General features: G+C 69.9%; 41 protein-coding genes, 2 tRNA genes and 1 pseudogene (1 of these 44 only partly in view). 25 read left to right on the top strand and 19 right to left on the bottom strand.

The features are described 5' to 3' along the window. Positions 1-95: 95 nt before the first annotated feature. Together PV734_RS39085 and PV734_RS39080 are read left to right on the top strand one after the other, a co-directional pair. A pseudogene (locus PV734_RS39085) lies at positions 96-329 on the top strand (NIPSNAP family protein); the annotation flags it as partial. A gap of 128 nt (positions 330-457) precedes the next feature. Continuing rightward, complete coding sequence (locus PV734_RS39080) at positions 458-985, top strand: DUF6584 family protein (RefSeq protein WP_319294158.1); 528 nt, start codon at positions 458-460, stop codon at positions 983-985. Positions 986-1,056: 71 nt separating this feature from the next. On the opposite strand, the gene PV734_RS39075 is transcribed toward PV734_RS39080, so the two are convergent. After that, positions 1,057-2,307, bottom strand: a complete 1,251-nt coding sequence (locus PV734_RS39075) for a serine hydrolase domain-containing protein (RefSeq protein WP_319294156.1) — start codon at positions 2,305-2,307, stop codon at positions 1,057-1,059. Positions 2,308-2,506: 199 nt separating this feature from the next. On the opposite strand from PV734_RS39075, the gene PV734_RS39070 reads away from it, so the two are divergent. Further along, positions 2,507-4,162: a serine hydrolase gene (locus PV734_RS39070; RefSeq protein WP_319294155.1), complete on the top strand. Its 1,656-nt coding sequence runs from the start codon at positions 2,507-2,509 to the stop codon at positions 4,160-4,162. Positions 4,163-4,183: 21 nt separating this feature from the next. Here the strand turns inward: PV734_RS39070 and PV734_RS39065 are convergent, their stop codons facing one another. Beyond that, the gene (locus tag PV734_RS39065) at positions 4,184-5,323 is read right to left on the bottom strand and encodes an alpha/beta fold hydrolase (protein ID WP_319090286.1); all 1,140 of its coding nucleotides are present in this window, start codon (positions 5,321-5,323) and stop codon (positions 4,184-4,186) included. 338 nt (positions 5,324-5,661) lie between these two features. Here PV734_RS39065 and PV734_RS39060 point away from each other — a divergent pair, with 338 nt between their 5' ends. Continuing rightward, positions 5,662-6,444: an SDR family oxidoreductase gene (locus PV734_RS39060; protein ID WP_319090285.1), complete on the top strand. Its 783-nt coding sequence runs from the start codon at positions 5,662-5,664 to the stop codon at positions 6,442-6,444. A 298-nt stretch (positions 6,445-6,742) separates the two neighbouring features. Continuing rightward, a complete protein-coding gene (locus tag PV734_RS39055; RefSeq protein WP_319090283.1) occupies positions 6,743-7,897 on the top strand; it encodes an ATP-binding protein in 1,155 nt (384 codons plus the stop codon). A 23-nt stretch (positions 7,898-7,920) separates the two neighbouring features. Here the strand turns inward: PV734_RS39055 and PV734_RS39050 are convergent, their stop codons facing one another. Then, positions 7,921-8,739, bottom strand: coding sequence for a hypothetical protein (locus tag PV734_RS39050; protein ID WP_319294153.1), 819 nt, complete (start codon positions 8,737-8,739; stop codon positions 7,921-7,923). Positions 8,740-8,825: 86 nt separating this feature from the next. Beyond that, on the bottom strand, positions 8,826-9,278 hold the full coding sequence (locus PV734_RS39045) for a hypothetical protein (protein ID WP_319090280.1): 453 nt from the start codon (positions 9,276-9,278) through the stop codon (positions 8,826-8,828). 219 nt (positions 9,279-9,497) lie between these two features. Here PV734_RS39045 and PV734_RS39040 point away from each other — a divergent pair, with 219 nt between their 5' ends. Both PV734_RS39040 and PV734_RS39035 read left to right on the top strand, forming a co-directional pair. Beyond that, entirely contained in the window at positions 9,498-10,661 is a 1,164-nt protein-coding gene (locus PV734_RS39040; RefSeq protein WP_319090688.1) for a 4-hydroxybenzoate 3-monooxygenase, read from the top strand. A 261-nt stretch (positions 10,662-10,922) separates the two neighbouring features. After that, positions 10,923-12,602, top strand: a complete 1,680-nt coding sequence (locus PV734_RS39035) for a methyltransferase (protein ID WP_319294151.1) — start codon at positions 10,923-10,925, stop codon at positions 12,600-12,602. Positions 12,603-12,854: 252 nt separating this feature from the next. On the opposite strand, the gene PV734_RS39030 is transcribed toward PV734_RS39035, so the two are convergent. Then, positions 12,855-13,874, bottom strand: coding sequence for an SEC-C domain-containing protein (locus tag PV734_RS39030; RefSeq protein WP_319090278.1), 1,020 nt, complete (start codon positions 13,872-13,874; stop codon positions 12,855-12,857). 161 nt (positions 13,875-14,035) lie between these two features. Then, on the bottom strand, positions 14,036-15,511 hold the full coding sequence (locus tag PV734_RS39025; protein WP_319090277.1) for a beta-1,6-galactanase: 1,476 nt from the start codon (positions 15,509-15,511) through the stop codon (positions 14,036-14,038). A 218-nt stretch (positions 15,512-15,729) separates the two neighbouring features. On the opposite strand from PV734_RS39025, the gene PV734_RS39020 reads away from it, so the two are divergent. The 4 genes from PV734_RS39020 (at position 15,730) to PV734_RS39005 (ending at position 18,877) form a co-directional block, all read left to right on the top strand. Continuing rightward, positions 15,730-16,536 carry a class E sortase gene (locus tag PV734_RS39020; RefSeq protein WP_319090276.1) on the top strand — a complete coding sequence of 269 codons (807 nt, stop codon included), beginning with the start codon at positions 15,730-15,732 and terminating at the stop codon, positions 16,534-16,536. 78 nt (positions 16,537-16,614) lie between these two features. Continuing rightward, a complete protein-coding gene (locus PV734_RS39015) occupies positions 16,615-16,938 on the top strand; it encodes a DUF6412 domain-containing protein (RefSeq protein ID WP_044471562.1) in 324 nt (107 codons plus the stop codon). 133 nt (positions 16,939-17,071) lie between these two features. Then, the gene (locus PV734_RS39010; protein WP_319090275.1) at positions 17,072-17,881 is read left to right on the top strand and encodes a YidC/Oxa1 family membrane protein insertase; all 810 of its coding nucleotides are present in this window, start codon (positions 17,072-17,074) and stop codon (positions 17,879-17,881) included. 138 nt (positions 17,882-18,019) lie between these two features. Then, complete coding sequence (locus tag PV734_RS39005; RefSeq protein ID WP_319090274.1) at positions 18,020-18,877, top strand: fumarylacetoacetate hydrolase family protein; 858 nt, start codon at positions 18,020-18,022, stop codon at positions 18,875-18,877. Here the strand turns inward: PV734_RS39005 and PV734_RS39000 are convergent. The 3 genes from PV734_RS39000 to PV734_RS38990 all read right to left on the bottom strand — a co-directional run bounded on the left by PV734_RS39000 (position 18,864) and on the right by PV734_RS38990 (position 22,161). Beyond that, positions 18,864-20,372 (bottom strand): condensation domain-containing protein, encoded by a 1,509-nt coding sequence (locus tag PV734_RS39000; protein WP_319090273.1) that lies wholly within the window; start codon positions 20,370-20,372, stop codon positions 18,864-18,866. The two genes, PV734_RS39005 and PV734_RS39000, sit on opposite strands and share 14 nt — an antisense overlap. A gap of 167 nt (positions 20,373-20,539) precedes the next feature. Next, positions 20,540-21,082, bottom strand: coding sequence for a heme-degrading domain-containing protein (locus tag PV734_RS38995; RefSeq protein ID WP_319090272.1), 543 nt, complete (start codon positions 21,080-21,082; stop codon positions 20,540-20,542). Continuing rightward, positions 21,079-22,161 (bottom strand): Gfo/Idh/MocA family oxidoreductase, encoded by a 1,083-nt coding sequence (locus tag PV734_RS38990; protein ID WP_319090687.1) that lies wholly within the window; start codon positions 22,159-22,161, stop codon positions 21,079-21,081. The genes PV734_RS38995 and PV734_RS38990 overlap by 4 nt, the downstream gene beginning before the upstream one ends. Before the next feature lie 75 nt (positions 22,162-22,236). Here PV734_RS38990 and PV734_RS38985 point away from each other — a divergent pair, with 75 nt between their 5' ends. The 7 genes from PV734_RS38985 (at position 22,237) to PV734_RS38955 (ending at position 28,899) form a co-directional block, all read left to right on the top strand. After that, positions 22,237-23,427, top strand: coding sequence for an ROK family transcriptional regulator (locus tag PV734_RS38985; protein WP_319294149.1), 1,191 nt, complete (start codon positions 22,237-22,239; stop codon positions 23,425-23,427). Positions 23,428-23,507: 80 nt separating this feature from the next. Then, a complete protein-coding gene (locus tag PV734_RS38980) occupies positions 23,508-23,933 on the top strand; it encodes a hypothetical protein (protein ID WP_319294147.1) in 426 nt (141 codons plus the stop codon). Positions 23,934-24,081: 148 nt separating this feature from the next. Continuing rightward, complete coding sequence (locus tag PV734_RS38975) at positions 24,082-24,870, top strand: hypothetical protein (RefSeq protein WP_319294145.1); 789 nt, start codon at positions 24,082-24,084, stop codon at positions 24,868-24,870. 168 nt (positions 24,871-25,038) lie between these two features. Then, positions 25,039-25,818, top strand: coding sequence for an HAD-IIA family hydrolase (locus tag PV734_RS38970; protein ID WP_319090268.1), 780 nt, complete (start codon positions 25,039-25,041; stop codon positions 25,816-25,818). Positions 25,819-25,953: 135 nt separating this feature from the next. Further along, a complete protein-coding gene (locus PV734_RS38965; protein ID WP_415924336.1) occupies positions 25,954-26,595 on the top strand; it encodes a hypothetical protein in 642 nt (213 codons plus the stop codon). A gap of 5 nt (positions 26,596-26,600) precedes the next feature. Further along, positions 26,601-27,281: a class F sortase gene (locus tag PV734_RS38960; RefSeq protein WP_319294141.1), complete on the top strand. Its 681-nt coding sequence runs from the start codon at positions 26,601-26,603 to the stop codon at positions 27,279-27,281. Positions 27,282-27,867: 586 nt separating this feature from the next. After that, positions 27,868-28,899 carry a glycoside hydrolase family 6 protein gene (locus PV734_RS38955; protein WP_319090264.1) on the top strand — a complete coding sequence of 344 codons (1,032 nt, stop codon included), beginning with the start codon at positions 27,868-27,870 and terminating at the stop codon, positions 28,897-28,899. Positions 28,900-29,078: 179 nt separating this feature from the next. On the opposite strand, the gene PV734_RS38950 is transcribed toward PV734_RS38955, so the two are convergent. The 3 genes from PV734_RS38950 to PV734_RS38940 all read right to left on the bottom strand — a co-directional run bounded on the left by PV734_RS38950 (position 29,079) and on the right by PV734_RS38940 (position 33,609). Next, the gene (locus PV734_RS38950; protein ID WP_319294139.1) at positions 29,079-31,016 is read right to left on the bottom strand and encodes a kelch motif-containing protein; all 1,938 of its coding nucleotides are present in this window, start codon (positions 31,014-31,016) and stop codon (positions 29,079-29,081) included. Then, positions 31,013-33,064 (bottom strand): glycosyltransferase family 2 protein, encoded by a 2,052-nt coding sequence (locus PV734_RS38945; RefSeq protein WP_319294137.1) that lies wholly within the window; start codon positions 33,062-33,064, stop codon positions 31,013-31,015. The genes PV734_RS38950 and PV734_RS38945 overlap by 4 nt, the downstream gene beginning before the upstream one ends. 471 nt (positions 33,065-33,535) lie before the next feature. Continuing rightward, a tRNA-Lys gene (locus tag PV734_RS38940) sits at positions 33,536-33,609 on the bottom strand. A 170-nt stretch (positions 33,610-33,779) separates the two neighbouring features. Between PV734_RS38940 and PV734_RS38935 the strand changes: the two genes are divergently transcribed. The 6 genes from PV734_RS38935 to PV734_RS38910 all read left to right on the top strand — a co-directional run bounded on the left by PV734_RS38935 (position 33,780) and on the right by PV734_RS38910 (position 40,069). Continuing rightward, on the top strand, positions 33,780-35,276 hold the full coding sequence (locus PV734_RS38935; protein WP_319090261.1) for a peptidoglycan-binding protein: 1,497 nt from the start codon (positions 33,780-33,782) through the stop codon (positions 35,274-35,276). A 113-nt stretch (positions 35,277-35,389) separates the two neighbouring features. After that, positions 35,390-36,517 carry an SPFH domain-containing protein gene (locus PV734_RS38930; RefSeq protein ID WP_319294135.1) on the top strand — a complete coding sequence of 376 codons (1,128 nt, stop codon included), beginning with the start codon at positions 35,390-35,392 and terminating at the stop codon, positions 36,515-36,517. Between the two features lie 98 nt (positions 36,518-36,615). Continuing rightward, positions 36,616-37,239 (top strand): lytic polysaccharide monooxygenase, encoded by a 624-nt coding sequence (locus tag PV734_RS38925; protein WP_319294133.1) that lies wholly within the window; start codon positions 36,616-36,618, stop codon positions 37,237-37,239. Positions 37,240-37,352: 113 nt separating this feature from the next. Continuing rightward, positions 37,353-37,901, top strand: a complete 549-nt coding sequence (locus PV734_RS38920) for a DUF3592 domain-containing protein (protein ID WP_319090258.1) — start codon at positions 37,353-37,355, stop codon at positions 37,899-37,901. 40 nt (positions 37,902-37,941) lie between these two features. Beyond that, entirely contained in the window at positions 37,942-39,624 is a 1,683-nt protein-coding gene (locus PV734_RS38915; protein WP_319294131.1) for an AMP-binding protein, read from the top strand. Positions 39,625-39,865: 241 nt separating this feature from the next. Next, a complete protein-coding gene (locus PV734_RS38910) occupies positions 39,866-40,069 on the top strand; it encodes a hypothetical protein (RefSeq protein WP_319090256.1) in 204 nt (67 codons plus the stop codon). Between the two features lie 62 nt (positions 40,070-40,131). Here the strand turns inward: PV734_RS38910 and PV734_RS38905 are convergent, their stop codons facing one another. The 7 genes from PV734_RS38905 to ehuB form a co-directional block, all read right to left on the bottom strand. Then, positions 40,132-40,599, bottom strand: coding sequence for a MarR family winged helix-turn-helix transcriptional regulator (locus PV734_RS38905; protein WP_319294129.1), 468 nt, complete (start codon positions 40,597-40,599; stop codon positions 40,132-40,134). 231 nt (positions 40,600-40,830) lie between these two features. After that, positions 40,831-40,904 (bottom strand) — tRNA-Lys (locus PV734_RS38900). A 108-nt stretch (positions 40,905-41,012) separates the two neighbouring features. Further along, positions 41,013-41,771 carry an IclR family transcriptional regulator gene (locus PV734_RS38895; protein WP_319294127.1) on the bottom strand — a complete coding sequence of 253 codons (759 nt, stop codon included), beginning with the start codon at positions 41,769-41,771 and terminating at the stop codon, positions 41,013-41,015. Positions 41,772-41,961: 190 nt separating this feature from the next. Beyond that, positions 41,962-42,690, bottom strand: coding sequence for an ectoine/hydroxyectoine ABC transporter ATP-binding protein EhuA (gene ehuA, locus PV734_RS38890; RefSeq protein ID WP_319090686.1), 729 nt, complete (start codon positions 42,688-42,690; stop codon positions 41,962-41,964). Between the two features lie 85 nt (positions 42,691-42,775). Continuing rightward, the gene (gene ehuD, locus PV734_RS38885; RefSeq protein ID WP_319294125.1) at positions 42,776-43,426 is read right to left on the bottom strand and encodes an ectoine/hydroxyectoine ABC transporter permease subunit EhuD; all 651 of its coding nucleotides are present in this window, start codon (positions 43,424-43,426) and stop codon (positions 42,776-42,778) included. Then, the gene (gene ehuC / locus PV734_RS38880) at positions 43,423-44,067 is read right to left on the bottom strand and encodes an ectoine/hydroxyectoine ABC transporter permease subunit EhuC (protein WP_319294123.1); all 645 of its coding nucleotides are present in this window, start codon (positions 44,065-44,067) and stop codon (positions 43,423-43,425) included. Before ehuC ends, ehuD begins: the two co-directional genes overlap by 4 nt. After that, complete coding sequence (gene ehuB, locus PV734_RS38875; RefSeq protein ID WP_319294121.1) at positions 44,064-44,975, bottom strand: ectoine/hydroxyectoine ABC transporter substrate-binding protein EhuB; 912 nt, start codon at positions 44,973-44,975, stop codon at positions 44,064-44,066. Before ehuB ends, ehuC begins: the two co-directional genes overlap by 4 nt. 56 nt (positions 44,976-45,031) lie before the next feature. Here ehuB and PV734_RS38870 point away from each other — a divergent pair, with 56 nt between their 5' ends. Continuing rightward, positions 45,032-45,065, top strand: partial view of a DUF3830 family protein gene (locus PV734_RS38870; RefSeq protein ID WP_319090251.1) — the 5' end (the start) only. 482 nt of this gene lie beyond the right edge of the window; 34 of the gene's 516 nt are visible here — the first part of the coding sequence; the start codon lies at positions 45,032-45,034; the stop codon falls past the right edge of the window.

Raw genomic sequence — 45,065 nt, 5'->3', positions numbered from 1 at the left:
CTCCATGATCCACAGGTGCCGTGTTCATCTGCTTCCGGGGCCCGCCAGCATGATCAACCGGCCCAGGCCGGGGCGATCCGGGCAAACGCCGGGGCCCTGTCGTCAACCGGTTCGGTGGGGCGCACCACGGATACTTCCTGCCCAGTGAGGGCGACAGTGACATCGCCTACGCCCTCTTCTCGTTTCCCAGTTTCGCGGCGTACGAGCAGTACCGCACCGACAGCATGTCTGATCCGGAGTGTCAGGAGGCGTTCGAGTTGGCTCGGCGTACGCGTTGCATCAAGCGGTATGAACGGCGGTTTCTCAGGCCGCTCGACGGCGTTGCGTGAGGGCTGTCCCGCAGTGCCGCCCTCTCGTCTCGGTGAGTCGGTTCGACCGATGCCGTTCAGAGCGAGCGAGGGGGGCTGGGCAAGAAAGTCGGTCGACGTAGGTCAATGCGGTGCCCGATCATGCGTTCATGCCTCTGAGAGAGACCCTTGCCCGAGTCGATGCGGACCTGGCCGCCGGCCGGGTTCCCGTCGCGCGGCAGCGTTTGCGCGGCCTCGTCTCGTCGTTCCCGAGTGATCTGACGCTCCGTCGGCGTCTGGCCGAGGTGTACCGGCTCTACGACGACGCCGCCGAGGCCGGACGCTGGATGTACCTCGAAGAGGACCGTGATGCTGACGAGACGGCCGCCTTCGAGGCACGGTACGCCGCCAACGGGTGGCGGATGAAGGCCCTCGCCTGGCGCGGCCCCGAGGCGATGGCTGCCACCGCCTTCGCGGAGAGGCAGCTTGTCGCGGTGCGGAGTGTCTGCGCGGAGGAGTTGGGGTATCCCGTCGGCTGGGACGACTCGGCCTTCAGCCGGGACGGCCTGGGGAAGGAGTCCGAGGAGCCCTCCGGACCGTGGTCGGTGAGCGGTGTGCTGGCGGGGGTCGGCTGCCTGGTGGGAGCCCTTGCGTTTCTTGCGATCTGGGTGAACGGAGTCGTCGCCCTCTTCGACTGAGTCAGGTCACAGGGCCCGGTGAGGGGCACACCTCACCGGGCCGCCGGGTCGCCGGGCCACCCGGCCACCCCCTACCGCGCCGCCACCGCCCCGTCATACACATTCCCCGGCGTAACAACCCCCGTAACCGCCCGAGCCAGCAGCGTGGACGGCTCCTGCCCCCCGCTCGTGATGTCCGTGTTGATCATGATGACCAGGGTGGCCTTCTTCGACGGCAGATAGACCGTCACCGTCTCGTAGCCCGGGATGGAGCCGTTGTGGCCGATCCAGCCGTTGGCGTTGAAGATGCCTAGGCCGTAGCTGAGGCCGGGGTGGCTGGTTGGCAGGGTCTTGAGGCGTTCGGCCTGGGTCTGGGGGGTGAGCAGAGTCCCGGTGGCGACGATGGGGGCCCAGCGGCGCAGGTCGTGCAGGTTGGAGATCATCGACCCGGCCGCCCAGGCCCAGCTGGGGTTCCAGTCCGTGGCGTCGGCGACCACCCCGCTCAGCGTCTGGTTCGTGTAGCCGCGCGGATGCGGCTCGGGGAACTCGGCGCCCTGGGGGAGGAGGGTGTGGTCCAGGCGGGACGGCCGCAGCACCCGCCCGTCGATGAAGTCGGCGAGCCGCTGACCGCTGACCTTCTCGATGACCAGGCCGAGGAGGATGAGGTTGGAGTTGGAGTACTGGAACTGCGTCCCGGGCGCGAAGGTGTTCTTGTGCCGGAAGCCGTACGCGAGGACTTCCCGAGGGGTGAAGGAGCGCTGCGGGTCGCTCAGCAGGTCGTGGACGAAGTCGGGATCGGCGCTGTAGGGAAACAGGCCGCTGCGCATCTCGGCCAGGTGGCGCAGGGTGATCCGGTGACCGTTCGGTACGCCGTGGACGTAGCGGGAGATGGGGTCGTCCAGCCGGATCCGGTGGTCGTCGACGAGTTCGAGCAGCGCGGTGACCGTGAAGGTCTTGGTCTCGCTGCCGATCCGTACGAAGGAGTCGGCGGTCATCGGCCGGCGGGTGGCGGTGTCGGCGACGCCGGTCGCGCGGACGTAGCTTCCCTTGCCGGGCATCCACAGGCCGACGACGACACCGGGGATGTCGGCCTGTCGGCGGACGTCCTCGATCGCCTTGTCCAGGCGGGCGGTCACCTCGCGGCCGAGACCGCCCTGCGGGCAGTCGTCCGGATGGCGCCGGTTGTGCCGGTCTTGTTGGTCTTGTTGGTAGTGGCCCTCGTCGTGGCCGTCGACCCTCGTGGGCTGGACTGCCGCAGCCGGGGTCGCTGCCGTCGGGAACAGGGCGGCGCACGCGGCGAACAGCGTCGCGGCGAGCATCCGGCGGTGGGGGGTACGTCGCATCTGGGGTGCCTCTTCCGATCACGGGTTCGGGCTCGGACGGCAACATCACCATCGGCGACTCGTCGCGAAGGGACCCTTGTGATCGCGTACCGGCGAGTCCACTCGTTCGGCACTCGCACGGGATCGTGAGGCGGCGGGTGGGTGCTCCGAATGGCTCGTCGATGCGACAGGCGCCGGGGCAGGGCCTTCACTGGGAAGCATGTCCAGCCTTGATCAGGCGCCCGTCCGGCGCCTTCGCTCCGCTGCCGCACTGGGCTTGATCGCCGCCCTGACCTGCGGCGGCTGTACCGGTACGGGTACGGGCGCCGATACGGGTGCCGATGCCTCCGCCACCGTCCGTAAGGCAGCCGCGCGTACGTCGCCGCTGCCCACCGCCCCGCCGGCCCAGCCGCCGCCGAGGCTCACGCGGGCCCAGGTCGACGCCGCGGTGGAACGGCTCGACGGCGTCGTACGGGACGTCATGCGCAGGACCGGTGTGCCGGGGGTCGCCGTCGGTGTGGTCCATGACGACAAGGTGCTGTATCTGAAGGGCTTCGGTGAGCGAAAGGCCGGCTCGGAGGGCCGGGTCGGACCCGACACAGTCTTCCAGCTCGCCTCGGTCTCCAAGCCGGTCGCGTCGACGGTGGTCGCCGCGGCGGTGGGGGAGAAGACCGTCGGGTGGGACGACCCGGTCGTCAAGTACAGTCCCGGCTTCGCTCTCAAGGATCCCTGGGTCACCGGTCACGTCACGCTGGCCGACCTGTTCTCGCACCGCAGCGGGCTGCCCGACCACTCCGGGGACATCCTGGAGGATCTCGGCTACGACCGCTCGTACATCCTGGAACATCTGCGGTACGAACCGCTGGATCCGTTCCGGGCCAGCTACGCGTACACCAACTTCGGGCCGACCGAAGCCGCGGAGGCCGTCGCGCGGGCGGCGGGCACCAGCTGGGAGAAGCTGTCCGCCGACAAGCTGTACCGGCCGCTCGGCATGGACTCCACCAGCTCCTCCTTCGCCGACTACGAGAAGGCCGCGAACAAGGCCGTCACCCATGTGAAGCAGGGCGGCACCTGGCGGGCCGAGTTCGTACGGGACGCGGACGCGCAGAGCCCGGCGGGCGGGGCCAGCTCCACGGTCCGGGACATGACGAAGTGGCTGCGACTACAGCTCGGCAACGGGGAGTTCGAGGGGCGGCAGGTCATCGACGGCGACGCCCTGGACCAGACCCGCCTGCCGCACATCGTCTCCGGCCCGCCGCACACGCCGGCGGGCAGGACCGGGTTCTACGGGCTTGGCTGGAACGTCGGTTACGACGACGAGGGCAGGCTCAAGCTGGGCCACTCCGGGGCCTTCGCGATGGGTGCGGCCACCAACGTGACGCTGCTGCCCTTGGAGAACCTCGGCATCGTCGTCCTCACCAACGGCGAGCCCATCGGCGTACCGGAGGCGATCGCCACCACGTTCCTCGACACCGCGGAGACGGGCGGGCCCACTGTCGACTGGCTGACGTTCCTCGGCCCGATCATCAAGCAGGCGGCTGCGGGCGAACGTTCGGAGACCGACTACAGCAAGCCTCCGGGCCGGCCCGCATCCGCCCGGGACAACGGGGCCTACACCGGAACGTACGCCAACGACTTCTACGGGCCGATGAGCGTGAGCGCCAAGGGCGACGGCCTCGTGATGCAACTGGGCCCGAAGAAGCAGAAGTTCGCCCTGCGGCACTACGACGGCGACACCTTCAGCTATGCCACCACGGGCGAGAACGCCGTCGGCCTGTCCGGAGTGACCTTCACCGTCGGGGCCGACGGACGCGCCGGCAAGGTCCGGGTCGAGAACCTCGACACGAGCGGCCTCGGCACCTTCACCCGGCGATAGCCGGCGACCGAGGGTGTATGGCTATGGGGTGATGGCACCGTTCACCGCCATGTCGAAGCGGCCCTGGGTCTTGCCGTTGACCTTGAGTTGCTTGAGCCAGTGCTTCGACAGCTCGTGCAGGTGGATGTGCTGCCCCTCCCAGGGCATCGAGTGGCCGGCGCACTTCGCCGTGACCAGGATCTTGTGAGCCCCCGTGATGGCGTCATAGAGCGCGGGGACGTGGAAGTCGAGCGGGGAACCGGGGATGGGCGGTGTTGTGTTGGCGGTCGTGTCGTTCTCGCCGTGAATGATCAGCACGGGCACACTTCCGCCCAGGACGCCGCCCTGGCCCGCGGTGTCCTTGTTCCAGCCCCCCGACACGAAGTTCCGGTACCGGTTGGCTCCCGCCGGCTTGCCGTTCGGCTGCAGCTTGCCCCAGGTGCGGCCGATCGGGTCGTTTTCCATGAGGGCTTCCCACACGAAGTCGAGGATGCCGGGTTCACGCTGGCTCGTACAGGTCACCGGCACCTCTTTGGCCCAGGCCTTGTCGAAGCCGGCGTAAGTGAAGACGTGGGTGGGGAAGCCGGGCGCCGGCAGTGGCGGAGGGACGGCGAGACCGGCGGGCGGGAAGATCGGCGCGAGCAGGAACAGGCTCTCCACCTTCCCCGGATTCTTGATCGCGTACGGTCCCATCGCGAACGCGGCCGCCGACCAGCCGATGAACGCGACCTTGTAGACGTTGCGCAGGCTCCGGATGTAGTCGACCACCGTGCCCAACTCGTCCTGGTCGGTCTGGGAGTTGCTCAGTACGTAGGGGTAGGTCGCGGTGCGCGCGGGCGGGTACGCAAGCGGGGGGGAGATATCGACCTGCTGCTTGGGATTGACGTTGCACGGGTCCTCCATCCGGGGGCGGGGCGACCGGCCCGAGCCCTGGAGGTCCATCATGAAGACGTCGTACCCGTCCTGGGCGAGCGCCTGGGCCCAGCTGTACGTGGTGTGCTGGAGGTCGTAGCCGGCCAGCGCCGGCACGCTTCTGCCGTGCAGCATGAGGACGACCTTGCGGTTCGCGGGGGGACCGGAGGAGCCGTCGCGTTCGCGTACGAAGAGCTCGACCAGTTCGTCCTTGTTGGCGTCCAAGGTCGACTTGTGCTTGACCCAGTGGTCGGTCAGCTTGACAGACATGAGGGATCCTTCCGTTGGCTCGGGCAACGGGTCAGGTGGGCGGTAACCGTGATGGGAGCGCTCGTCGCTCGGTTCCCACTGAAGGTGGGTGCGCGTACGCGTACAGGTATGCGTACGCACAGGCATACGCGTGGCCGGTGAACGGGTCTACTGCTGCCGCTGTTCACAGACGGGACGCTCGGTTCCAGGAAGGTCTCCAGGGAGGTCTCCAGGAACGTGTCCGGGAAGGTTCTGCACGCTTTCTCTCACTTTGCACCCGCACCGGGGATATCGCATCCGTACGGAGGACGTGTGAGGCAGAGCCGCCGCGTTTACCCCCGGCGGCTACCTTGTCCGCCATGACGAGCACACCCCGGAGCGACCAGTCGCCCCGCATCTCCGACCAGCTCCACTCCCTCACCGGCAAGGTCGTCGTGATAACCGGCGCCGCCCGAGGCCAAGGTGCCGCCGAGGCACGGGCGTTGGCCCGAGCCGGAGCCACGGTGGTCGCAACAGACGTACGCCCGGACGGAGTTGAGGGCTGCCGGAAGCTGGACGTCTCCGAGGAGGCCGACTGGGCGGCTCTGGCCGCCGAACTCCGTGAGACGTACGGGCACGTCCACGGGCTGGTCAACAACGCAGGCGTCATCCAGCGGGACCGGCTCGGCACGGTCCGCCCGGAGGACTTCGCCTACGTGCAGTCGGTGAACACCACCGGGCCACTGCTCGGCATCCAGCACCTCACGCCCCTGATGCCGCCGGGCTCGTCGATCGTGAACGTCGGATCCTCCGCGGCGCTCACCGCGTACTACCCGGTGGCGTACACGGCCAGTAAGTGGGCCCTGCGCGGGGTGTCGAAGATCGCGGCAACGGAGTTGGGGCCGCGAGGTATCCGGGTCAACACGGTGCACCCGGGCTACATCGAGACGGAGATGACCGCGGCCGCCACCCCGGCGTTCCGGGAGGCGATGTTCCGCGAGACGCCGCTCGGCCGCAGCGGCACCGTCGACGACATCGCACCCCTCGTCGTCTTCCTCCTCTCCGACGCGTCCTCCTTCATCACCGGAACGGAGATCCCCGTGGACGGAGGCCTCACCGCGCACGGCGGAGTCAAGTCCGTCTCGGACGCGATGAGACCGTAGGCGTCTACAGTGTCGAAGGCGCCGGCCGGGGTAAGGGGCCTCTGCGGCAGCAGGGCAGGTCGGCCCCGAACGCGCAGAGAAACCGGGGACTTCGCGGCCGATGAGGATGGGGGCGTACGCGGCCCCGGCGACCCCCGGGCGGGGCTCTGGGCACAGTTCGCGAACCCTGGGTCGGCCGCCTCCGGGTAGGCGCTCAGTCACCCGCCCAGCCTCTCGGCAAAGAGCCTCTGACCTGGTGTTTTCCATGAACTCGCCTACGCTGGGGGTGTTCTGCGGGGCACCAGTGGGAGGGGACATCGTGAGTGAGGAAATCACCGAGTACGACGCCAGCCACATCCAGCTACTGGAGGGGTGGAAGGCCATCCGGAAGCGGCCCGGCATGTACATCGGCTCGTTGGGTGAGCGCGGGCTGCTCAACATGGTGTTCGAGGTCGCCGACCGGGCGGTGAACGAGTTGCTGGCAGGCCGTGCCGACTCTGTCGAGGTCACTCTCACGCCCGACGGCGGCGTGCGTGTCACCGATGACGGGCCAGAAACGCCAATCGACGAGGCGGGAGGCACTGGTGGTCCCGGACTCGAGGCCCTGCTGACCCAGATACAAGCAGCAACAGGACCCAGCGGCCGCCATGACGTGGCGCTCGGCCCCTTCGGTGTGGGGCCCTTCGTCGTCAACGCCCTGTCGCGCCGGATGACGGCCGAGGTGCGGCGCGAGGGCGTCCGCTGGGTCCAGGAGTACGCGCGCGGCGTGGCCGTCACCGAGCTCAGTGAGGCGGGGACAGCAACCGGCAGCGGGACAACCATCGCCTTCTGGCCCGACACCGACATCTTCGAGACCGGCGAATTCTCGTTCGACGCTCTGGCGGCGCGCTTCAGGGAACTGGCCTTTCTGAACCGGGCGTTGGACATCTCGCTTATCGACCGGCGGCCGGGCGAGTCCCGGTCGGCCCGGTTCCGGTTCCCGGGCGGTGCCCGGGACTTCGTCGCCTTCCTCGACACCGGGACAGCGGCGCCCGTTCTCACGGAGACCGTCGCCTTCGAGCTTGAGGACCCGCGGATGGCGGGAACGGTGGAGGTGGCCCTGCGTTGGTGCGGCTCTCATGAGGAGCGGATCCGTAGCTTCGCCAACAGCCGGCCCACTGTCGGAGGCACGCACGAACTGGGTTTCCGCGACGGGGTGGTGGCGGCGGTCGATGCGTACGCGCGTGAGCGGTTGCTGACAGAAACGGACCCCGGGCTTGACACCGATCGGATCGGCGAGGGTCTGACAGCCGTCGTGTCGGTGAAGCTGGACCATCCCGAATTCGAGGGCTCCACCCGCGGCGTGTTGGGCAACCCACAGGTACGGACCTGCGTGGGACAAGCAGTCCAGGAACACTTCGGTACGTGGCTGGAAGAGCACCCGGAACAGGCCTCGGCCCTCGTCGGTCGAATCCAGGGCACCCGCCGGTACTGAGCGAAGCAGACCGCCCGCGCCGGTCACTGGGAACAAAAGCGCAGTCGTACGGCCTCGATCTCCGAGTCGTTGAGGAGGGCCTCGACGAGCGGCGCCGGGCCGGCGACCTTGGTGGCCCACAAGTCGTAGTCCGTACACAGGACCCAGGACCGGTCGTGGGCCCAGAGGTTGGACGGGGTCCAGAACTGTTCCTCGGGGTGGTCGTACAAGGCCTTGGCGTCCGTGAGCCGGCCGGCCCGGACGTGGAGGTTGTCGAAGTCCTCGGCTCCTTGCCCCAGCGGGGTGTAGTAGGCGAGGCAGCGGGTGTCCGGGCCCTGAGGGCTGTGTTCGGTGAGGATCTCGACCAGTCGGTTCCAGTCGGCACGGTCCAGGCTGCCCTCGGAGGGCGTTGCGATGCCGACCGGCCAACCGCCCGACTCGCGGAGCGAGGGGAAGGACCTGTGGCAGGGCGGGACCCCCTCGGGGGCCACCGGGTCTCCGGTCCGCAGGGAGAGTTCCGCCCAGCGCAGACGGCGATAGCGTGGTCCGGGGTGCTCGCCCGTCCGCTTGGTGAAGGTGTTCGGGATGTCGGTGAACACGTCCGCGGGGTCGAGACCCGGGATGATCTCCGGGCTGGTGGCGTTCCGGTTCAGGAAGGCACGCCTGTACTCGTCGTACGACATGTCGAAGGGCCCGAGTTCGTGTTCGTACATGGCGTGGAGCACCCAGGCCGCGTCGGGCAGCGGTGGCGGCATGAAACCGGTGAGGCCGTCGTCGGCGGCCAGTTCACGAAGCCAGTCGGTCTCCGCGGCTGCGGCGAGCGGCCAGCGGGCGTTCGTCGGAGCGGCGGAGGTCTCGTGCATCGGCTCAGGATATGAGCGCGGACCCGGGTGTTGCTCAGGCGCCTGCCGGGTCCGGAGGTCGGCGCTCAGCCGTGAGTCACCGTGAGTCAGTGGAACCAGACGACGAGGCGTACGTTCTCGGATTCGTGGACTTCGCCGAGGATGCGCATGACGCTCCAGACCCGGCCCCAGTCGGTGTCGGTCCCCGCAGCCGAGGCGCGGCTGCGTCTGCCAGAGGCGTCGGTCTCGTGCCAGTCCACGGTTTCCAGCTCGGCCCAGGTCAGCCAGCTGGTCCCGTACACATCGTCGGGGCCGCCGAACGCGGTGAACACGTCCCGAAGCCCTTCCGAGGCGTCATCCGGGAAACCACGGTCTTCCGCCAGGGGACGGAAGCCGAAGGTGTTCCGGACTCCGAAGAGACAGGCCAGGCCGTCGTAGGCGTTGCCCCCGTTGAGCAGGAAGAGATCGATGGCGGGTTCCCACACGGAGTCCTCGTCGTCGGGGCCCCACAGCCGGGCCCCCGGCCGGCATTCGATCATTCCGCTGATATCGGTCGACATGCCGAGAGCATGCCAACGCGGGCCTGGAACCGGCATCCGCTTTTCCCGTTTCCCGTGCGGCTACGGCCCACTGGAACTGGGCGACGCCTCTACGTTCGAGTTACCGTTCGAGACGCGCATTCGGGTGATTCTGTGCGATCAAAGATTTTAGGCTATTTAGTATCTTGTTCCGTGACAGACGGGAAGGGCCGGCGGCGACCGGTCGACCACGTGACCGGTGTGATCGTCCTCGGGGCCGGACCCGCCGGCCTGGTGCTCGGCAACCTCCTGGTGGACCAGGGGATCGACTGTGTCGTCCTGGAACGGGCCGAGCGCGCGCACGTGGAGACGCGGGCACGTGCCGGGTTCCTGGCCGCCAGTACCGTGCGGATCCTGGAGCGGCACGGCCTCGCCGAGGGGCTGCGCCGGCGCGGGCAGCTCCACAGCAGCTGTGAGTTCCGTACCGAGGACGGCCGGTTCCGGCTGGACTACAGCGGGCTCGGACAGGGGGAACAGCACACCGTCTACCCCCAACAGGAGCTGGTGACCGATCTGTTGGCGCGTTTCCTGGAACGCGGCGGACAGATCCGGTTCGGCACCGAGGCCATGGACGTACGCGGCGCCGACAGCGAGCGGCCCGAGGTGGCCGTGCGTGAGGCCGACGGGCGGCCCGGCCTGTGGCGGGCGCGGTATGTGGCCGGCTGCGACGGGCGGCACGGCGCGGCCCGGCGTGCACTGCCGGCCGGCACGGTCCGCCACCACCGCGATCACGGCGTCACCTGGCTCGGTCTGCTCGCCGAGGCGCCGCCCAGTCTGGACGCCGTCGGCTACGCGGTCCACGAGCGCGGGTTCGCCGGGCACATGGCCCGCACCAGCGAGGTCACCCGCTACTACCTGCAGTGTGAACGCGGCACCCGGGCCGACGACTGGTCCGAGGACCGGATCTGGGACGAGCTGGAGCTGCGGATGCGGGCGCGGGAGTACGGTCCGCTGCGCCGTGGGCACGTGGTGCAGCGGACCGTCGTGGACCTGGAGTCCGATGTGCTCGAACCGCTGCGCCACGGCGCGCTGTTCCTCGCGGGCGACGCCGCCGGTCTGATCAGCCCGTCCGCCGCGAAGGGCGCCAACCTCGCGGTCCTGGAAGCGTCGTTCCTGGCCCGCGCCCTGATCGACGACCTCACCGCCGGGAACCCCGAGGGCCTCGACGCCTACTCGGCGCGCTGTCTGACGCACATCTGGCGTGCACAGGAGTTCTCCCACTGGATGATCGGGCTGCTGCACGGCCCGTCCGGCGCGGACGGCGAGTCGCTGTTCCACAACTCCCTGCGCCGCTCCCGTCTCACCTCGCTGCGCACCTCGCGCAGCCACCAGGACTGGTTCGCCGAGCACTACGTCGGCGTCTAGCCGGGGCCGGCCCGGCACCCACAAGCTCCGACGCCCCCTCCCACACACACGAGCTCCGCCTCCCCACACCCACACACAAGCTCCGCACCCGCATACATGTGCGATGCGTGCACGCGTATACGCACGTCCATCGGGGCGCACACGCCGGCGCGAATCCACCGGCGCACGACACCGGCGTACATCCACATGCGTATCTCCCCGTCTCCCCATGCGTACATCCGTACGCGTGCGTCCGAACCCCGGAATGAGGATCCCCCCGTAATGATCACGGCATTGGCGGGCGACACGTCCCGCCTGCGCGAGACGGTCGACTTCGTCAAGGAACAGGACACCGCCACGCTGCTCCGGCTGGTGCTTCCAGGGCTCGACGGCCCTGAGTTGCGGAGTCTGGTGGAGCACTGCGCGTTCTCGCACGCGGCGCTGCTCGTCTTCCCGTCCGACCAGGCGGCGTTGGACGCCACGCTCGCCGACTGCGGGCTCGTCGCGGACGCGCCGCCGCGCCCGAGCGTCGTCGTGCGCGAGCGCCTCGCCGTACGGCACAAGCGGGGTGTGGAGGAGCTCGACATCGGCGTGCTGCGCCCAGCGGTGGAGTGCGCGGACGGGGTACGGCGCATGGTCGAGCTGTTCGCGCTGACCGTGCCGCCCGGCTCGGACCTCGAAACGGTCGCCGCGCACGAGCGGGAGCGACAGCACGAGGCTCATGTCGCCTTCGAGGTCGAGGCACCGGACCCGTTGGTGCTGCGCGGCCTGTGCGCGGCCTTCGCGCGGTACGGAGCCACCCCGGACGGCGGTGGCTACAACCCGCACGAGGACGGCACGGTGTTCTACTTCACCGCGCCCGCCGAGGCCAAGGCCGACTACCGCCGCGTGGAGCTGTACGTCCCCGGCGACCACCGTGACCTCCTCGACGCCCACCTCGACGAGCACCGTGGGCGCCGGCCCGCCGAGACCCTGCTGCGGATGCTCACCGGGGCGTGGACGACACAGGCCCTGGCCGCGTTCGCGCGGCTGGAGGTGGCCGACGCGATGGACGAGGAGCGGGGCGTCGGCCTGGCGGAACTGGCGCGGGACGTCGGTGCCTTCGCGCCGAACCTGGCCACCCTGCTGCGCTATCTCACCATGCTCGGCGTGGTGAGCGAGGACCGCGACGGCTTCCGGCTCACGGACACCGGCGCTCTGCTGCGCGCGGACGCCGAAGGGTCGATGCGGTCGCTGGCGCTGATGTACGGGGGACCGTTCTACGAGTCCTTCGCCGGGCTCGGGCACACCGTGCGCACCGGGCAGGTCGCCTTCGAGCAGCGTTTCGGCGAGAACCACTTCGACCACTTCGCCCGCGATCCCGAACTCGCCGAACTCTTCGACCAGTCGATGGCCGCCGGTTCCCGGATGTTCGACCCGCTGCCCACCCACCCCGTGCTCACCGGGGCGCCCGAAGGGGCCACCGTGGTCGACATCGCGGGCGGCAACGGGGAGTTGCTCGGCCGGATCCTCTCCGCGCACCCCCGACTGCGCGGCCTTCTGCTGGAGCGCCCGCACACCGTCGAGACCGCCCGCCGGCTCCTCGGTGCGGCCGGCCACACGGCCCGGTGCACCTTCTCCGTGGGCGACTTCGCGGACGTACCCGCGGGCGGCGACGTCTACGTCCTGTCGCGCGTCCTGCACGACTGGGACGACGACCGCTGCCGCGAGATCCTGCGCCACTGCGCCCGTGCCATGTCCGACGACGCCGATCTGCTCGTCGTCGAACGTGTTCTGCCCGCCGACGGCTCGGCCTCGCTGGCCACGGCCTGGGACCTGCACATGATGTGCAACGTCGGTGGCCGGGAAAGGCGCGCCGACCACTACGCCCAGCTGTTCGCCGAAGCGGGCCTCACCCTGGTGGGCCTGGCCCCGCTGCCCCTGGACGGCAGCGTGCTGCACGTCCGTAGGACCGCCCGGTGAACCCTGTCGTCACCAAGTCACACCACGCCCGCATCCGGAGCGCGGTGAGGGCAGCGATGGTGGTGAGGGCGGCGGCTGCCTGGCAGGGCCCGGCGGTCCTGCCGTAACGGGTCACCATGCGACTCACGGTGCTGCGACCGCCATAGCCTCAGGCGGTCGCAGCACCGTGAGTCGCCGTTGCCGCGCCGCCTGCCGCCTGCCGCCTGCCGCCTGCCGCCCGCAGGGCTCCCCGCCCGCACCCCTTACCCGCGACTACACCGCGACCCGCCCGTGGCACCCCTCGTAAGCCGACCCCGACCCGCACCAGCACGCGGCGCCCCGCTGCGGAGGCCACACCACGGCCAGTCCCCGGGCCGCCAGAGTGGTCGCGTACTGCGGCAGCAACGCCGATTCCCCGGGGGAGGCCTGCTCAGACGCCGCGAACGCCTCGTAGGAGGGCACCGTCCCGGTCACGATCCCGAGGTTCGCCGTGCCGGACGCCGCCAGCTCGCGCAGGGACGCCTCTATCGTCGCGAGGTGCTCCTCGTGGGAGGGGTACTCGTCCGCCAGGCCCGGATACGCGGCGACCAGCTCGGCCAGTTCATCCGCCGGCCAGTGCAGTACCGCCACCGGGAACGGGCGGGACAGCGCCTCCCTGAACGCGCCCAACTCGGCCCGCAGACGCGAGATCTCCGCCTGCAGTTCGGCCGGGTTGTCCGAGCCCAGGGACCAGACCCGCTTGGGGTCGTGGAGCTCGTCCAGCGACACCGACGACGAGTGGAGCGTGTCCGCGAGCCGGTCCCAGTCGTCGTGGGCCACGCCCAGCATCCGGCGTACGCGGTGGCGGCCGTAGAGAAGGGGATGGGTCGAGTACGGGGGTTCCTGCGCGTCCGAGATCAGGAGGCGGGCCGCCTCCGTGAACGTCTCCTGGGCCGACTCCAGCTCGTCGTGGGACTCCAGGGACTCCGCGATGATCACCCAGGGGGCCGGGTCGCGCGGGGCCTCGGCGCGGACGCCGTCGATGATCGCCCGGGCCTCGGCCTCGTGGCCGTACTCCCACAGGTTCGACGCCTTGAGGGCCCGTACGAGATGGGGGCTCTCCAGGGTGATCGGGGACTGGAGCAGACGGTCGTACAGGGCTGTCGCGGCGGGGCGGTCACCGGCCAGTTCCAGATGGGCCGAGGCCTGCACGAGCAGGTGTTCGGCGTCCTCGGGGTAGAGGCCGGCGGTCCGTTCCAGGCGGGCCGCTTCGGCGACGTGGTCGACGTTTTCCTGAGGCGTGTCGGGGCGCATGGGATCACCGTACTGCCGACGCCCGTCAAAGAAGAGGGGCGTCCATGAGAGTGGTCACCCGGGAGTCAGGAGGGAGGGAAGGCGACCCGTCCCGGCGGCTCCTCCCCTCCCGGTGACTCCCCAGTGACTCCCCGGTGACGCCCGGGGCACTCCTCAGCGGCTCAGATGGTCACCCCGTCCACCTGCAACGTCTGCACCGCGCCCGCCGCGAACGGCACCGCCACCGTCTTGCCGCTCAGGAACCTGTCCGAGCGGGCCGTGTAGAGGTCACCGCCGCCGCCCGTCACCGTGTTCCAGCGGGGGACCACACCACCCGAACCGCCCGTCACCGTGGTGAAGTTGCCGAGGTTGAAGGTCAGGGTCTGGGCCGAGGAGGACGTGTTCAGGGCGACGATCACCAGGCGCTTCGCGCTCGCGTCGTACGCCGCCACCGCGTAGTCGACGCCCGTGTCGAGGATCGTCATGCCGGGGCGGATGTGACGGCTGAACTGGGCCATCACGTAGTGCTTCGTCTGGACCGTCGTCGGCTGGAGCGTGTTCTCGTCGTAGGCGACCATCGCCCACCCCGCCGTCGGGTCCATGACCTGCCAGTACACCCAGGCCGTGGGGTGCAGCCAGCGGAAGTCCAGGAGGAGGTTCGACGCCAGGGTCCGGCCGGTCCCGTCCTTGTCGCCCGTCTCCGAGTTCCACAGCTTCTTGCCGGACGTCGTCACCACGTCCGTGTAGAGGAGGTCGCGGCGGCCTCCCGAGCCCTGGTAGCCGTGCACGTTGACCTGGTTGACCAGGGCCTTCGTGGACGAACCGAAGGCCGCCCAGGTCGAGCGGGCCACGTCGTAGTTCGTCTCGTCCGAGGCCGAGATCCGGATCCCCGTCAGGCCTCGCTTGTCCAACTCGCTTCGCATGTACGGGAGTACGGCTGCCTGGACCGACGAGTCCATGTGGCAGCCCTCCTGCGTACCGGTGGCCGTCCACCAGTTCGCCGAGGGCTCGTTGAACGGGTCCACCGTCGCGAAGTTCACGCCCCAGTTGTTCTTGGCGTACAGGGCGACGGCGGCCAGGTGCGAGGCGTGCTGGCGGTAGTTCCAGGTCTGGAGGTTGTTGCCGCCGCCCGAGGCGCCCGACGGGTTGTGGTTCGAACACATCCACCACATCGGAGAGTTGGCGAACAGCTCGGTGGTCGCTCCGCGCGCCACCGCCTTCGTCAGCGCCGCCCGCTGCTTCGCGTCGGCCGACCAGTTCCAGGCCGAGGACGTGGGGTCCTCGTTGTTCCAGTCCTGCCAGTAGCCCTCGATCTGCTTGAACGCCGGGATGTTCGCCGACGCCACCATGGTCGTGCCGCCCACGCTGTTCCAGCTGGACGCGCCGAGGTTGTAGCGGGCGATGTTCAGGCCGAGACCGGGCAGCGAGGTCCCGTTGTACGTCACCGACTTGGTGGTGAAGAAGAGGTCCGCGAAGTCGTCCCGGGCGCCGAACACATTCGCCCACCAGGCGAGCGAAGTGCCCCAGCCTTCCCAAGTCCCGTACTTCGTGGCCGGGTTGACCGTGATGGTCGCGTCGGCCCGCGCGGTGCCGGTCGCCAGGGCGCTGCCGAGGACAGTGCCCCCTGCCGCGGCCAGCAGAGATCTGCGTCGGATCATGGCTTCTCCGTCCGGAAAATGACCTGCCCCGTTGATGCCAGGGGAAGCATCAGGTGCGGTGGGTGGGGTTGTCGAGAGTTGTGACAGCGCTTTCTAAAACCATTGGACAAAGGGGGCCCACAGGGAGGGAGGGGACGGACCGGCCTGGATACTTCGCGAGGTCTGCCCTATCGTGCGGCCCGGCGTCCCCGTGAGCGGGCGGCGAAGGAGGCGTACGCATGCGGGCTCGGGCTCCTGTGATACGGCACCGGACACTCCGTCGACGTGCCCTTCGCCGCCGCGCGGTGTGGACCTGCGGCGAACTCCTCGTCACCCTCGGCACGGTCCTCGCCCTTCTCGTCGTCCACCAGCTGTGGTGGACCAACCGCCAGGCCGAGCAGGGCGCCCGGCGCGAGGTGCGCGCCCTGGAGAAGGAGTGGGGGAACCCCGGCGGCCCGGGCGGGAGTCAGGCAAGCCCGGAAAGCGGCTCGGGCTCAGGCTCCGGATCCGGCTCCGACAACCGGGCCGGGGCATCCGGCGCCGCCGGTCAGGACGGGGCCGGAGTCACCAACTCCCGTTCCTCCAAACCGAGTTGGTCGCAGGCGTACGCCGTCCTCAGCATCCCCCGGCTCGGTCTGCGCGTCCCCGTCGCCGAGGGCGTCAGCAAGCCGGACGTCCTCAACAAGGGGTACGTCGGCCACTACCCCGGCACCCAACAGCCGGGCCAGGCCGGGAACTTCGCCCTCGCCGGGCACCGCAACACCCACGGCGAACCCTTCCGGTACATCAACCGGCTGCGGCGCGGGGACGCCGTGCGGGTCGAGACGGCCGACGCGGTGTACTCGTACACCGTCGACCGGACACTTCCGCAGACCTCCGCCCACGACGACGGCGTGATCAGGACCGTCCCCCGCTCCACCGTCAGGCCGGCCTACGGCTACCGCGCCCCCGGCCACTACCTCACCCTCACCACCTGCACCCCGGAGTACACGTCCCGTTACCGTCTGGTCGTCTGGGGCACACTCACGTCGGTACGACCTCGCTGAGCCGAGAGCCGGGCACGCTGAATCGGGCATCCTGTATAACGAACGAAAGAAAGAAAGATGGGAGAGGGGGGCGTGGGCATGATCCGGAGCTGGAGTCCGGTGCGGGTGAACCCGCGTACCGCCGCCGCGCTGTTCCTCCTCCTCATCGAGGTCGCGCTGCTCGACGCGGGCACTCTCTCCGCCGCCGTCGCCCTCGCGGCGACCGCCGCGGCCGGGTCCGCGTTCGCCGCCTGCTCGCTCATCGTCTCCCGCTGCGCCCCCGCCGCGCCGCCCACCCGGGTCCGTACGGCCATCCGCGACCGCGCCCGCCGTACGGCCTTCCTGCCACAACGGGACCCCGACGCCCGTGGCCGCACCCGCCCCCGCGCCCCCGGACTCGCCCTCCGGACGACCACCGCGTAGGGCGCAGCGTCGAGCGCACCACCGACAGCTGACATCCCCGCGCGGGTCGTCATACCGAGCTGCACGGATCTCCGCATCCACGGAATCCACGGAATCTCCGGTACGACGAGACCCTCGGAGGGCTCACTCACCCATGTCCACGTTCCTGTCCGCGTTCGCGGACCTGGTCGGCCGTCTCGCCGATCTGCTCCAGCCCCTCTTCCACGACTCCTCGGCGGCCGTCGCGATCATCCTGTTCACGGCGTTCGTACGACTCCTCGTGCACCCCCTCTCCCGTGCGGCGGCGCGTGGCCAGAAGGCGCGTGCCGCGCTGCAGCCCAAGGTCGCCGAGCTGCGGAAACGGCACGCGAAGGACCCGAAGAAGCTCCAGCAGGCCGTCATGGCACTGCATGCCGAGGAGAAGGTCTCGCCGCTGTCGGGATGCTTCCCGAGCCTGTTCCAGCTCCCCGCGTTCTTCCTGCTCTACCACCTCTTCTCCAACCGGGAGATCGGCGGCCGGACCAACGGGCTCCTCACCCACACGCTGTTCGCGGCGCCGCTCGGCGACCGCTGGGCCGACGCGCTCGGCGGGGACGGGATCCTCGGGGCCGCCGGACTCGTCTACCTCGGGCTGTTCGTGCTCGTCGCCGCCGTGGCCACCTTCAACTACCGCCGCATGAAGCTGGTGATGGCGGCCAACCCGATGTCGGTGAACACCGGCGGGGGCGAGGCGGTGCCCGGGCTCGCGTCCGCCGCGAAGTTCGCGCCCTTCATGTCCTTCCTCACGCTCTTCTCCGTGGCCGTGATGCCCCTGGCCGCCGCGCTCTACATGGTGACCAGCACCACCTGGAGCGCGGTCGAGCGGGCGGTCCTCTACCGCTGGCAGCTCGCACCGCAGGCCGACGCGCAGGCGGACGGACCGTCCGAGACGTCGTCCACCGCCCGCGCCCAGTCCACTGGGTGAACCGGGTCTTGCGGACCGGACGGCCAGCTTGGACGATCGACCAGTCCTCCGATGAATGACGCGTGAAGTACGTGAGGCGCGTGATGCTCGTGACGGCCGAGGACGTGACCGAGGGCACCACCCAGGAAGAGAGCGACCATGAAGCTGCTGCGAGTCGGTACGGCGGGGTCGGAGCGGCCCGCGCTGCTCGATGCCGAGGGAACCCTGCGGGACCTGTCGGGGGTCGTCCCGGACATCGACGGAGCGCTGCTCGCCGACGAGGCGGCGCTCGACCGGATCCGGGCCGCCGCCGACGCCGGTGAGCTGCCCGAACTGGACGCGACCGGGCTGCGGATCGGGCCGCCGCTGACCGGCGTCGGCAAGATCGTGTGCATCGGGCTCAACTACCACGACCACGCCCGCGAGACCGGCGCCGAGCCGCCGGCCGAGCCGGTGATCTTCTTCAAGGCGGCGGACACGGTCGTCGGGCCGTTCGACACGGTGCTCGTCCCGCGCGAGTCGACGAAGACCGACTGGGAGGTGGAACTCGCGGTTGTCATCGGACGTACGGCCCGCTACCTCGGCTCGCACGAGGAAGCGCTCGCGCATGTCGCCGGGTACGCGATCTCGCACGACGTGTCCGAGCGCGAGTTCCAGCTGGAGCGGGGCGGCACCTGGGACAAGGGGAAGAACTGCGAGACGTTCAACCCACTCGGGCCCTGGCTGGTGACCGCGGACGAGGTGCCGGACCCACAGGCGCTCGGGCTGCGGCTGTGGGTGAACGGCGAGCCGAAGCAGAACGGTTCGACGGCGGAGCAGATCTTCGGGGTCGCCGAAGTCGTGCGCTACGTAAGCCAGTTCATGACCCTGTACCCGGGTGACGTCATCAACACGGGTACACCGGCGGGGGTCGCCATGGGCGCGCCCGAGCCCAAGCCGTTCCTTCGGGCGGGGGATGTGGTCGAGCTGGAGATCGACGGGCTCGGGCGGCAGCGTCAGTCGTTCAAGGACGCGTGAGCGCTCCGCTGGGGGCGGGGGATTTGGCCGCGGGCCGGTGGGGGCTGGTCGCGCAGTTCCCCGCGCCCCTGTCAGCGCCCCTCCGGGGCGCCTCCCGCGCCACCGACTCGATCAACTCCCGTAGCCGTGCCACGTACAGGTTCATGTTCTTCCGCGCCACGTCCGTGTCCGGGTAGCGGGAGGCGAACTGGAGGCCCTCGTGGAGGCGGGTGATCCAGGCGCACACCTGGTCGCCGTACGACACCCGGATCAGGCCGTACGCCTTCAGCTCGTCCCAGCGCTCCGAACCCGCGATGTCCCGGGTGTCGACGAACGAGACGATCGAGTACAGGTCCGGTGAGGTGGGCCGGAAGTCGGAGCCCAGCAGCTTGAGCACCCGGGCGATGGGCATCCTCGACAGGGGCCGCTTGGCCCGCAGCGCGGTGCGGACCAGGTCGAGCGCGCCGTCGAAGTCGGAGACCTCGCCCACCGGGATCTCCAGCGGCGCCCCACCCACGTACCAGCCGACCGAGTCCGACCACTCCGACCTGGCCCGTGTGTGGAACGGCACGACGGTGCGGTACACCTGCTGGCCGCTGATCTCGCGCACGATGAGGGCGGTGGCCGCGAGGATGCCGACCATGCTGCCGCCGTACGGACGGCAGTACGCCTCGAACGCCGCCGCGTCCGCGTCGTCCGTGAGCCACTCCTGCATCAACTTCTGCGTGGGCAGCGGCCCTTCGGGGTCGAGGCCGAGGTCGACGGGGAAGTTGGGCAGCTTGCCGTCGCACCGGGCGATGAACTTCCGCCACTCGGCGACGATCGAGTGCGTCTCGTCGATCCCGTCGGCGTGCGTACGCTCGCTCGCGCAGAAGTCGACGTAACTGGCGACCGGCGTCGTGTCCACGGTCCTGCCGTCGAGGCCGGCCGTGTAGAGCTGGTGAATCTCGTGGGCGATGCGGAAGATCGAGTACGAGTCGACGTTGGTGTGGTCGAACGCGATGTAGACGCTGGTGGCGTCGTCCCTGACGACCGCGCTGTAGATGAAGTTCGGCCAGGTCAGCGCATCCGCCGCGATGTCGAACCGATCCTGCAGATAGCGCGACAGCGTCGCCCCGTCCCGGAAGTCGCCGACGTCCTCACGGTGCAGGACGACGGCGTCGGGCGCGAGGGTGAAGCGCCGCAGTTCGTCGTCGGGGGACCCGGATGGGCCGTCCGCCCACCGGAAACCGCTGCGCAGCGTCTCGTGCCGCAGCGTCCAGGCGCGCAACGCCTCCTGGAGGACGTCGAGATCGACCCGCCCGGGGATGTCGAAGGCCGTGCCGAGCCAGGTCGGTACGAACAGGCCGTCCTCGCGCACCGTTCGCGCGGTTCGGACATGGGCTTCCTGCACATACGCGGGTGGACGGGCGTCATCCGGCAGTTGGGCCACGCCTTCGACGGCCGTCGGATGCAGGGTCCAGGTCACGAGCCGTCCGGGCCGGATCTCGCAACGGTGGATATCGGTCAATCGCACGGGACTTCTCCGTTCGCATGCGTGTCACCGGGCTCCTGGATCCCGCCCGATGACACGTGCAGACCAACGACCGGATGCGTCCGGAGGAAACGCCACCGCCCTCAGGGCGTCTCCCTGCCCCTGCTTACGTCTGCTTAAGTCCCCTTCGTCCCCGTATCGCCGTCCCCTCACACCTTGAGGAAGATCTCCAGCGCCTCCACGACCATCCGGTGGTCCTGGAGCTGGGGCAGCCCCGACACCGTCACCGACCCGATCACCCCGACGCCCTCGACCGTGATCGGGAAGGAGCCGCCGTGGGCCGCGTAGGTGTCGGGGTCGAGGCGTGAGTCGTCCTCGAACGTCGTGCCCTTGGCGCGGAACCGGGCGCCCACCAGGTAGGAGGAGGCGCCGTAACGCTCCACCACCCGGCGCTTGCGGTCGATCCAGGCGTCGTTGTCGGGGGTCGAGCCGGGCAGCGCGGCGTGGAAGAGCTGCTGGCCGGCCCGGTGGATGTCGACGGCCACCGGCGCCTGCCGCTCCCGCGCCAGCTCCACCAGCAGCGAACCCAGCGCCCACGCGTCCTCGTGAGTGAACTGGCGGAACACCAGGTGCCGTTGCTGTGCTTCGAGTTCGTCGAGGCTCGGGGTCAGTTCGGGCGCGATGCGCGGCCCGAGCGAAGGCTGTCCGGTCGCCTTGTGGCCGAGGTGCTGGCCGGTCTTCTGGCTGGTCATCGCAGGGTCACCGTCACCTTCTCGTTCGCGGAACGCCGAGCCGCTTCCAGTACGTCGAGCGCGGCTGCCGCCTCCTGCGCGGTCACCGGGTTGGGGCCGCCGTCGCGCAGGGCAGCGGCGATCGCAGAGTAGTACTTCTCGTAGGCCCCGGGCAGTGTCGGCTCAGGCCGCCCACCACCCGTGAGCGGGGACTCCCCGGACCCGACCCGTCCCCACATGCTCTCGGGCTCGAGCCCCCAGCCGGCGTCCCCCGGCCGCCCACCCGCCTTCAGGGCGTCCTCCTGCGGGTCGAGGCCGTACTTCACGTACCCGGCACGTGAGCCCAGCACGCGGAAGCGCGGGCCGAGTTGGGCGGTGGTGGCGGAGACGTGGAGGTGGGTGCGGACACCGCTCGTGTGGGTGAGCGCGATGAACGTGTCGTCGTCGGTCTCGGCGCCCTGGCGGCGGATGTCCGTCTCCGCGTACACGGAGTCGACGGGGCCGAAGAGGACCAGTGCCTGGTCGACGACGTGACTGCCCAGGTCGTACAGCAGTCCGCCGAACTCCGCCGGGTCGCCGGACTCGCGCCAGCCGCCCTTGGTCTGCGGGCGCCACCGCTCGAACCGTGACTCGAACCGGTACACATCCCCCAGTTCGCCCTCCGCGAGCAGCTTGCGCAGGGTGCGGAAGTCGTGGTCCCAGCGGCGGTTCTGGAAGACGGAGAGGAGCAGTCCCCGCTGGTCGGCGAGGGTGGCGAGGTCACGCGCCTCGGCCGCCGTGCCCGCGATCGGCTTGTCGACCACGACCGGCAGGTCGGCCTTGAGAGCGGCGGTCGCGAGCGGGACGTGCGTCTTGTTCGGGGACGCGATGACGATCAGGTCCAGCTCGTCGGCGCGGGCGAACAGCTCGTCCGGGGTGGCGGCGACCCGTACGGCCGGGTGTTCGGTGCGGGCCTGCGCCTGCCGCTGGGGGTTCGCCGTGACGACGGTGTCGAGGACGAGGCCCTCGGTGACGGCGATCAGCGGGGCGTGGAAGACGGACCCCGCGAGGCCGTAGCCGACCAGGCCGAGGCGGAGGGGGGCACCGGACGTGCCGGTCATTCCAGTCGTACCAGTCGTACCAGTCATGCCGTCCACTTTCGCAACGCTGTTGCCAAAGTGCAAGCAGCGGGGACAATGACTCAGGTGAACAGGACGAACGCCATCGCCGCGACGACCACCGGCGCCCCGGTTCCCGGGGTGAACCTGTTGGCCCTGCGCAGCCACAACGCCGCGCTCGTCCTCGACCTCCTGCGCACGGCCGGCGCGGAGGGCATCAGCCGCCTCGAACTGGCCGAGCGGACCGGCCTGACCCCCCAGGCGGTCAGCAAGATCACCGCCCGGCTGCGCACGGAGGGCCTCGCGGCCCAGGCAGGCCACCGCGCCTCGACGGGCGGCAAGCCCCGCACGCTCCTGCGCCTGGTCCCGGAGACGGGCCACGCGGTGGGCGTCCACCTGGACCGCGACGAGGTGCGAGCGGTCCTGGTCGACCTCATGGGGTCCGTGGTGGCGGAACGCCGGGCCCCGCTGGACCTCGGCGCTGGATCGCAGGCGGTGGTCGAGGGCACGGCGGGGGTGGTGGAGGCGCTGCTCGGCGGGGGGGCTGGGCCTGCGCCTGAGTGGGAGCGGGACGCTGGAGGTTCCGGTGAGGCGGGTGTAGGGGGCGTCGGCGTTCTCGGGGTCGGGGTCGCCCTCCCCGGTCCCCTCGATCACGTCAGGGGTGTCCTGCACCGGGTCACCGGGTTTCCCGAGTGGGACGGGTTTCCGTTGCGGGATGCGCTGGCCCGGCGGCTCGGGGTGCCGGTGGCCGTCGACAAGGACACCAACGCCGCCGCGTTCGGGCTGGCGCTCGGAGGCGAGGGCGGGTCCTTCGCCTACCTTCACCTAGGTACGGGGCTGGGGGCCGGCCTGGTGATCGGCGGGACGCTGCACCGGGGGACCAGGACCGGGGCGGGCGAGTTCGGGCATCAGGTCGTCCAGCTGGACGGGCCCCCCTGTGGCTGCGGCGACCGTGGCTGCGTCGAGGCGCTGTGCCTCGCCGCGGTGGCTCGCGGCGACCTGGACGAGGCGGCCCGGGTGCTCGGCGTCGGCGCCGCGAACCTCGTGGGGCTGCTGGACATCGACCGGGTCCTGCTGGGCGGCCGTACCATCGCCGCCGACCCGGAGCGCTTCGTACGAGGAGTCGCCACCGTCCTCGCCGAACGCGCCCGGCGAGAGGGCGCCGACCGGCCGGTGCCCGTACGGGTCGCCCCCGGAGGGGCGCGCACAGTCGCCGAGGGCGCCGCCCAACTGCTCCTCGCGCCGCTGTTCGGACGCGCGGAGGGATAGCGGGAGCCCGGCCGGCCCCACTCGCCTCCCGCGCGAAAACTCCGTGGGACCAGCCGCCCCCGCCCTGCGATCCTTCGCCCATGACCGCACGCAACCGGCGCAGACGCCCACGCCGCAGGCTTCCCCCGCACCGGGCCTGGTCGCTGACCACCACCGACGTCAACGAGTCCCTCGGTGAACTCGCCGCCGAAATAAGGGAGTTGCGCTTCCTCACCGGATCCGGCAGCGGGACGGTCGTGCTCGGAGCCCGCTGGCTCGCCCCCGAGTCCCCCAACTACGGCCGAGGTGTCCACCCGGACTACGTCGGCTTCTCCGTGGACGTCCACCCGGTCGTCGCGGCCGAGCGCGCGGCCATCCGCGCCGCCCTGAAGGAAACCGCCCTCCCGCAACTCCACGCCTGGATCACCCAGGGACTCACCGCCCCGGAGACCTGGCGCCAGACCTCCCACCTCCACTACTGGCGCCTCGCCGACGGCCACCTCACCCACGCCGACGAAGAGACCTGAACCGGCGACCGAACCCGCATCGCCGCGTCCGCCGATCGGGCGCATGTGCGAGCCCGTTCGGGGCGTAGCCCCCGCAACGCCCGGAGCGGTGCCGCTCGCAGACCCACCGGCCCGGCATGGTCATGTGTTCATGCGACTGTGTACCCGCGTGACCGCGACCGCGACCATGACCGTCACCCTCCCCCTCACCGCTGCCGCCGCCCTCCTCGCCGTCCCCGCGGCCCTGACCGACCCGGCGTACGCGGCCGGCTGCGCCACCGCCCCCGGTGACCACGCCTTCCCCCTCACGACCCGCATCCACGGCGGGCCCGCCACCTACGAAGCCGGTGGTGGATACCAGACCTGGCGCCTCGACCTCATCAACAACACCGCGCTCACCTGCACGGACATCCACCCCGTCCTCGTACTCGTCGACGAGCGCCGTGCCCTGACGACGGCTCAGCCGAGCCTGGAGTTCTACGACGGACACCGCGCCCGCCCCTATCCCGTACGGTTCGAGGCCACCGACGCCGACGAGACCATCGGGGTGTTCGACGGTGACGGGTTCGCCGGATTCACCGTCGGTCCCGGTCGGAGCGTCTCCGTGAGGGTGCGGCTCGCGATCGGCGCCGACGCGGTGGCCAACGAGGTCGTCGCCAACGCGGCCGTGGTCCAGCGGCACGAAAATGACAGCGACTGGGTCGGTGAGTCCAACGACTACCGCTTCCGCGTCGTCCCCGACACCGACCCGGCGTCGGCGGCCCCCGTACCGCTACCGCCCACGCCCGTTCCCGTCCCCGGCGTACGGGAACCGGGACTGCCGACCGGTGCCGGTGAGCTCGCCGGCACCGGTCGACGCGACACCGCCCTCCGCCTCTCGGGCATCTCGCTCACCCTGGTGCTGGGCGGCGCCGGACTCATGCTGCTCGCCCGGGTCCGAGGCGTGGGACGTAACTAAACCGGCCATTCCCCCAAGATCCGGCCTGTGACAGGCTGGGCGTACGCGCCACTTCGCACGCGCGTACGGCAATGCGCGCATCGCGGTGCACGCGACACAACGGAACGCACCGCATCGCAAGGAAACGCAACGCACCACAACAGGCAGTGCAGGAGCAGGAGACCGGACATGGCAGACCGCAAGCCCATCGACTCGTGGCTCACCGACATGGACGGTGTGCTCATCCACGAGGGCGTGCCGATCCCCGGCGCCGATGCCTTCATCAAGAAGCTGCGCGAGTCGGGCAAGCCCTTCCTGGTGCTCACCAACAACTCGATCTACACCCCGCGAGACCTGCACGCCCGGCTGCGCCGTATGGGCCTGGACGTGCCTGTCGACAACATCTGGACGTCGGCTCTCGCCACCGCCAAGTTCCTCGACGACCAGCGCCCCGGCGGGACCGCCTATGTCATCGGCGAGGCAGGGCTGACCACCGCCCTGCACGACGTCGGGTACATCCTCACCGACCACGAGCCCGACTACGTGGTCCTGGGTGAGACCCGCACCTACTCCTTCGAGGCCATGACCAAGGCCGTACGTCTTATCGAGGGCGGCGCCCGTTTCATCGCCACCAACCCGGACGAGACCGGACCCTCCGCCGAGGGCCCGCTGCCCGCGACCGGCGCGGTGGCCGCCCTGATCACCAAGGCGACGGGTCGGAAGCCGTACTTCGCGGGCAAGCCCAACCCCCTGATGATGCGGACCGGGCTGAACGCGATCGGCGCCCACTCCGAGACCAGCGCGATGATCGGCGACCGTATGGACACCGACGTTCTCGCGGGCATCGAGGCCGGGATGCAGACCTTCCTGGTGCTCACCGGGCTGACCGGGCCCGACCAGGTCGAGAACTTCCCGTACCGCCCGTCCAAGATCGTCGACTCCATCGCGGACCTCGTCGACCGCGTCTGAGCCGCCCGCGGGATACGAACCCGAGGCCGTCCAAACCTTTCGCGACCCGTACGGAGCAGCCCCACCCGCTCCGGAGATGCGGACCGGCGACGGGAGGAGGAGCCTCCAGGTATCTGGAGGTTCACGATGGGTTCCATGCGGCTCACTCTCTGTGCCGGCGCCGCGGTCGCCGCCGCCCTCATCCCCCTGCCCGTGGCGTACGCCGCCGACGGGGGCATCTCGGTGACCCCGGCGTCCCCGGTCCCCGGCAGCGACGTACAGCTGGTCGTGCGCGGCTGTGCGGGGAGGACGGGCACCGTGAAGTCGGAGGCGTTCGTCGCCGACGCGCTGCTCGCGAGACAGGGGCAGGAGGGGGCGCTCGTCGGAGGGTCCCGCGTCCGCTCGTCGCTCACGCCGGGCACGTACGGCGTCACCGTCGGCTGCGACGGGCGGCAGGGCAAGGTCAAGAGCGCGATCACCGTGGCCGTAAGGGGCGTGGCCGTAAGGGGCGTGGCCGTAGGGGGTGCGAGCGAGAGTGAGGGTGCGAGCGCGGGTGTGGGGGAGTGGCAGCCCCCCTCGCCCGAGTCGCCGTCCTCGCCCGAGCCCTCCCGTACGACGGCCGCCTCGCCCTTCGCTCCCGTGCCCGCCGGTGGTGGCGGTGCGGCGGAGGGGCTGGCCGCCGACGCGCGAGGCACGGGTCCCGGTACCGGACAGGCGGTGGTCGGTCTCGTCCTCGCGGGTGTGGCGGCGGTCGTCGTCGCCGTGCGCGGGGTCCGCCGAGGCCGAGGGACGGACTGAACGTCATGCTCGACGACGACCGCGAGCGACCCCCCGGCACCACCGGCACCGGACGCCTGACCATGGGCGTGGCCTGGGCGCTGCTGCTGCTCGGGCTGTGGACGTGGGGCCGCGAGGTCACCGACGTACGCCATGGGACAGCCGCGCCGACCACCGGTGACATCGCCGCGGTCGGCCGCCCGCCCGACCCCGAACTCCCGCCCGCGCACGAGCCGTTGAGCGGTGCCGTGCCGCAGCGCGTGGACATCCCCGAGCTGGGCGTGCAGGCCCCGGTGGTGGCCCGTGGCCTCGACCGGCGTGGCGCGATCGACCCGCCGCCCTACGACCAGGCGGGCGTCGTGGGCTGGTACGGATCCGGCACCCGGCCCGGCGCCGCCGGAACCGCGCTGCTCGTCGGACACGTCGACACCGAGACCAAGCCGGCCGTCTTCTACAAGGTCAGCACCCTGCGGCCGGGCGCGACGATCCGGGTCACCCGAGCCGACGGCAAGGTCGCCCAGTTCACCGTCGACGACGTCCGGGTCCTGCCCCGCGACCGCTTCGACGCCCAACTGGCGTACGGCACCCGACAGTCGGGCCGCGCGGAACTCCGGCTCATCACCTGCGGCGGTACGTTCGACCGGGCCTCCCGCACCTACACGGCGAACGTGATCGTGTCGGCGTACCTGACGGGCGAGATCGCCTGAGCCACCCGCTGACGCCACCCTCTGGCCCCACCGCCCGAGGCCACCGCCTGAACCCAGGCCCGCGGTGTCCGCGCCTGTGTCCGTGCCCCTGCGTCCGCGTCTCACCCTGCCCGGTCGGCGACCCGCTCCCCCCAGAGCCGCCGACCGGGCTGGTCCTCGACCGCGCGCGCACGGGCTGCGGGAGTAACCCGGCGACCGGCGCGGGAGGTTCGGTGGCCGTCCCCGAAAACGCGGACGGTGAACTGTTGGCCTGTGCTGGGGCCGTCTGAGACGACTGTAGAACGGATGAGCGTCCAGGCCTAGACATGAATGACGCCAAGTCCCTGTCCGGTGGCTCTGAGTTATCCACGCAGGTAGTAGATAGTTCTACGAGCGGTTCCCCCGACCCCGCCCCGATCCTGCCCGGCCCCGCCCCGAGCCCGCTGTTCAGGCCCTGAGGGACGGGAGTGCCCGGCCCGAACGCGCTGTAACAGGTGACCGACAAGGATCTGGCGACCTCGTGGGCGCCCGGCCACCTATGTCAGGATTGAGGCATACGACACTGCATCCAGGGGGGACCAGGACAGTGCATCCGAGGGGGAGTTCGATGTTCGGCAGTAGGGGGGCGACCTGCGGGAGGGCGTCCGTGGCGGTGCTGGGGGCGGCACTGCTGTTCACGGGGTGTTCCGCGTCCTCCGGCAAGGGGGGCGACGACGGGCCGGCCAAGGAGGCGGAAGCCCGGATCACCCAGCAGCCCAAGGGGGCCAACCCGTTCTGGGTGAACCCCGACGGCAACGCGGCGGAACAGGTCGCCGCGTACGTCAAGGACGACAAGACCACCGACGCCGAGCAGATCCGGAAGATCGCCGAGCAGCCGACCGGCGAGTGGATCAGCCCGGAGAACCCGGAGGCGGAGGCGCGCGGCTTCACGGAGGCCGCGCAGAAGGCGGACCGCTCCGCCCTCCTCGTCCTCTACAACATCCCGCACCGCGACTGCGGCCAGTACTCCAGCGGAGGCGCCGCCGACGGCGACAGCTACCGCGCCTGGATCGACGGCGTGGCCAAGGGCATCGGCGACCGCGCGGCCACGGTGATCCTGGAACCGGACGCGATCCTCCACCTCGTGGACGGCTGCACCCAGGACGAGTTCCACGAGGAGCGGTACGACCTGTTGAGCGGCGCGGTCGAGACGCTGTCGGCGCTGAAGAACACGAAGGTGTACCTGGACGCGGGGAACGCGGGCTGGACGCATCCCGACCAGATCTTCGAGCCGCTCAAGTGGGCGGGCATCGACAAGGCGGACGGGTTCTCCGTCAACGTGTCCAACTTCTACTCGACGGCCGAGTCCATCGCGTACGGCAAGGAGTTGTCGGCGAAGGTGGGCGGCAAGCACTTCGTGGTGGACACGAGCCGTAACGGCAACGGGCCCTATACCGGCGGCGAGGCGGACGAGAACTGGTGCAATCCTCCCGGGAGGGCGCTGGGGGAGGCTCCTACCGTGAAGACGGCGGATCCGCTTGTGGACGCGTATCTGTGGGTGAAGCGGCCCGGGGAGTCCGACGGGGAGTGCAAGGGGGGGCCGAAGGCCGGGCAGTGGTGGGCCGGTTACGCGTTGAAGTTGGCGAAGGCCAGCGGCTGAGGGGTTCTGTGCGTTGTCGGCTGCGGGTGCGTCGTGGCTTGTCGCGCAGTTCCCCGCGCCCCTAGGTATGCGATCGGCGCCCTTCGAGAGAAGGGCGCCGATAGTTTTTCAGGGGCGCGGGGAACTGCGCGATCAGCCACGACGGCGCCGCAGCCGACAACGCACCCCCTGGCCCGGACTCAAGGCACCTTCACCCACTGAGCCTTGCTGGGTGTGCCCTGCTCGTCCGTCACGAAGAGCATGTACCACCCCGACTCCACCAGATTCCGGTTCTTCGGCACCGTCACCGTGATGCTGTCCTTCGTCTTCTTCAGGTCGAGGGCGATGGAGCGCTGGTCGACGTCCGTGACGTGCGTCGAGGCGCTCGGCCGGATCAGCCGGGCGGTCCGAATCGTGGCCGCGTGCCGCGTCGTGAACGTGCCCGACGCACCGCGTGCGATCGTCTGCGGGCCCCCCGACAGTGAGGGCTGCGCGTCGTGGTACAGGTACGGCGGCGTGTAGATCTCGATGCGCTGCTCGAACTTGCCCGGCTTGGTGTTGGCCTTGTCCGCGTACAGCGAGTCCGAGCCGAAGAACATCAGGCGGCCGTCGGGCAGCAGGATCGAGCCCGAGTGGTAGTTCCGGCCCACCAACGGGTCGGCGACCCTCCTCAGCTTGCCGGTCTTCGCGTCGTACATATGGGCCTGGAGGATGTTCGAGTCACCACGCCCCCGGTAGTCCTCCGAGCCGCCCGAGATCATCACCGTGTCGTCGGGCAGGATCGAGTACTGCGGGTAGCGCGTGCCCTTCTCCAGGGACGGGCCGTCCGTGAACCTCGGGTTGGCCGCCAGGAGGTCGATCACGCGGGTCTTCTTGCTGGAGAGCTTCGACTCGCCGACCCCGCCCCCGCCGATCACCATGTACTTCTCGTCCTGTGCCGGCGGCAGCAGCACCGTGCCGGCGGTCTCCAGCATGTTGGGGTCGCTCAGACCCTTCAGCTTGGTGAACTTGTTGGTCGCCACGTCCCAGACGCCCGGGTCACGGCCGACGTCGTCGGGGCCGTAGCCCGCGTTCGCGCCCGAGTAGAACATCTCGCCGTTCTGCATCAGGGAGATCGCCGGGTACGTCGGGAACTGCCGGACGTGGGTGGTGTACGTCCACTTCTTGGTCTTCGGGTCGAACACCTCGTTCTTGCCCGGCACCAGCTGGCCGATGTCGTCCAGGCCGGAGAGGCTGAGGATCTTGCCGTCCGACATGGTGGTGAGCGTCGGGTACCAGCGGGCCTCGTTCATCGGGTCGACCTTGATGTACTTCTCGGCGACCGGGTCGAACTCGTAGGCGTCCCGGATGCCCTGGAAGTCCTTCTTGTCCAGGGCGAGCTTCTCGGCGATGCCGTAAGTGTTGCGGGAGTCGGTGCCCGACAGGCCCTGCACGCGGTAGTTGTCCTGCGTACCGGTCTCGTACTTGGCGCCCTTCTTCTGCGCCTCGACGTAGATCCGGCCGAGCCCGGGATCGTTGCGCAGGAACGCGCCCGTCGCCTTGTCGAACACCTTCGTCGCGCGCTCCACGACGACCGGGTCCTTTGACACGAACGTCTTGCCGGTCTCCTTGCCGGTGAACTTGGTGCCCGCCGGCAGGGTGATCGGCTTGTCGGGGTTCTCGTTGTGGACGACCATCAGGCCGCCCGCCTTGGTGACGTCACCCTTCAGCTTCTCGTACCGCTTCGTACCGCCCGCGATCAGCAGATTGCCGTTGGAGAGCTGTGTGTGCCCGGTACAGAACAGGTCGGCGGGCGTCGGGATCTTCTTGATCGTGCCCTTGACCGGGTCCCAGATACGCGTGTCGAACTTCTTCGCGTCGAAGTTGTCCGCGTTGTTGCCGGAGCCCGCGACGAGCAGCACCTTCCCGGTGTGCAACAGGGCCGCGTGGATGGTGTTCTGCCGGTACTTCTCCGGGAAGTTCACCACCTCCCACTTGCCGTTCTGCGCCTTGTACTCCGGCTTGTTGATCTTGTAGTCGTGGTACTTCTCGGTGCTGAAGCGGTATACCCACGGCCCGTTCATCCCCGCCAACGCGAGGACCACCGCCGTGCCTATCGCGAGTCGACGGGCGCGGCGGCGGCCTGCACGGTCTTTCATTCCTTACGTCCCCCAAGTCCACCAAGGGCGATCTGCATGGTCTGGTCGTTGCCCTCGCCCCCTACGCTGCCCCCGCCCGTCCCGCCGGATGCGGCCCACTGGGGCTTGTGCTGCGGCGCGTGGGTGGAGTGGGGGGCGTGAGGGGCGTGCGACGGATGTGACGGATGGGATCCGTGTGGCGCCTGGGGCGTCGGCTGGGCCGGTACGAACGGCTGGGGCACGGGCGCGGCGTCCTGCGGTTCGGCCGGGCCGGCGGCGAGCTTCTTCTTCTCCTGGCGCAGCATGAGCCGCCAGACGACCATCGGTGTCGCGGTGATCGCCGTGGCGAAGGTCGCCCAGATGATCATCGCGGGGTGCGAGTGCCCGAAGGTGAAGCCGGCCGCGATCGAGCCGCCGAAGATCAGGATGAAGTACCAGTGGTACCGGAACGTCCCGAACCAGCGGTCCGGGCTCGCCGAGTCGCCCTTGGGCGTGACCACGAACTTGCTCTTGCGCCGCAGCGCGGAGTCGATCAGGGCCTTGGCGTAGAGCGGCGCCGACAGTGCCGACATGACCATGCCCGCCACGCCGCCCGAACCCTCGGGCTCGTGCGGGGAGACGTTGTGCCGGCGGTTCCAGATGTACAGGCCGATCTGCAGCGCCGAGGCGTTGCCGTAGAGCATCAGCCACACGGTCGGGTCGATGTTCACACCCGAGGCGCCCAGGCCCAGGAACAGCGCGCAACTCAGCGCCGCCAGGATCCAGTTGAGGGCGGACATCGGATAGAAGATGATCATCATCGTGTAGTTGAAGAGCTTGCTCGGCGGCAGCGAGTACCAGCCCTTCCAGTACTGCTTGAGGATCGTCTCGTACGTCCCCCGCGACCAGCGCATCTGCTGCGTGAAGAAGTCCGTCCAGGCGCTCGGACCCTCGCCGACCGCGAGCACGTCCGGTGTGTAGACCGAACGCCACTTCTTCCCCGTCGCCGGGTTCTTGTGGCGGTGGATCTCGAAGCCGGTCGCCATGTCCTCGGTGATCGAGTCGTACAGCCCGCCGATCTGCTTCAGCGCGCTGATGCGTACGGCGTTGCTGGTGCCCACGAACATGGGCGAGCCGTAGGCGTTGCCGGCCCGCTGGATCAGTGCGTGGAAGAGGAACTGCTGCGACTCGGCGGCCTTGGTGACGAAGTTGTCGTAGTTCCCGTAGACCTGCGGGCCGATGACGAAGCCGATGTTCGGGTCCCGGAAGAAGCCGAGCATCCGCTCCAGGTAGTTGGGCAGCGGTACGTGGTCGGTGTCGACGGAGGCGAAGAAGTCGTAGTCGTCGCCGTGCGCGTCGAGCCAGGCGTTGTAGTTGCCGTGCTTGGTCTTGGCGCGGTGCGGGCCCTTGGGCTGGTTCCACTTCGCGACGCCCTTGCGGGAGAAGTGGTGCACTCCGAGGCGCGCGCAGACCGCCTTCACGGCGTCGTCGTCGCCCTCGTCGAGCAGCCAGACGTGCATGAGGCCGCGGTGCCGGATTCTCACCGCGGCTTCGAGCGTCTTCGTCACCATGTCCAGCGGCTCTTTGCCGGGCACGAAGGAGGTGAGGAACGCCACTCTCGTGCCGGTCTCGGGCACCACCGGGATCGGGTCGCGGGCGACCAGCGTGGCGTGCGCGTTCGACAGCACGTTCAGGCAGCGGAAGAGCTCGATCAGACCGATCGAGACGAGCATCACGATGTCGAGCGCCGGCAGGAAGTCGAAGGCCGGGTAGTCGCGTTCCGTCCAGTGCGCGGGCTGGAGCAGCCAGACGAGCAGGACGATGGAGAGCAGCGGTGCGGCGCCCAGCATCAGCGCGGCCCGTATCCGGTGCGGCTCCTGCGAGAGCAGAGACCGGTACTTGACCGTGTACGGCTTGGTCGGGTCGGGCTGTGTGAGGGGTCCGGCCAGTCGGCTGTAGTGCTCGTAGTCGTACTTCGGCAAGCTCTTCTTGATCCGGCGGAACCCGCCGGTCCGGTTCGACGGCAGCCTGAGCTGGGCTGTCTGAGATCCGTCGAAGTTATGCCGGGCGCCCGTCGGCGTCGACGTCATGAGTCATCCCCCCGCACGCGGGTGATCGCGTGCATGTCGGTTCCTATACGTCCGCTCGGCCCCCCTCGGCCTTCACAGACGCATCAGTAATGGACCACTGCCCCCACGTCATCCATAATCCACACTCTATAGACATGGAAGAGTGCCCTTCCGGTTGCATGATGCCCCCCTCGGCATCCGTTCATGAGCGAGGCCCCATCCCCGCGCCGTCGCAACCGGTCCCGCCCCCAATTGCCGCGAAACCGCGGCATCCTGCGCCCAGGGTTCTACGCCGTTCAGCATGATCGCAAGACGCGAAACATGGTGTTTACCGGTCATACGTGCCCATTGTGACGTCTGTTGAGTCGGATTGGTGCATTTGGGACCGCTTGTGTGCGGATGGTTCCGAAGTGTTTACGTACCGTTTCGGCCGATCTCCGAGGCCCACGCGAACAGGCCCCCCGCGTCAGCGGAGGGCCTGCCGTTCGTCTGTGCGCCGCCAGGGACTCGAACCCCGGACCCGCTGATTAAGAGTCAGCTGCTCTAACCAACTGAGCTAGCGGCGCGCGGTGACGTCGACAACTCTACCCGACCCCGGTGAGTGGTCCGGACCGCCGAGGCGCGCGGCGGACGTGTACATCATTCGGACCGTCAACATGCGACAGACGGTGACAGTTGAGAAACTGCGACGGTGGAGAAGCGCGCAAGTCATCGCCTGGGACGTGAGGGGAATCGTATGGCGACTCCGGTATTCGAGGAATTCGATCCCGCGAGCGACTGCGAATGCCCCGGATGTGTTCACCGGCGTCGGTCGGCACCGTATTCCGGACCGGTGTCGGGAACGGGCCCGGGACCTGCCCGTACGGCGGTCCGCCGAACTCTCGTCGTCGCCGCGACCGCCTCGACCGTGCTGGGCGCCGGGCACGCCCTGCCGGCCGCAGCCGCCTCGTACGCCCCCCACCTCCCGGGCGTACCCGCAGGTGACGAGCCCGACACCCCGCAGGGCGGCAAGGCCCCGCTGCACGGCCCACCCGGGAAACCGGCGGCGGGCAAACTCCGGGCCACCACCCGGTCGGAGATCATCAACCGGGCCAGGACCTGGGTCGCCGCGCGGGTTCCGTACAGCATGAGCACGTATTGGGGAGACGGTTACCGGCAGGACTGCTCGGGCTTCGTCTCCATGGCCTGGAACCTCGCGGGCAACGAATGGACGGGCAGCCTCGACAGGTACGGCGTACGCATTCCCAAGGAGGATCTGCAGCCCGGCGACATTCTCCTGTTCCACAATCCGTCGGACCCGGAGAAGGGTTCGCACGTCGTCATTTTCGGCGGCTGGACGGACTACACGCACACCTATTACACCGCCTACGAGGAGACCCGCCCGTACGCCCGCAGGCAGGCCACTCCGTACGCCTACTGGAGCCACTCGGACCGCTATCAGGCCTACCGCTACAAGGGCCTCGCCGCTAACCCGGGCGGCACCTCGGACCCGGGCGGCACCGGCGACCCGGACGTCCCGGGCGGTACGGGTGACCCGGACGGCACGGGAGGCGCGGCGCCCGGCGCCTCCCCGGACGCGGCGTCCCGCTTCCCGGGGCGGACGTACTTCGGTCCCGGCGCCAACAACAGGTACGTCACCCAGCTCGGCCGGATGCTCGTGGCGCGCGGCGGCGCCCGCTACTACACCTCGGGTCCCGGCCCGCGCTGGTCGGCCGCTGACGGCAGGGCGACCCGGGCGTTCCAGCAGGCCCAGGGCTGGCAGGGTTCGGCGGCGGACGGACTGCCGGGTCCGCGCACCTGGGCGCTGCTGGTGAGCGGGGCGGGCAGCGACATCGGGGCCCGGCCGAGCGGGCCGCCCACCGGGGCGCCCACCGGGACGGACCCCGCGACAGCGCCCGGAACCACCCCGGGAACAGCGCCGGGAACCTTTCCCGGGACGCCCTCCGAGGAGGTCCCCGGCGCGGCCGGTCCGCCCTCCGCCGGGAAAGTGGTCCCCGAGTTCCCCGGGCGGGGGCTGTTCCGGCCCGGTTCCAGCAGCCCGCACATCACCCTGCTCGGAAAGCAGCTGGTGAAGAAGGGGTTCGGCCGCTTCTACCCGACCCGGCCCGACGCCCGCTGGAACGAGGCGGACCGCCGCGCGGTGGAGGCCTTCCAGCGCGCCCAGGGCTGGCGGGGCGGCGCGGCCGACGGCTACCCGGGTCCGGAGACCTGGCGTCGCCTCTTCTCCTCGTGACGCACACGAGGGTTGGCCGGTAACCACCGTCGTACCGAAACACCCAGGCATGAACGCAGCAGTCATCAACGCAGCAGTCATGAACGCATCTGGCGCGGAGGCTGGAGGCACAAATGAGTACGACCACCGAACACACGCCGGAACCCGACGGGTCCCCGGACAACGGGCCCAGGCCCGCCCGGCTCATCCAGAACGAGGCGACCACCGAGATCCCCGTCCACCTGCTCTTCCGTGACGAGCCCGACCCGGTGTCGGTACCGCTGCGGCCGGCCGTCGTGGGGCGCAGACAGGGTACGGGCGAGCAGCCACGCATCCGCAGGCCCGCCCCGGCCGCACCGCGTCCGGCGGTGCCGGCGGTCGACCCCGACCTGGTGGAGCGCACGGCACGGGTGCTGCCCGGCGCGGTGGGCGTGTTCGCCGGTGCCGCCGGGCTGGCCGGGGGCGTGCTCACCTCCTGGTGGGCGGGAGTGCTGCCGCCCCTCGCGGTGGAAGCGCTCCGGCTGCCGGTGACGTACGCGGGCGCCGGTCTCGGTCCGGCCCAGTGGGCGGCGTACGCCGGTGCGGGCGCCCTCGGGCTGTTCGGGTTCGGCGGGCTGGCGCGCGGGCGGACCGGGCGGGCCTGGGTGCTCGGCCTGTTCGGCCGCTACCGGGGGACGGTCCGGCGCACCGGGCTGCTGTGGGTCAACCCGCTGCTGCTGCGCGCCAGGGTCGACGTACGGCTGCGGCACTGGCGCGGCGAGCCGATGCCGGCCGCCGACGCGAACGGGGTCGCCCTGCGGGTCGTCGTCCTCGTGGTGTGGCGGGTGCGGGACACCGCGCGGGCCACGCTCGGCGTCGAGGACCACGAGACCTACCTGCGTGAGTGCGTCGAGGCGGCGCTCGTCCGGGTGCCGGTGGAGATGCCGGGCGCGGGACGGCGGGCGATGGAGACGGCGGGGGAGTCGCTGACCCGGGCGGTCGCGGCGGACACGGCGCCGGTCGGCCTGGAGGTGTTCTCGGTACTGCCGGTCCGGGTCGAGTACGCCCCCGAGGTCGCCGCCGCGATGACCCGCCGCCGTATCGCCACCCTGGACGCCCAGCACCGCGCCGCCGCGCTCAACTCGGTCGTCGACTCGGTGGAGGACACGGTGACCCGGCTGACACTGCGCGGTCTGGTCGAGCTGGACGACTACGAACGCAAGGCGCTGGTGAAGGACCTGACGGTCGCGTTCTGCGCGGGACGGAGCGAGCCGGGCCCGTGATTGGTCTGGACATGTTCAACGCGCGGTAATAATCTGGGGCTTGGTCTAGACCTGCACGGCTCACATGAACCTCCCCCACGTTCAGCAGGAGCGGCAGCATGCGCGAAAAGACCAAACCGACCAGGAAGACCAAGGTGTACGCGTCCGTGGTGGGCCTGGCCACCACCGGCGCCCTCGTCCTCACCGCCGGGGGTGCCAGCGGCCACGGCTACACCGACCTTCCCATCAGCAGGCAGAAGCTCTGCCAGAACGGCACCGTGACGGGCTGCGGCGACATCCAGTGGGAGCCGCAGAGCGTCGAGGGCCCCAAGGGCTTCCCCGCCGCCGGACCCGCCGACGGCCAGATCTGCTCGGCGAACCACGGCAACTTCGGCGCGCTCAACCAGCCGAGGACCCCGTCCGGCGGCACCTGGCCCGCGACCGCGGTGACGGGCGGTCAGGGCTACACCTTCCGCTGGCAGTTCACCGCCATGCACGCCACGACCGACTTCAAGTACTACGTCACGAAGCCGGGCTGGAACCAGAACCACGCCCTCACCCGTTCGGACCTCAACCTCACCCCGTTCCTCACGGTTCCCTACAACGGCCAGCGCCCGCCGGCCACGCTCTCCCACACGGGCACCCTGCCGTCCGGGCTCAGCGGCCGGCATGTGATCGTCGCCGTGTGGACGATCGCTGACACGGCCAACGCGTTCTACGCCTGCTCGGACGTCAGGTTCTGAGCATTCCTTGAGTAAATCCGCGGCCCCCCACGGGTACGTTCCCCGTACGCCCCCAGGACCAGGTGAGGCGGCGTACGGGGAGCCGTACTGAAGAGAGACCGGGGGGAACAGTCATGGACTTCATGTTCTACGGGGTGCCGACGCTCATGATCACGGTGGTCGTCGCGGTGGCGGTGTTCGTGATCCGCCGGGCGCTGCGGACGCGCCGTGCCTGGAACAGCGGCCTGACCGCCGAGGCGCGCTGCCTTCGGACGTACACGACCACGAGTGGCGGCTCGGGCGACTCCTCCGTGCACTCGACGCTGCACCACGTGTACGAGTTCGTCGCCCGCGACGGCCGCACCGTCCGCTTCGAGGAGTCGGGCGGCCCGGGCACGATTCTCGAGGGCGACTTCGTGACCGTCTTCTACAGCGAGGGTGAGCGCGTCAACGCCACGGCACACCGTCCGAGCCCGGTCCGGCAAGGTCTGGCCCTGGCCGGCATCCTGGCATTCCTCGGGGTGTTCGTCATGTTCTGCGTCGGCTTCATGGTGACCTACAGCCAGATCTTCGAACCGGTCGGCGACATGTTCTTCGGCGATGACAGCGGCTACAGCAGCACCGACACCCCCACGGGCGACGGGTTCCCCGAGGGCTGGGACGTGAGCACCGACACGCCGTGAGTCTCCACATCTGACGATGCGTCAACTACCGTGCGCGTCCATGGAGTTCAAGGAGCCCAGGAAATCCATGGAGCGCGCCGGGTCGGGTGGGCGCACGGTCGCGGAACTGGTGGCGGCACGGTGGGGCGACCACCGTCCGGGGCTGTGGTGCGAGGACCGGACGCTCACGCATCACGAGGTGGCCGCGGGCGCGGCGGCCAGAGCCGCACTTCTGACGGAGCTGCTGCCGCCGGGCGCCGAGCCGCACGTGGGCGTCCTGCTCGACAACACCCCTGAATACCCCCTGTGGTTGAGCGCGGCGGCCCTCGCCGGCGCCGCCGTGGCAGGCATCAACCCGACCCGGCGGGGCCCCGAACTGGCCCGGGACATCCTGCACACCGAGTGCCCGCTCCTGATCACCGCGCGCACCCACCTCCCCCTCCTGGCAGGCCTCGAACTCCCGGGCATACGACTGCTGTTGACCGACTCGGAGGAGTACGAGGCTCTCCTGGCCCCGTACACGGAGGCGACCCCGAACCCCTCCCGCGCCACGCCCGCCGACCGCCTCCTCCTCTACTTCACCTCGGGCTCGACCGGCGCCCCCAAGGCCGCGATCTGCACCCAGGGCAGGCTCGCCGCCGCCGGACGAACACTGGCCACGACCTTCGCCGTCGGCGCGGACGACGTGCACTACGTCTGCATGCCGATGTTCCACGGCAACGCGGTGATCGCGGACTGGGCCCCGGCCCTGGCGGCGGGCGCCGGGGTCGCGCTGCGCGCCCGCTTCTCCGCCTCCGGCTTCCTGACGGACGTACGCCGTTACGGGGCGACCTACTTCACGTACGTCGGCCGGGCGGTCCAGTACCTGCTGGCGACGCCCGCCCGGCCGGACGACCGGGACAATCCCCTGCGCCTGGGCTTCGGCACGGAGGCGGGTGCGGTGGACGCGGCGGCCTTCCAACGCCGGTTCGGAGTACGGCTGGTCGAGGGGTACGGCTCCTCGGAGGGCGGGGCGGCGGTGCGGTGGACGCCCGGGACCCCGGACGGCGCCGTCGGCCGGGCGGCACCGTCCGACGACCTCGCGGTGGTCGACCCGGCGACCCGTGCCGAGTGCCCGCCGGCCGTCCTGGACGCCTCGGGCCGCCTGCTCAACGGCACCGCCGCGATAGGGGAGTTGGTGAACCGGGGCCCGAACCCGTTCGAGGGCTACTGGCGCAACCCGGAGGCGGAGTCGGCCCGCCGCAGGGACGGCTGGTACTGGACGGGCGACCTCTTCTACCGGGACACGGACGGCTTCCTCTACTTCGCGGGCCGCGCCGACGACCGGCTGCGCGTCGACAGCGAGAACCTGGCAGCCGCGACGATCGAGAACATCCTCGCCCGGTACGAGGGCGCGGTGGCCGTCGCCGTCTACGCGGTGCCGGACCCGGTGGCGGGCGACCAGGTCATGGCAACCCTGGCCGGCACCTTCGACCCGTCCGCCTTCACCGCCTTCCTGGCCGCCCAGCCCGACCTGGGCACGAAGATGGCCCCCCGTTTCGTACGCGTCGTACACCGCATGCCGGTCACCGCGACCAACAAGATCCACCGCGCAAGCCTCCGACAGGAGGGCTTCCGCTGCCCGGACCCGGTGTGGTGGCGCCCCCCGGGGGAACCGACGTACCGCAGGCTCACCGGCGACGACGTGTCGGGCCTGGTGGAGCGGTACCGGGAGCGGGGGCGCGAGGAGTTGCTGAGCAGATAGAGGACGGAAGGGTCCCTTGTCCGTACGCGGACGTGCGAAGTAGCCTCACCCCGAGGCGATGAGGGCACGACGGGGACCCGGTTGAGGGGGCCAGTTGCGATCCAGAGGCGTACTACTCCTCCTGTTCCTGCTTCCACTGGTGTTCGGAGGGGGTCTGTTGCTCGCAACAGGACCCACCCACGACATCCCCGACTGCACTGGGCGCCATCTGGGGGCGGATGGCAAGGAGCGCTCCGGAGCCATGAGGCGTGGCGACCGGTGCCAGGTCTCCTACGAGGGTGACACCGGCCGTTCCGCCGGCACTCTCACGTACCAGCAACTGGAGTTCGCCCAGGAACTGAAACGCCGATCCCTCCACCGTGATGGAGCCTGGCTGGCGCTGTACGGCGTGGTGGGCCTGGGTGTAGCCGTCGTGGTCACGCGGCGGCGGGGGTCTGCCGGTTGAGGGCTGTCCCGCAAAGATCGGTCTGAGTGGCCCGGGGCGCTTCGCCCCGGGCCCGCGGTCCATCAGGCGACCGTTCCACCCGCGTTCTGGATCAGCCGCTGGAGCACCTTCACCGTGGTGACGTAGTCTGCGTCGTCGATGCCCTCGTGGAGGGCGGCGCGGATCGCGGGGGCGTTGCGGGCCAGATCGACGCGGGCCTGTTCCCCTTCCGGGGTGAGCCACAGCCGGTCCTCGGTGTCCTGGGTCAGCCAGCCGCGTCCAAGGAGCCCCTCTGCCTCCGCCGCCAGGTCGTCCTCGGGACGGATGTAGGAGGTCATCGCCTCCCGCAGCTCGGACAGGGTCATCCCCTCGCCGTCGGGCGAGATGTCGTTCACCGACAGGTTGCGCAGCAGCCAGAACTGGGGCTGGGTGTAGCCCTGTTCGGCCTGCTGGGCCCGGGTGTACGCGATGAGCGCCTCGTAGGCGACACCGGTCCAGTACGCGGCAGGCTGTCCGGCGAGTTCGGCGTCGGGGATCTGCTGTGTCGTCATGGGGTACCCCCTCCATGTACTTCAGTGTGGAGCCCGCACACCGTGCGGGTCGTGGGGAGACCGTATGACCTCAAGTTCGGTTGAGGTCAAGCAGGTGATCTTCCGGGCGACTGTGGGTGCGGGAAGGTACCGTCCAGCCGGACGACGGCGCCGATAGCCCTCGCCGGCATCCGGCCCCGAAAACGACCAAGGGCACCCCCCAATAAGAAGGATGCCCTTGATCACAGACTGTGCGCCGCCAGGGACTCGAACCCCGGACCCGCTGATTAAGAGTCAGCTGCTCTAACCAACTGAGCTAGCGGCGCATGACTCTCGCCGACCGCTCTCGCGGCTGGCGACAAGAAAAATACTACCTGGTCCGGGAGGGTGCTCCGGACCAGGTGGCAGTGGAGGTACTGAGGCTGGAGCGGAGGTCAGATCGCCAGTGAGAGCAGTACCGGTCCCGCGCTCCGGTTCAGGCGGTCCGCCGCCTGGCGGAGGCGGTGGGCTTGGCGGAGGGGGAGGGAGAGGGCGAGGCAGCCGACCGTGGCGCCGGCCGTGATCGGGACCGCCGCGCAGACCGTGCCGACCGCGTACTCCTGGAGGTCGAGGACCGGCACCGTGGGTGGCTGGGTCTCCAGGCGGGAGAGCAGAAGCCGCTCGCTGGTGATGGTGTGCGAGGTGAGGCGGGCCAGTTTGTGGCGGGCGAGATGGTCGCGGCGGCTGTTGTGGTCGAGCTGACCCAGCAGGCTCTTGCCGATCGCGCTGGCGTGCGCGGCCGAGCGGAAGTCGACCCACTCGTTGACCGCGGGTGTCGCCGCGCTGTCGGCGCACTGGGTGATGTGGATCTCGCCGTCGACGTACCGGCTCATGTAGACGGCCGCGCCCACCGAGTCGCGCAGCCGGTCGAGGGTGTGCTGGAGCTGGGTGCGCAGGGCCTGGTCGTGGCCGTGCGTGGAGCCGAGGCGGCTGAGGGCGGTGCCGGTGACGTACGAACCGTCGGCGGCCTGTTCGACGTACCCCTCGCGGCGCAGCATGCGCAGGAGGGGGGTGAGCCGGTCCGTGCCGAGGCGGGTCTGGCGTGCGATTTCGGCGTCGGTGACACCGGCGGAGTGTCGCGCCACCGTTTCCAGGACGCGCAGGGCGTCCTGGGTCGAGTGATGCGGCGCGGTCGGCTCGTGCTTGAGAGCCACGGTGTTCCCCCTGGCTTGCTTTTAGCCGTGATCCGGACAGCCAATCCCCTCCACGATAGCCGCCAAGGGGGCTACGCGGAGGGGGCGTTGACGAGATTGTCGCCGGGGTCGCGGCCTCCTAGCAGGGGCGTGTTCATCTGGCATATGACAGAGGCATGGAAGGGGCGGCTTTCGTCCCTTCCCGGTGCGGTCAGAGCATCGCGCTGAGGAATTCGCGTGTTCTGTCCTGCTCCGGATCGCCGAAGATCTGCTCCGGCGGACCGGACTCGATCACATGGCCAGAATCGAACATCAGCACTTGGTCGGAGATGTCCCGGGCGAACCCCATCTCGTGGGTCACGCAGAGCATCGTGATGTCGGTGGTGCGGGCGATGTCCCGCAGCACGTCGAGGACGCCCGCGACCAGCTCGGGGTCGAGCGCGGAGGTCACCTCGTCGAGCAGCAGTACCTGCGGGCGCATGGCCAGGGCCCGCGCGATTGCCACCCGTTGCTGCTGCCCGCCCGACAGCCGGGACGGACGCTCGTCGGCCTTGTCCGCGAGGCCCACCAGCTCCAGCAGGTCGCGCCCGCGCGCCTCCGCCTCCTCCTTCGAGAGGCCCAGCACGGTGACGGGCGCCTCGGTGATGTTGCGCAGCACGCTCATGTTCGGGAAGAGGTTGAAGTGCTGGAACACCATCCCGATCTTCTTCCGCACCTCGCGGACCTGCTTCTCGGGCGCCGGGAACAGCGCCTCCCCGTCGACGGTGATCGTGCCCTCGTCGGGCTTGGCCAGGGTCATCAGCATCCGCAGGATCGTCGTCTTGCCGGACCCGGACGGACCGATGAGCGTGACATGCCGCCCCGCCTCGACGGAGAGGCTCAGCTTGTCGAGAACGGTCTGCTCACCGAACCGCTTGGTGACCCGGTCCAGCCTGACCAGCTCCGTGGGCGTGTCCGCGGTAGGGGTTGTATCGGGGTTCTCGGCAGGGCCCCTGTCGGGGTTCCTGTCATGGTTCTTGTCGGTGTCAACTGGCAAGGCGTCGCTCCAGAGCTCGTACGAGGAGGGAGGCGGGGAAGGAGATGAGGATGAAGGCGACGCCGATCACGGTCAGCGGCTCGGTGAACTGGAAGTGCTCCTGGGAGAAGAGCCGCGCCTCCCCGAGCATCTCCAGCACGGTGATCGTCATCAGCAGCGGCGTGTCCTTGAGCATCGCGATCACGTAGTTGCCGAGCGCCGGGACGACCCGGCGCACCGCCTGCGGCAGGATCACGGCCGTCCAGGTGCGCCGCAGGGGCAGACTGAGCGCGGTGGCCGCCTCCCACTGGCCCGGCGGCACGCCCTCGATGCCGGCTCGGTAGACCTGCATCGTGTACGTGGAGTAGTGCAGCCCGATCGCGAGGACACCGGTGGTCAGCGCGGAGGCGGCGATGCCCCACTCGGGGAGCACGTAGAAGAGGAAGAACAGCTGCACCAGCAGCGGGGTGTCCCGCACGAACTCCGTGACCACTCCGACCGGCCAGCGCACCCAGCGCGTCGGCGTCCGCATCAGCAGCGCCCAGACCAGCCCCAGCGTGAACGAGATCAGCGACCCGAGGGCCAGCGCCTGGAGGGTGACGAGCAACCCGTCCCGGAAGTGCGGCATGAACTCGCGTACGGCGCCCCAGTCCCACGTCACGCGACACCGCCCTTCAGCCGCTTCTCCAGCCCGCGCATGAGCCGGGTGAGGAGGAAGGCGATCACGAAGTAGATCAGCAGGATGTACGTGTAGATCTCCGCGCTCTCCTGAAGCGCGAGCCGCACCAGGTTGCCGCTGAAGGCCAGGTCGGCCATGCCCATGACGGAGACGAGCGCGGTGCCCTTGAGCAGCTCGATCAGCAGGTTGCCGAAGGAGGGGATCATCTCCGGCACCGCCTGCGGCAGCAGGATCAGCCGCATGCGCTGCCAGGACGTGAACCCGAGCGCGATCCCGCCCTCGCGCTGCGCGGGGTCGACGGCGTTCAGCGCGCCGCGCACGATCTCCGTGCCGTACGCCCCGTAGGTCAGCCCGAGCGCGAGCGTGCCCGCCCACATGGGCACCAGTTGCCAGCCGAATGCGGGCGGCAGTACGAAGTACACCCAGAAGATCATCACGAGTGCCGAGGTGCCGCGGAAGACCTCGGTGTAGCAGCCGGCGAGGAAGCGGACGGACCGCAGCCGGTGAGTGCGCGCGATCCCGACGGCGAAGGCGACGACGCCGCCCAACAGGGCGCTGAAGAGGAGGAGTTGGAGGGTGACCCAGACTCCCCTGAGTACGATCTCCCAGAGTCCGGAGGTCATGCGTCGCACAACTCCTTCGCCGTGAGATCGGTCATCTCGTCCTGTGTGAAGCCGAACGGCCGCAGGATGCGGAACACCTCGCCGCTCTTCTTCATCTTGTGCAGCTCCACGTTGAACGCGTCCCGGAGCTTCGTCTCGGGCAGCCGGAACGCGAAGGCGCCGCCGTCGACCCGCGGCTTGCCGTCGATGATCGGGGCGAACGCCTCGGCGGACTCCGCCTTGCGCGAGTTCTTCGCCACCAGCCGGACGGTGACCGCCGTGCCGGAGAACGCGTCGACGCGTCCGGCCTCGACGGCGTTCAGCCCGGCCACCTGGTCGGGCACGATCAGCAGATCGCTTTCCTTGTATCCCGCCTCGACGGCATGCTGGATCTGGGCATAACCGGTACCGGTCGCGAGTCTGGCCTTCTTCTCGACAATGTCCCGGTAATCGTGAAGATCCTTGGGATTTCCCTTGCGAACAATGAATGAATCGAGCATCTGGTAGTCGGGATCGGCGAAGATCACCTGTTCGCAGCGTTCTGGATTGACATACATCCCGGCGGCCACGACATCGAACTGCTGTGAATTCAGCCCCGGAATGAGCGAGCCGAACTCGGTGGGCACGGGCTGGACCCGGTCCACCCCCAGTCGTTTGAAGATGATCCGCGCCAGCTCGGGCGCCTCGCCGGTCAGCTCGCCGTCCTTGTCGATGAATCCCTGGGGAATCTCACCGGCGATACCGAGCCGTACGACGCCCTGCGCCCGGAGCCGGTCGAGGAGGTCACCGCCCGGTACACCGGAGTCGGCGGACACCCGGCTGCACCCGGTGCCGAGAGAACCGAGCGTGCCGAGCGCCGCCGCCCCCGCGAGCAGCGACCGGCGTCCGGGCCATGGTGGTGCGAGTGGTGATGCGCTTGATGGAGCCATGGCCGCGCTGCTACCCGAGCGGGTGCGAGTTATGCGTCGGGGAATGCGGGGAACGCATGGGAGGCATGGAACACAAGGGTGATGACCGAT

This window comes from Streptomyces sp. AK08-02 (assembly GCF_033795085.1).
In the GTDB taxonomy this organism is placed as follows: Bacteria; Actinomycetota; Actinomycetes; order Streptomycetales; family Streptomycetaceae; genus Streptomyces; species Streptomyces echiniscabiei.
The sequence above is the reverse complement of the archived record's forward strand: the minus strand, read 5'-3'. Positions and strand labels throughout refer to the sequence as shown.

Bases quoted from the DNA above. Each gene is read 5' to 3' on its own strand.
- PV734_RS39080 (WP_319294158.1), top strand. From the start codon at position 458: ATGCCTCTGAGAGAGACCCTTGCCCGAGTCGATGCGGACCTGGCCGCC.
- PV734_RS39075 (WP_319294156.1), bottom strand. From the start codon at position 2,307: ATGCGACGTACCCCCCACCGCCGGATGCTCGCCGCGACGCTGTTCGCC.
- PV734_RS39070 (WP_319294155.1), top strand. From the start codon at position 2,507: ATGTCCAGCCTTGATCAGGCGCCCGTCCGGCGCCTTCGCTCCGCTGCC.
- PV734_RS39065 (WP_319090286.1), bottom strand. From the start codon at position 5,323: ATGTCTGTCAAGCTGACCGACCACTGGGTCAAGCACAAGTCGACCTTG.
- PV734_RS39060 (WP_319090285.1), top strand. From the start codon at position 5,662: ATGACGAGCACACCCCGGAGCGACCAGTCGCCCCGCATCTCCGACCAG.
- PV734_RS39050 (WP_319294153.1), bottom strand. From the start codon at position 8,739: ATGCACGAGACCTCCGCCGCTCCGACGAACGCCCGCTGGCCGCTCGCC.
- PV734_RS39045 (WP_319090280.1), bottom strand. From the start codon at position 9,278: ATGTCGACCGATATCAGCGGAATGATCGAATGCCGGCCGGGGGCCCGG.
- PV734_RS39035 (WP_319294151.1), top strand. From the start codon at position 10,923: ATGATCACGGCATTGGCGGGCGACACGTCCCGCCTGCGCGAGACGGTC.
- PV734_RS39030 (WP_319090278.1), bottom strand. From the start codon at position 13,874: ATGCGCCCCGACACGCCTCAGGAAAACGTCGACCACGTCGCCGAAGCG.
- PV734_RS39025 (WP_319090277.1), bottom strand. From the start codon at position 15,511: ATGATCCGACGCAGATCTCTGCTGGCCGCGGCAGGGGGCACTGTCCTC.
- PV734_RS39020 (WP_319090276.1), top strand. From the start codon at position 15,730: ATGCGGGCTCGGGCTCCTGTGATACGGCACCGGACACTCCGTCGACGT.
- PV734_RS39015 (WP_044471562.1), top strand. From the start codon at position 16,615: ATGATCCGGAGCTGGAGTCCGGTGCGGGTGAACCCGCGTACCGCCGCC.
- PV734_RS39010 (WP_319090275.1), top strand. From the start codon at position 17,072: ATGTCCACGTTCCTGTCCGCGTTCGCGGACCTGGTCGGCCGTCTCGCC.
- PV734_RS39005 (WP_319090274.1), top strand. From the start codon at position 18,020: ATGAAGCTGCTGCGAGTCGGTACGGCGGGGTCGGAGCGGCCCGCGCTG.
- PV734_RS38995 (WP_319090272.1), bottom strand. From the start codon at position 21,082: ATGACCAGCCAGAAGACCGGCCAGCACCTCGGCCACAAGGCGACCGGA.
- PV734_RS38990 (WP_319090687.1), bottom strand. From the start codon at position 22,161: ATGACCGGCACGTCCGGTGCCCCCCTCCGCCTCGGCCTGGTCGGCTAC.
- PV734_RS38985 (WP_319294149.1), top strand. From the start codon at position 22,237: ATGACTCAGGTGAACAGGACGAACGCCATCGCCGCGACGACCACCGGC.
- PV734_RS38980 (WP_319294147.1), top strand. From the start codon at position 23,508: ATGACCGCACGCAACCGGCGCAGACGCCCACGCCGCAGGCTTCCCCCG.
- PV734_RS38970 (WP_319090268.1), top strand. From the start codon at position 25,039: ATGGCAGACCGCAAGCCCATCGACTCGTGGCTCACCGACATGGACGGT.
- PV734_RS38965 (WP_415924336.1), top strand. From the start codon at position 25,954: ATGCGGCTCACTCTCTGTGCCGGCGCCGCGGTCGCCGCCGCCCTCATC.
- PV734_RS38960 (WP_319294141.1), top strand. From the start codon at position 26,601: ATGCTCGACGACGACCGCGAGCGACCCCCCGGCACCACCGGCACCGGA.
- PV734_RS38955 (WP_319090264.1), top strand. From the start codon at position 27,868: ATGTTCGGCAGTAGGGGGGCGACCTGCGGGAGGGCGTCCGTGGCGGTG.
- PV734_RS38950 (WP_319294139.1), bottom strand. From the start codon at position 31,016: ATGAAAGACCGTGCAGGCCGCCGCCGCGCCCGTCGACTCGCGATAGGC.
- PV734_RS38945 (WP_319294137.1), bottom strand. From the start codon at position 33,064: ATGACGTCGACGCCGACGGGCGCCCGGCATAACTTCGACGGATCTCAG.
- PV734_RS38935 (WP_319090261.1), top strand. From the start codon at position 33,780: ATGGCGACTCCGGTATTCGAGGAATTCGATCCCGCGAGCGACTGCGAA.
- PV734_RS38930 (WP_319294135.1), top strand. From the start codon at position 35,390: ATGAGTACGACCACCGAACACACGCCGGAACCCGACGGGTCCCCGGAC.
- PV734_RS38925 (WP_319294133.1), top strand. From the start codon at position 36,616: ATGCGCGAAAAGACCAAACCGACCAGGAAGACCAAGGTGTACGCGTCC.
- PV734_RS38920 (WP_319090258.1), top strand. From the start codon at position 37,353: ATGGACTTCATGTTCTACGGGGTGCCGACGCTCATGATCACGGTGGTC.
- PV734_RS38915 (WP_319294131.1), top strand. From the start codon at position 37,942: ATGGAGTTCAAGGAGCCCAGGAAATCCATGGAGCGCGCCGGGTCGGGT.
- PV734_RS38910 (WP_319090256.1), top strand. From the start codon at position 39,866: ATGAGGCGTGGCGACCGGTGCCAGGTCTCCTACGAGGGTGACACCGGC.
- PV734_RS38905 (WP_319294129.1), bottom strand. From the start codon at position 40,599: ATGACGACACAGCAGATCCCCGACGCCGAACTCGCCGGACAGCCTGCC.
- ehuC (WP_319294123.1), bottom strand. From the start codon at position 44,067: ATGACCTCCGGACTCTGGGAGATCGTACTCAGGGGAGTCTGGGTCACC.
- ehuB (WP_319294121.1), bottom strand. From the start codon at position 44,975: ATGGCTCCATCAAGCGCATCACCACTCGCACCACCATGGCCCGGACGC.